Origin of the sequence: Streptomyces mutomycini, from assembly GCF_001700505.1 — a bacterium.
Classification (GTDB): Bacteria; Actinomycetota; Actinomycetes; order Streptomycetales; family Streptomycetaceae; genus Streptomyces; species Streptomyces mutomycini.
The window spans coordinates 1-57,671 of sequence record NZ_MAPV01000054.1 but is presented as its reverse complement, the minus strand read 5'-3'; the positions used below and the strand labels follow the sequence as shown (position 1 = coordinate 57,671).

The window sequence follows — 57,671 nt, the reverse complement described above, 5'->3', positions numbered from 1 at the left end:
CCCGCGTCGTCAGGGCCGCCGACTCGTAACTCTTCGAGTTCGCTCCTGACTCCGCCAGGTCCTTCGCGGCCCACAGCAGGTCGACCGCCCGGCGGAGCATGCTGTGGCCCGTCGACTGCTGCGCACACGCCAGGAGGCAGTGCGCCTCGGAGTAGAGCCAGTCCAGGGCGGAGTGGCGGTCCTCGAATGTGAGCCCCGGATACCGTGTCGGCTCCAGATGGGCGACCAGCCGGTCTCCCGGCCGCTCCAGCGCGTACACCCCCGCCGCCGTCGCCAGGTAGAAGTCCAGCAGCCGTGACAGCGCCAGCTCCCGTCCGGCCGGCGGCTGTTCGTCGCGTTCCGCGCACGCACGCGCGTAGAGGCGCACCAGGTCGTGGTAGCGGTAGCGGCCCGGGGCCGCCGATTCCAGGAGGCTGGTGTCGACCAGGGACTCCAGGAGGTCCTCCGCCGTGTGCGGGTCCAGGTTCAGGAGCGCGGCCGCCGCGGCGAGGGAGATGTCCGGGCCGTCCGCCAGCCCCAGGAGGCGGAAGGCGCGGGCCTGGGCCGGTTCCAGCTGGCCGTAGCCGAGCTCGAAGGTGGCCTTCACCGCGAGGTCGCCGGCCTGGAGCTCGTCGAGGCGGCGGCGTTCGTCGGCGAGCTTCGCGGCCAGCACCGAGACGGTCCACGTGCGGCGGGCGGCCAGCCGGGAGGCGGCGATGCGGATGGCCAGCGGCAGGAAGCCGCACGCGGCCACCACGTCCAGCGCCGCCTCGCGCTCCGAGCGGACGCGTTCGTCGCCGACGATGCGGGTGAAGAGCTGCAGGGCCTCCTCCGGGGACATCACGTCCAGGTCCACCAGGTGCGCTCCGGCCAGGTCGACCATGCGGACGCGGCTGGTGACCAGCGCCGCACAGCCTTCCGTGCCGGGGAGCAGCGGCCGGATCTGGGCCGCGTCGTGGGCGTTGTCGAGCAGGACCAGGATGCGGCGGCCGTCGAGGGCGGAGCGGTAGAGAGCGGCCCGCTCGTCCAGGGAGTCCGGGATCGCGGAGTCGGCGGTGCCCAGCGCGCGCAGGAACGCGCCGAGGACGGTCTCGGGTTCGGCGGCCCTGGCGCCGGCGCCCTGGAGGTCGACGTACAGCTGTCCGTCCGGGAAGTGCGGGCGTGCCTGGTGGGCGACGTGCACAGCGAGGGTGGTCTTGCCGACGCCGCCGATGCCGGCCAGCGCGGATACCGCCATGACGGACCCCTCGGCGCTGACGAGCCGGTCACCCAGGTCGCGTACGAACGAGGCCCGGCCCGTGAAGTCCGGGACCGTGGCGGGGAGCTGGGCCGGGCGGACCGGGACGGAGGCAGGGGCCGGATCGTCGGCCGGGCGGGCCAGTTCCTCGTCCGCCCGGAGGATCCTCTGCTGGAGCTGGGCCAGCTCGGGGCGCGGGTCGACGCCCAGCTCCTCGGCGAGCAGACGCCGGGTGTCCGCGTACACCGCGAGGGCCTCGGCCTGCCGGCCGCTGCGGTACAGCGCGATCATCAGGAGCTCGCGCAGTCGTTCGCGCAGGGGGTGCGCCGCGGTGAGCGCGGTCAGTTCGGAGACCGCCTCCGCGTGGCAGCCGACCTCCAGGTCCAGGTCGAGCCGGGTCTCGGTGAGCTGGAGGCGCCATTCCTCCAGACTGGTGCGCTGGTTCTCGGCGTAAGGGCCGGGGAGGGAGGCGAGGGGCTCGCCGTCCCAGAGGCCGAGGAGCTTGTTGATCAGCGTGCGGGCCTGGCAGCGGTCCCCGCCGCCGCGGGCCTTCTCGGCCTCGGACGCCAGGTCCTGGGCGAGCGTCAGGTCCAGGGCCTCGCGCGGGATCCGGACGGCGTATCCGCCGGCCTCGCTGACCAGGGTGTCCTGGCCCAGGGTCTTGCGGAGCCGGGACGCGTACGTCCGTACCGTGGCCAGAGCCTGGGACGGTGGGTCGTCGCCCCAGAGGGCGTCGATGAGTTCGGCGGCGGTGGCCGTGCGTCCGTCGCGCAGCAGCAGCGCGGCGAGCAGGGCGCGTTGCTGCGGAGAACCTGATGGCAGGGCCTCGCTGCCGCGCCAGGCGCGTACGGGGCCGAGCACGGTGAACCGCAGCCCGGTGCCGGCCGCCCGTTCCCGCGCCACGCGCTGCTCCGGAACGCGCACGCCGGGTCCGTTGTCGCGGTCCATGATGCCCCCTGTCCTGCTTGCCCCGCCGGTGCTGATTCCGCTCTGCTCCGTACCGCTGGTATCGCGGTCAACAGTCTGCCTTGTTGTGGGCGGGCTCGTCAGTATCGGGTGGCGCTCTGCACAGGCCCTCGACACGATTGAGGGACGAGGGGCGGTACGGAGGGTGACGTCAGGTCAGCCGGCGAGGGGCAGCTGGTGTTCGGTGACCCACTTCTCGCGGTCCTCGGTTCACACGGTGACAGGGCCGAGGAAGCGCCGCGCCCTTTCTCGAAAAGGCAGGAGCCCCGTTCCCCCGCCGAAGCGGGGGAGCGGAGCTCCTTGGGTACTGCTCACTCGGCCGCGATCGGCCGACCCGGGCAACTAGGCCGGGGTGACGTTCTCAGCCTGCGGACCCTTGGGTCCCTGAGTGACGTCGAAGTTCACGACCTGGTTCTCCTCGAGGGAGCGGAACCCGGACGCGTTGATCGCGGAGTAGTGGACGAAGACATCCGGGCCGCCGCCGTCCTGGGCGATGAAGCCGAAGCCCTTTTCAGCGTTGAACCACTTGACGGTTCCGGTAGCCATAAGCCCTCCTTGGGCCAAAGGGTTGCCCTGCTCCAGAACCTGCAAACAAGTCTGAAAACTACAAAAGCCTGCGGGTTACATGCTCCGCAGGCTCTGTACTGCAAGGGAAACCAAACTGCAACTTGCGGCGAGCCTAGCACGCAGTCCGCGGGGAGCGGTAGAGGGAAAGATCACTTCACCCGGATGTTTGGCCGGCCCGTCCGAGAGCTGACGGACAGGGCCTTCGCGGAGGGGTCCGGGCGCCCCGATGACGCCTGCCGGGAGCGGCAGGACTAGCCTCGTGATGTGGACAATTCAACCGTCTCTCCCGTAGAAGGCGACGACCGTCGCAGCAGGCCGCGCGTCGGCCACATCCAGTTCCTGAACTGCCTCCCCCTCTACTGGGGCCTGGCACGGACCGGGACCCTGCTCGACCTGGAGCTCTCGAAGGACACCCCGGAAAGACTCAGTGAGCAGCTGGTCAGGGGGGACCTCGACATCGGTCCCGTCACCCTGGTGGAGTTCCTGCGCAACGCCGACGACCTGGTCGCCCTCCCCGACATCGCCGTCGGCTGCGACGGCCCGGTCATGTCGTGCGTGATCGTGTCCCAGCTTCCCCTGGACCAGCTGGACGGGGCCCGGGTGGCCCTCGGCTCGACCTCGCGCACCTCCGTACGGCTGGCCCAGCTGCTGCTCGCCGAGCGGTACGGCGTCACGCCCGACTACTACACCTGCCCGCCGGACCTCGGCCTGATGATGCAGGAGGCCGACGCGGCCGTCCTCATCGGTGACGCCGCGCTGCGGGCGAACCTCCATGACGCCCCCCGGCTGGGACTGCGGGTCCACGACCTGGGCGAGATGTGGAAGGAGTGGACGGGGCTGCCGTTCGTCTTCGCGGTCTGGGCGGCGCGCAAGGACTACCTGGCCTCGCACCCCGACTACGTGGAGAAGGTGCACGAGGCGTTCCTGGCCTCCCGTGACCTCTCGCTGGAGGAGGTCACCAAGGTCGCCGAGCAGGCGGCGCGCTGGGAGTCCTTCGACGCCGAGGTGCTGGAGCGCTACTTCACCACCCTGGACTTCCGCTTCGGCCCGGACCAGCTGGCGGGCGTGCGCGAGTTCGCCCGGCGGACCGGCCCGACGACCGGCTTCCCGGCGGACGTGAAGGTCGAACTGCTGGGCGGCTGACGTCTCGGAGTCCACCTTCCGGCGGTACTTCCGGCGGCACCCCGGGTGGCAGTTCCGGCGCCACTTCCGGCGGTGCGGGAATGGCGCGGGAAAGAAGATGAATCCCGTACCTTCCCGGGTCTTCCGTCCCCGCCCGCCTTTCCCCCGCCGCGCGCTTCCGGCATTCCGTTCCCGGGAATGGGCGCGAATGTCCGCAGTTCCGCCGCGGAGGCACTCTGCGCGGAAGCGAGGACCAATAGCGGAAGTCCCCCGGGAGGCCTTCCGGTTTACCTCCGGTGAAGCGGATCGGCACGGAAGAGCGGCGTATTCGCGCCTTTCCGTGTGGCGAAATCCCTGCTTCGTGCCCATAGGGGCGATATCGGCGCAAGGGGTCTCCGTGACCCTGTGACCGGGGCGGCCTAGGCTGCCGTCCGAGTCCCGGGGCCCACAGGGGGAGACCGTATGCAGCCGCTGGAAGCCGGCGAACCGCACACCATCGGCGCCTACCGGCTGCTCGGCAGACTCGGCGCGGGCGGGATGGGCCGGGTCTACCTCGGCCGCAGCGCGGGCGGACGTACCGTCGCGGTCAAGGTCGTGCACCCCCACTTCGCCCTGGACGAGCAGTTCCGCGCGCGGTTCCGGCGCGAGGTGGACGCCGCGCGGAGGCTCGGCGCACAGTGGACGGCCCCGGTCCTGGACGCCGACCCCGACGCGTCCGTGCCGTGGGTGGCGACCGGTTACGTCGCCGGGCCGCCGCTCTCCGACGCGGTCACCCGCCACGGCCCGCTGCCCGAGTACGCCGTACGGGCCCTGGGGGCCGGGCTCGGTGAGGCCCTCGACGCCGTACACGCGCACGGGCTCATCCACCGGGACGTGAAGCCGTCCAACGTCCTGCTCGCCCTCGACGGGCCCCGGCTGATCGACTTCGGTATCGCGCGGGCCCTCGGCGCCACCGTCTCCCTCACCTCCACCGGCGTCTCCGTCGGCTCGCCCGGCTACATGGCGCCGGAACAGATCCGCGGCCTGGACATCTCCGGAGCCGCCGACGTCTTCTCGCTCGGCGCGGTCCTCGCCTACGCCGCGACCGGCAGCGCCCCCTTCGTGGGCGACTCCTCCGCCGTACTCCTCTACAAGGTGGTGCACGAGGAGCCCGAACTCGGCGAGCTGGAGGGAGGGCTGCGGGAGCTGGTGGCCGGGTGTCTCGCCAAGGACCCCGCCGAACGGCCCGCCCCCGCCGAGCTCGCCCGCCGGTTCGCACCCGGCGGGGCCGCGGCGCTGGTGTCGCCCGGCTGGCTGCCGGGCCCCCTGGTGCGCGAGGTCAGCAGGTCGGCGGTGGCCCTGCTGGACCTGGAACCGCAGGACGAGCCGGTGCGGTCGGGACCGGTGCCGTTCAGCAACGCGTCACTCGGGAGCGTGGCCCCCGGCGACTTCGGACCGCCGCAGCCCCCGTCTGCCCGGCCGCCGGCCGGCTCGGACACGGCGGGGGAGCACGGCCCCGGTGCCCGTATCGCCGTCGCCATGGACACCGGGCCGCAGTCCGGCACACGCCGGGGGCGGCGGGTCAGCTGCACCGTCGCGCTGGCGGTCGCGGGCGCCCTCGCCGCGGTGACCGTCGGCGCCGCGACGCTGGGGGACCTGTTCCCGGGCGGCGACAGCGACAGCGGCAACGGCCACGGGAGCGACGCCGCACACCCCCCGGCGGCCACCGGGTCACGAAACCCCACGACCGCCACACCGGACACCCCAGCGGGGTCCGCGCCCGTGAGCACACTGCCCAAGGCGTTCGCCGGCACGTGGAAGGGCCCCACGACCGAACGCAGCGGCGCGCCGCACGGCACACTCACCGCCGTGTTCGTCGAGGGGAGGAAGGGGGACGAGGTGGCCCGGCTGTCGTACAGGTTCGACGCGCTGGGAACGACCGTCGTCTGCAAGGGCGTCGGGACCCTGGCCTCCGGCACGGCCACCGAGCTGAGGATCCGGGAGCGCGCGGACCCGGACGCCCGCACCGGCGCGATGTGCACCGGGGGCGAGGCCGACCTGGTGTTCACCCTCGTCCCCGACGGCACCCTGCGCTACGAGTCCCACGAGGAGGCCGCGGGCAGGCCGAAGGGCACGCTCACCCGGTCCGACGGCTGAGCCCGGCAAGGGCTGGCGTAGGCTGGATCGGTCCGTCGATCCGCAGAGAAACCGCCGAAAGGTGACAGCCCGGTGACCGAGAAGGCCGACCTCCAGCCCGTCCTCGACCGAGCCGCCGCAGGCGGGCGGATCTCCCCGGAAGAGGCGCTCGACCTGTACAGGTCGGCACCGCTGCACGCGCTGGGGGCAGCGGCCGACGCCGTGCGCCGCCGCCGCTACGCCGGTACGGAGCACATCGCGACGTACATCATCGAGCGCAACATCAACTACACCAACGTCTGCGTCACGGCCTGCAAGTTCTGCGCGTTCTACGCGCCGCCCAAGGACACGGCCAAGGGCTGGTCCCGAGACCTCGACGACATCCTGCGCCGCTGCGCGGAGACCGTGGAGCTGGGCGGCACCCAGATCATGTTCCAGGGCGGTCACCACCCGGACTACGGCGTCGAGTACTACGAGGAGCACTTCTCCGCGATCAAGAAGGCGTTCCCGCAGCTGGTCATCCACTCGCTCGGTGCCTCCGAGATCGAGCACATGGCACGGATCTCGGGCGTCTCCGCGAAGGAGGCGATCGAGCGGATCCACGCCGCCGGTCTCGACTCCTTCGCCGGTGCCGGTGCCGAACTGCTGCCCGCCCGGCCGCGTACGGCGATCGCCCCGCTCAAGGAGTCCGGCGAGCGCTGGCTGGAGATCATGGAGATCGCCCACGGCCTCGGCGTCGAGTCCACCTCCACCATGCTGATGGGCACCGGCGAGACCAACGCCGAGCGCATCGAGCACCTGCGGATGATCCGTGACGTCCAGGACCGTACGGGCGGCTTCCGCGCCTTCATCCCGTACACCTACCAGCCGGAGAACAACAAGCTGAAGGGGCAGACGCAGGCCACGCTCTTCGAGTACCTGCGGATGATCGCCATCGCCCGGCTCTTCCTCGACAACGTCGCCCACATCCAGGGCTCCTGGCTGACCACCGGCAAGGAGGTCGGCCAGCTGTCCCTGCACTACGGCGCTGACGACCTCGGCTCGATCATGCTGGAGGAGAACGTCGTCTCCTCGGCCGGCGCCAAGCACCGCTCGAACCGGCTCGAGATCATCGACCTGATCCGCAAGGCGGGGCGCGTCCCCGCCCAGCGCGCCACGACCTACGAGCACCTGGTCGTCCACGACGACCCGGCGAACGACCCGGCCGACGAGCGCGTGGTCTCGCACATCTCCTCCACGGCGATCGCGGGCGGCACCGCGCACCCGGAGCTGAAGCTCCTCGACGCCAACTGAGGCACCCGTGCTGACCGTTCACGCCGCGCCGCTGGTCCTTCCGGTCGGCGCGGCAGGCATCGACGGGGGCGCCGTCGCCGTGGACGGCGACCGGATCGTGGCCCTCGGGCCGTACGAGCAGGTCGTGGACGCGCACCCGGCGGCCCGGGTCCGGCAGTGGCCGGGCGTCCTCACCCCGGGGCTGTGCCAGTGGGACGGCCTGCCGCTGCTGACCCGCCGCTACCACCCCGACCCGCGCGAGGCGGACGAGCTCGGCGAACAGCCCCTGTCCGGAGCCGAGTTCGAGCGTCTCGCCGAGCAGATGGACGGGCCCCGCCGGGCCGGCAGCGTACGGCGCGGGCTGCAGCGCATGCTGCGCCACGGCACCACCCACCTTGCCGGCGGCTTCACCGAACCCGCCGTGCGCACCGCCGTGCGCCGCGCGGGTCTGACGGAGGTCCCGCCCGCCGGGGCCCCGGCGGGCGAACCCGGCCTGGACCCCTTCGCGCGCGGACGTGACCTGCGGGGATCCGCGCACGGCCCGCTCGCCGTCGGAGGCCGCGCCGACCTGGCGGTCTTCGACGTGCCGGACGAGGCTGGGCTGTGCGCGGCGGGGGCGGCGACCTGCGTGGCCACGGTGCTCGGCGGGCGGCTGGTGTACCGGCGGCGGTGAGGCCGCGTCCCCGGGAAGTCCCGGCGGCGGCCTCACGGCACGGAGGGCCCGCCCAGGTAGCGGCCGTCCGTGTCGTAGGGCCAGGCGTTGGACGTGCAGCCCTTCAGCCCCTTGATCTGCTGCATCATGGCGGGGGCCGGCTTGCCGGGTCCGGGGCAGGTCTCGTGGCCGTGGCCCAGCCAGTGGCCCACCTCGTGGTTGATGATCAGCGCCCGGTACTCGGACGCGGGGCCGTCGAACGTCGGTGAACCCAGCTGCCACCGGGCCAGGTTGACCATGACGTTGTCCCCGCCGCGGCAGTTCACCTCGCCCCTGGTGTTCAGTCCGTACCGCCCGCAGAGCCGGTCGGTGGTCTTCGGCGTCCCGATCCGGATCACCAGCCCGGCCGATCCGTCGCCGACCTGACGGAAGGTGCGGCTCTTGCCCTTGCTCCAGCCCCGTGGGTCGGCGAGTATCTCCGCGACGTCCTCCGCGGCGCTGTCCGGATCCACCCCGATGCCGTCCTCCACCTCGACGCGGTAGCGGCTGCCGCCGCCTTCGGACGTGACGCCCTCGCGCGCCACCGTGAAGGTGCCGGGACCCGAGTGCGGCACGGAGTCCGGGTCGACGGACTCCTCGGTGCCCGGCGAGTCCCCGGGCGGCTCCGAGGGCTTCGGGCTCACCAGTAACTTCGGCGAGGCCGAGGCGGGGGCCGGCGGCGAGGTCCCGGCCGCGGAGGGCCGGGCGGGCTCCTGGCCGGCCGCGACCGCCGAGCCGTCGTCCTGCCACGGCGGGGCGACGTAGAGGAACGCCGCGACGGCCGCCGACACGACCACGGTCCCGGCCAGGGCCGCCCGTCTTCGTCTCAGCCGTTTCCGGCGGGCCGTGTCCCTCCGGGACTGCGCGCGCGAGGGCCGTCTCCCCGGTGCGGGTGCTCCGGCACCCCCGCGGCCCCCGGCGGCGCCTCGTATTCGGTGTGTCTCGTCACTGTGCATGTTCTGATGATCATCCGTGGTTTCGGTATGGCCGTACAGTCCGGATGGATCATCCGCCCCGCACGCTGACCTGCTGCCCGCGCACCGGTGCCCCTCCGCGTGCCGCTCGGCGTCCAGCGGTCCGCTCTCCCGTGCTGCACAAAGGAGTTGCCGCGTGGGCACCGGCATGGAAAACCCTTCCTCCCCGTCCGGTGAGACGTGGATCAGGGCGGTGCTGTTCCCGGAATCGGGGGCGATCGGCTCCGGGGGTGTCCCGCCGCCGTCCGGACGGGCCGGGAACGTCACCGCAGGAGCGCGTCCGGGCCCGAAAGGCCGGGGCCGTCCCACGCCGCCGCGAGGGACGGCGGGCGGGGCTGCTTGAATGGGAGGGTGACCCGAGCATCCCTGGACAAGCAGCCGCACGAAGTCGCCTCGATGTTCGACGACGTGGCGGCGAACTACGACCTCACCAACGACGTGCTGTCGCTCGGACAGGCGCGGCTCTGGCGCAAGGAGGTCGCCCGGGCGGTCGACGCCCGCCCGGCCCAGAAGATCCTCGACCTGGCGGCCGGTACGGCCACCTCCTCGCAGCCGTTCGCCCGGGCCGGTGCCTACGTGGTGCCCTGCGACTTCTCGATCGGGATGCTCAGGGTCGGCAAGGAGCGCCACCCGTGGATGCCGTTCACCGCGGGTGACGGCACGAAGCTCCCGTTCAAGGACGAGACCTTCGACGCGGTCACGATCTCCTTCGGGCTGCGCAACATCCAGGACACCGACGCCGCACTGAGCGAGCTGTACCGGGTCACCAAGCGCGGCGGCCGGGTGGTGATCTGCGAGTTCTCCCAGCCGACCTGGGCGCCCTTCCGGACCGTCTACACCGAGTACCTGATGCGCGCGCTGCCGCCGGTGGCGCGGGCGGTGTCCTCCAACCCGGACGCCTACGTCTACCTCGCCGAGTCGATCCGTGCCTGGCCCGACCAGGCCGGCCTCGCGTCGCTGCTGCGGAAGGCCGGCTGGTCGAAGGTGGCCTTCCGCAACCTCACCGGCGGCGTGGTGGCGCTCCACCGGGGCGTGCGCGACTGACCGGGCGGCGGCTCAGAGCTCCAGCCGGAAGCAGTACGCCTCCTGGTCCGTCAGCGGGATGGTGTACGACTCCGCCTGCCGCATGCCGAGCCGTTCGGCCAGCGCCGCCGATCGGGCGTTTCGCGTGTTGACCATCGCCACGACCTCCCGCAGCCCGAGAGCCCTGAGCCGTTCCAGCGTGACCCGTGCGGCGGCCGTCGCGTAACCGTGCCCCCACGACGCCCGGCCCAGCCGCCAGCCGATCTCGACCTCTCCCACCGGGCCGAACGACTCGTGCGGCCACGGCTGGGCGCCCGTGAAGCCGAGCACCTGGCCGGCGTCGTCCAGCACCGTCCACAGGCAGTGGCCGAGCTCCGCGTCGTGCCGTCGCTGGCGAGCGGTCAGCTCGTCGTAGACGGAGTACTCCGCCGAGCGGCCGCCGTGGAACTCCATGACCTCCGGGTCGTCGAACACCCGGTACCAGGCGACGGCGTCCTCGTCGGTGGGGACGCGCAGATGTACGGACGGCGTCGAGTCATGTGCGTGCGGCATCGGGAGCCCTTCGGGAGGTTGATCAGCAGGCACCCATAGACTGCACGTGACATGTGCCGCGCGGCACGCGAATTCGAGTCTTCGGGAGATCCGACCGTGACCGAGCCCCTCTCCGAGCACAGCGCGGACGTGATCGTCGTCGGAGCGGGCCCAGCCGGCTCCACGACCGCGTACTACCTCGCCAAGGCCGGACTCGACGTCCTTCTCCTGGAGAAGACGGCCTTCCCGCGAGAGAAGGTCTGCGGCGACGGTCTCACCCCGCGCGCGACCAAGCAGCTCGTCTCCATGGGCATCGACATCTCCGAAGAGGCCGGCTGGCTGCGCAACAAGGGCCTGCGCATCATCGGCGGCGGCAGCCGCCTCCAGCTGGACTGGCCGGACCTCGCCTCGTACCCGGACTACGGTCTGGTCCGCAAGCGTGACGACTTCGACGAACAGCTGGCCCGCCAGGCCCAGAAGGCGGGCGCGCGGCTCTACGAGCGCTGCAACGTCGGCGAGCCGGTCAAGGACGAGCGCACCGGCCGTATCACCGGAGTCCACGCCAAGCTCGGCGAGGAGAAGACCCCGGTCACCTTCCACGCCCCGCTGGTCGTCGCCGCCGACGGCAACTCCACCCGGCTGTCGCTCCACATGGGCCTGCACCGCCGCGAGGACCGCCCGATGGGTGTCGCGGTCCGCACGTACTTCACCTCGCCCCGCCACGACGACGACTACCTGGAGTCCTGGCTGGAGCTGTGGGACCGCCGCGGCGCCGAGGACCGCCTGCTGCCCGGTTACGGCTGGATCTTCGGCATGGGCGACGGCACGTCCAACGTCGGCCTCGGCATCCTCAACTCCTCGTCGGCGTTCAAGGAGCTCGACTGGCGCGAGGTGCTCAAGGCGTGGTGCGCTTCGATGCCGGAGGACTGGGGCTACACCCCCGAGAACATGACGACGCCGATCCGCGGCGCCGCACTCCCGATGGCCTTCAACCGCCAGCCGCACTACACCAAGGGCCTGCTGCTCGTCGGGGACGCGGGCGGGCTCGTCAACCCCTTCAACGGCGAGGGCATCGCGTACGCCATGGAGTCGGGCCAGATCGCCGCGGACGTCATCGTCCAGGCCCACGCCCGCGCCACCCCGGCGCAGCGGGAACTGGCCCTGCACAACTACCCGAAGATCCTCAAGGACACCTACGGCGGCTACTACACGCTGGGCCGCGCCTTCGTGAAGATGATCGGGAACCCGAAGGTCATGAAGATCGCCACCCAGCGCGGTCTGACCCACCCGGTCCTGATGAAGTTCACGCTGAAGATGCTCGCCAACCTCACCGACCCGACGGGCGGCGACGCCATGGACCGCATCATCAACGGGCTTTCGAAGGTCGCTCCGAAGGCCTGACCGCCGAGGCCCCGGCCGCCCGCCCTGCGATAGGTTCGGGCCATGGGGGCGACAGGGGCATGGACCACCCGCGGTCACCGCCGGCTCGGCACGGCCGGGTCGGCGGCGGTAGCACTGGGCGGCTGGGCCGTCGGCACGCTGCCGGCCCACGACCCGTGGGGACTGTGGGTCCCCCACGGGACCGCGGTGACCGCCGCCGGCTACGCACTGGCGTACGGCGGCCTGACGGTGCTCGTCGTCGCGTGGTGGCTGCACGGGAGAGCGGGCGCCTCCGTACGCGACACCCTCGTCACCCTCGCGTGGTGGACGGCCCCGCTGGTCCTCGCGCCCCCGCTGTACAGCGCGGACGTCTACAGCTACATCGCGCAGGGCGCCATGGTCCTCGAAGGACACGACGTCTACAGCGTGGGGCCGTCCGTCCTCGACCCCGGCGGGCCGGGCGGGGACGCGGCGGCGAGCGTCGGCGGGCACTGGACGGACACCCCGGCGCCGTACGGGCCGTTCTTCCTCCTCCTCGCGCGCGGCGTTGCCTGGGCGAGCGGCGGCACCATCGTGCCCGCCGTGCTGGGGATGCGCCTGATCGCCCTCGGATCGCTGGTGCTGATCGTCTGGGCCCTGCGCAACCTCGCCCGGGAGCACGGCCGCGGCGAGAGCACCGCGCTGTGGCTCGGGGCGATGAATCCGCTGCTGCTCATCCACGTGGTCGGTGGCGTCCACAACGACGGGCTGATGACGGGCCTCATGCTGGCCGGCGTGCTGCTCGCCCTGCGGGGGAGGTGGATCACCGGGTCGGCGGTCATCGGGCTGGCCATGATGGTCAAGTCGCCCGCGGCGGTGGCGCTGCTGTTCGTCGGCGTCCTGGTGGGCCGGGCCGCGAGCGGTCCGGCCGTACGCAGGGTGGCGAAGGGGCTTCTGGCACCCGGGCTGGTCGCCGGGGCCGTCGTCGTCGGCGTGACGTTCCTCGGCGGTACTGGCTTCGGCTGGCTCGGGACGCAGAGCGTCGCGGCACGCATCCACACCGCGCTGTCCCTCAGCAGCGACCTCGGCCTCGGACTGGGCGAACTCCTGCGGCTGACGGCCGGAACCGACCCGGATCCGGTCAAGGCCGCGGTGCAGAACCTGGGGCTGCTGGTCGCCCTGGCGCTGATCGCCCGTCTCGCCTGGCACGCGACGACCGGGCGCATGGAACCCGTTCGTGCCCTGGGCCTCGCGCTGCTGGTCCTCGTCGCGCTCTCGCCGATGGTGCAGCCCTGGTATCTGCTGTGGGCCACGGCGGTGATCGCCGCCACCGCGAGCGGCGGCCGGGCCATGGGCACGGTGACCGTGCTGTCGGCGGCGCTCGTCTACGAGACGCAGCCCTCGGGCTCGACCCCGCCGTACGGTTTCGTGCTGGCGGCGCTCGTCTGCGCGGCGGGCGTGGTGCTCCTGCGCAGGGAACGGGCCGGCCGGGAGCGGGGACGAGTGCCGGGCCAGCGTCTGCCGGCGGAAGCCGCCGTGGAGGCGGGCGCGCCCACGGCACGATGACGGGCCGTCACTCCGAGCGGTGGAGTGACGGCCCGCGGTCGTGCCCGGGTGTGCGGAGCTTGTGAATCAGAGAACGCGGACCGCGCCCGACGGCGGGTCGTAGTCCAGGGTCTGCTGCACGACACCGGTGCTGGAGTTCTGCGCACCGACGAACTCGCCGCCGCCCACGTAGATCCCGACGTGGTAGGCGCTGCCCGCGCCGCCCCAGTACAGGATGTCGCCGGGCTGGAGGTTGTCGAGCGAGACCTGGGTCCCGGCCGTCGACTGGCTCTGCGAGACGCGCGGAAGGTCGATGCCCACGGAGCCGAAGGCGGCCTGGACCAAACCCGAGCAGTCCCACGAGTTCGGGCCCGTGCCGCCGGAGACGTACGCGTCGCCGACCTGGGACTGCGCGAACGCGATGACGGACGCGGCGGACCCGGTGGCGCTGGAGGACGACGGCGTGGAGGAGGACGAGCCGGTGGACGCGCTGAGCGTGGTGCGCTCGGCGGAGCGGGACGCGCGCTCGGCGGCCTCCGCCTTGGCCTTGGCCTCTGCTTCGGCGGCTGCTTCGGCCTTCTTCTTGGCCTCGGCCTTGCGGACCGCCTCGGCCTTGGCCTTCTCGGCGGTCTTGGCAGCTGTGGTGGCGGCGGCGTCCTCGTGGGCCTGGATCTCCAGGTCGAGGGCGACCGCCTTGGTTGCCTGCGCGGACGCGGCGACGGATGCGGAGAGCCCGGACGTGATGGTGGGCATCTCGATGGTCTGGGTCACCGGCTCGGCCTGAGCCGGACCGGCTGCACCCGCGATCGCGATGGTGCTGAGCATGCCACCGGCAACTCCTGCCCGCAGGGCCGTCTTCGAGGCACTCTGGCGGGGCTTCCGGTGGCTGGGTATGTGAGCGGTGTGGGACATGGGTACTAGCGCTATCAGGGCTGTAGGGGTCCCATCAAGAAACGTGTGTTGCGACACAGTTACGTTCGGAATCTGTGAATCCGCTTATTGGGGGCCTTTATTGACGCCCTAACGGGCAAATCGGGCACCCGTGTGCACCCCTGTGATCACGGCGTTCTTTCAATACGCCCGAATTGCCCGTCGCTTACCATCTGTTCACACGGTTGGCCAAGCCCGCTTGTCTTGAAGCAGGCATGGAGTGATGCAGGTCACAGCATGGCTCTTCCGTGAGAGGCAACCGCGCGGTCGCGCGCCGCGTGCGGGGCGAGGCCGGCCGCGCTCGCCCGGCGGTCTGACCTATTGGTGAGTCATGTCCGTTTGTGGGGCCGACTGTCGGGAGCCCCGCCCGGGGAACCCTCGTGCCCCTCGAGCCCCTCGCGTCCCGGGCCGCGTGCCGCGCGCTCGTCCCGCGTCGCCGTGCGCCCGGAAGTTCGTGAATGCGCGCGCATTGTCCACATCGGTACCGGAGGCCCCCCGTCCGAGTGGCTGCCTCGTGATGCCGGTTCCTATATCACCAGCCCCGCGTCCACCGCCAATTTGCTTGTACGGTCCGTCGATTGATAGTGCCGTGGGTCTTTGACCAGCGGTAACGCCGCAAGATGTCACGTCTCGTAACCGCACGGCCGCTTCGCGTACGAAGATCACCGCTCATCCGACTTCATGATCGTTCGTCAGGTGGTGGAGATCACAAAGACGGTGGCGTACCCCGTGTCGCAGATCACAGGACGGCAGGCATAGGATGCGGGGCAGTCGGGCTTGTGAACTGCCTCACATGTGCACGATCTTGGTGAGGTGGCGAGCCGGTCGCCCGATGCGGTCCAACGGTCAAGGACGACTGGAAGGAGCGAGGAGCGTGAATGCCTACGCGCCCATCCTCGTGCTCGGCGCCCTGGGGGCAGGGTTTGCGATCTTCTCCGTGGTGATGGCCACGCTTATCGGCCCCAGGCGTTACAACCGGGCAAAGCTCGAAGCGTACGAGTGCGGTATCGAACCCACCCCCACTCCAGCCGGAGGCGGCCGTTTCCCCATCAAGTACTACCTGACGGCGATGCTGTTCATCGTCTTCGACATCGAGATCGTCTTCCTCTATCCCTGGGCGGTCACCTTCGACGCCCTGGGGATCTTCGGGCTCGTGGAGATGCTGCTCTTCGTGCTCACCGTCTTCGTCGCCTACGCGTATGTGTGGCGCCGGGGCGGCCTGGAATGGGACTGAGGGGCTGAGGGGCACACCATGGGACTCGAAGAGAAGCTGCCGAGCGGCTTCGTGCTGACCACTGTCGAGCAGGCCGCCGGCTGGGTACGGAAGTCCTCCGTCTTCCCGGCCACCTTCGGCCTCGCCTGCTGCGCCATCGAGATGATGACGACCGGCGCAGGACGGTACGACCTGGCCCGGTTCGGGATGGAGGTCTTCCGCGGTTCGCCGCGGCAGGCGGATCTGATGATCGTCGCGGGGCGGGTGAGCCAGAAGATGGCGCCCGTCCTGCGGCAGGTCTACGACCAGATGCCGAGCCCCAAGTGGGTCATCTCCATGGGGGTTTGCGCGTCATCGGGCGGAATGTTCAATAACTACGCAATTGTTCAGGGTGTTGATCATATTGTTCCGGTCGACATCTATCTGCCGGGATGCCCGCCGCGTCCCGAGATGCTGATCGACGCCATCCTCAAGCTCCACCAGAAGATCCAGGGCTCCAAGCTCGGGGTCAACGCGGAGGAGGCCGCCCGCGAGGCGGAGGAGGCGGCTCTCAAGGCACTCCCCCTGATCGAGATGAAGGGGCTGCTGCGGTGAGCGAGGAACAGAACGGCAACGGGGTGCCCGCCCCGCGCGACGACACAGGTGAGGTCATCGGCGTACGCAAGGGGATGTTCGGCGCCGACAACGGCGGCGACACCTCCGGCTACGGCGGGCTCGTCCGCACGGTGACCCTTCCGGGAGCATCCTCCCGGCCCTACGGCGGCTGGTTCGACGAAGTGGCCGACGAGCTGGAAGGGGCCCTGGAAGAACAGGACCTGCTCCCCGCCGCCGCCATCGAGAGGACGGTCGTCGACCGGGGCGAGATCACCTTCTACATCGCCCGTGAGCACCTGCTCCAGGTCGCCCGCACCCTGCGCGACGACCCGGCCCTGCGCTTCGAGCTGTGTACGGGCGTCAGCGGTGTCCACTACCTGGGGGACAAGGGGCGCGAGCTGCACGCGGTCTACCACCTGCGCTCGCTCACCCACGGGCGGCTGATCCGCCTGGAGGTGTCCGCCCCGGACAGCGACCCGCACATCCCGTCGCTCGTCGAGGTCTATCCGGCCAACGACTGGCACGAGCGCGAGACCTACGACTTCTTCGGGCTGATCTTCGACGGGCACCCCGCCCTGACGCGGATCATGATGCCGGACGACTGGCAGGGCTTCCCGCAGCGCAAGGACTACCCGCTCGGCGGCATCGCCGTCGAGTACAAGGGCGCCCAGATCCCGGCTCCGGACCAGCGGAGGTCGTACAGCTGATGTCTACTCCCCGTTCCCACCCGTCTCCCGGCCACCACCCCACATCGGGTCCCTCCGGGACGCCCCTTTCCGATGCCCGCGCCACGACCGAGGGGACTGTATATACAGTCACCGGCGGCGACTGGGACGAGGTCGTCGAGTCCGCCGCCAAGTCGGACGACGAACGCATCATCGTCAACATGGGTCCTCAGCACCCGTCCACGCACGGCGTGCTGCGGCTGATCCTGGAGATCGACGGCGAGACCGTCACCGAGGCCCGCTGCGGCATCGGCTACCTCCACACCGGCATCGAGAAGAACCTCGAATTCCGGAACTGGACGCAGGGCACGACCTTCGTCACCCGCATGGACTACCTCACCCCGTTCTTCAACGAGGCGGCGTACTGCCTCGGGGTCGAGAAGCTCCTCGGCATCGAGGACCGGATCCCCGACCGGGCCACCGTCCTGCGGGTGCTCCTGATGGAGCTCAACCGGATCTCCTCGCACCTGGTGTGCATCGCCACCGGCGGCATGGAGCTCGGCGCCACGACGATCATGATCTACGGCTTCCGCGATCGTGAACTCGTCCTCGACCTCTTCGAGCTGATCACCGGCCTCCGCATGAACCACGCGTTCATCCGGCCCGGCGGCCTCGCCCAGGACCTGCCCATGGGCGCGGTCGACCGGCTCCGCGAGTTCGTGAAGACCATGAAGAAGAACCTGCCGGAGTACGACAAGCTCGCGACCGGCAACCCCATCTTCAAGGCCCGTATGCAGGACGTCGGATACCTCGACCTGACCGGCTGCGTGGCGCTCGGCGCCACCGGCCCGGTCCTCAGGTCCGCCGGGCTCCCGCACGACCTGCGCAAGACCGATCCGTACTGCGGCTACGAGACGTACGACTTCGACGTGCCCACCGCGGACACCTGCGACGCCTACGGCCGCTTCCTCATCCGGCTGGAGGAGATGCGCCAGTCGCTGAGGATCGTCGAGCAGTGCCTGGAGCGGCTCGAGCCGGGACCGGTCATGGTCGCCGACAAGAAGATCGCCTGGCCCGCGCAGCTCGCGCTGGGACCCGACGGCCTCGGCAACTCGCTCGACCACATCAAGAAGATCATGGGCACCTCCATGGAGGCCCTGATCCACCACTTCAAGCTGGTGACCGAGGGCTTCCGGGTCCCGGCCGGGCAGGCGTACACCGCCATAGAGTCCCCCAAGGGCGAACTCGGCGTGCACGTCGTCTCGGACGGCGGCACGCGCCCCTTCCGGGTCCACTTCCGTGACCCGTCCTTCACCAATCTCCAGGCCATGGCGGCGATGTGCGAGGGCGGCCAGGTCGCCGACGTCATCGTCGCCGTCGCGTCCATCGACCCTGTGATGGGAGGCGTCGACCGGTGACCGCGTCCAACAAGGAAGTCAGCCTGGGGATGCCGCAGCTCCCCGCCCCCGCCTACCCGGCCGAGGTGCGCGCCAAGCTCGAAGCTGACGCGAAGGAGGTGATCGCCCGCTACCCCGGCAGCCGCTCCGCGCTGCTGCCGCTGCTGCACCTGGTGCAGTCCGAGGAGGGGTACGTCTCCCGTACGGGCATGGCGTTCTGCGCCGAACTGCTCGGCCTGACCACCGCCGAGGTCACCGCGGTCGCCACCTTCTACACGATGTACCGGCGCCGGGCCGGCGGTGACTACCAGGTCGGGGTCTGCACCAACACCCTGTGCGCGGTCATGGGCGGCGACGCCATCTTCGACCGGCTCAAGGACCACCTGGGCGTCGGCAACGACGAGACGACCGAGGACGGCAAGGTCACCCTCGAACACATCGAGTGCAACGCGGCCTGCGACTTCGCCCCCGTCGTGATGGTCAACTGGGAGTTCTTCGACAACCAGACTCCGGAGAGCGCGACGCGGCTCGTCGACGACCTGATCGCCGGCCGGACCGTCGAGCCCACCCGTGGCGCGCCGCTGTGCACCTACAAGGACACGGCACGCATCCTCGCCGGCTTCCCCGACCAGCGCCCCGGCGCGGTCGGGGCGAGTGGCGGAGCGGGCGCCGCCTCCCTGGTCGGGCTGAAGCTCGCCAAGGGCGGGACCGGCTCGCAGACGCGCGTGGTCGGACCCCGGGGCGAGGCCCCGGGCGACCAGCCGCAGAAGGGCGCCGAGCACCTCAGCTCGCACGACGCACCGCAGCAGACCTCGGCCTCCGACCCGGAGCACCCGGCCGGGCCCGCAGCCGAGGAGGGGGAGTGATGACCTTGGCAGCCGAGATCGACAAGAACGGGACCAGCCCGGAGAAGCTCCTGTCCCCGGTCCTCTCCGCCTTCTGGGACGAGCCGGAGTCCTGGACGCTGGAGACCTACCACCGCCACGACGGGTACGAGGGTCTGCGCAAGGCCCTGGCCATGCCGCCCGACGACCTCATCGCGTACGTCAAGGACTCCGGTCTGCGCGGACGCGGCGGCGCGGGTTTCCCCACCGGGATGAAGTGGCAGTTCATCCCGCAGGGCGACGGCAAGCCGCATTACCTCGTCGTCAACGCCGACGAGTCGGAGCCGGGGACCTGCAAGGACATCCCGCTCCTCTTCGCGAACCCGCACAGCCTCATCGAGGGCATCGTGATCGCCTGCTACGCGATCCGCTCCTCCCACGCCTTCATCTATCTGCGCGGCGAGGTCGTCCCCGTACTGCGGCGGCTGCACGAGGCCGTACGCGAGGCGTACGAGGCGGGCTACCTGGGGAAGGACGTCCTGGGCTCGGGGCTCGACCTGGAACTCACCATCCACGCGGGCGCGGGCGCCTACATCTGCGGTGAGGAGACCGCGCTGCTCGACTCGCTCGAAGGACGTCGCGGCCAGCCCCGGCTGCGTCCGCCCTTCCCCGCCGTCGCCGGTCTGTACGCCTGCCCCACCGTCGTGAACAACGTCGAGTCCATCGCCTCGGTTCCCGCGATCCTGAACAAGGGCAAGGACTGGTTCAGGTCGATGGGCAGTGAGAAGTCCCCGGGCTTCACGCTGTACTCGCTCAGCGGACACGTCACCAGCCCCGGCCAGTACGAGGCCCCGCTCGGCATCACCCTGCGCCAGCTGCTCGACATGAGCGGCGGTATCAGGGCCGGGCACCGTCTGAAGTTCTGGACACCCGGCGGCTCCTCCACCCCGATGTTCACCGACGAACACCTCGACGTGCCCTTGGACTACGAGGGCGTCGGCGCAGCCGGTTCCATGCTCGGCACCAAGGCGCTGCAGTGCTTCGACGAGACCACCTGCGTGGTGCGGGCCGTCACCCGCTGGACCGAGTTCTACGCCCATGAGTCCTGCGGCAAGTGCACTCCCTGCCGCGAAGGCACCTACTGGCTCGTCCAGCTGCTCCGCGACATCGAGGCGGGCAAGGGCGAGATGACCGACCTCGACAAGCTGAACGACATCGCCGACAACATCAACGGCAAGTCCTTCTGCGCACTCGGCGACGGTGCCGCCTCGCCCATCTTCTCCTCGCTGAAGTACTTCCGCGAGGAGTACGAGCAGCACATCACCGGCAAGGGCTGCCCCTTCGACCCCGCACGGTCGACCCTCTGGGCCGACGGCAAAGACGACAAGAACGCTCACCGGGGGGTGAACGCATGACAGTCACCACGAGTGCGCCCTCCGGGGGCGGCGAGGCGTCCGTTCCGCCCGAGGACCTCGTCACGCTCACGATCGACGGCATCGAGATCAGCGTGCCCAAGGGCACCCTGGTCATCCGCGCCGCCGAACTGCTCGGCATCGAGATCCCGCGCTTCTGCGACCACCCGCTCCTCGACCCGGCCGGCGCCTGCCGGCAGTGCATCGTCGAGGTCGAGGGCCAGCGCAAGCCGATGGCGTCCTGCACCATCACGTGCACCGACGGCATGGTCGTGAAGTCGCAGATCACCTCGCCGGTCGCGGAGAAGGCCCAGAAGGGGGTGATGGAGCTCCTGCTCATCAACCACCCGCTGGACTGCCCGGTCTGCGACAAGGGCGGCGAGTGCCCCCTGCAGAACCAGGCGATGTCGCACGGCGGCGCCGACTCCCGCTTCGACGGGAAGAAGCGCACCTTCGAGAAGCCCGTCCCCATCTCCACCCAGGTGCTGCTGGACCGCGAGCGGTGCGTGCTCTGCGCACGCTGCACCCGGTTCTCCAACCAGGTGGCGGGCGACCCGATGATCGAGCTGATCGAGCGCGGCGCGCTCCAGCAGGTCGGTACCGGCGAGGGCGACCCCTTCGAGTCGTACTTCTCCGGCAACACCATCCAGATCTGCCCGGTCGGGGCGCTCACCTCGGCGGCGTACCGCTTCCGCTCCCGGCCCTTCGACCTGGTGTCGACGCCCTCGGTGTGCGAGCACTGCGCCGGCGGCTGCGCCACCCGGACCGACCACCGGCGCGGCAAGGTCATGAGGCGGCTCGCCGCCAACGACCCCGAGGTCAACGAGGAGTGGCTCTGCGACAAGGGCCGCTTCGGCTTCCGCTACGCCCAGCAGCGCGACCGGCTCACCACGCCGCTCGTCCGCAACGCCGACGGCGTGCTGGAGCCGGCGAGCTGGCCCGAGGCGCTGGAGGCGGCGGCGGCCGGTCTCTCGGCGGCGCGCGGCAGGACCGGGGTCCTCATCGGCGGCCGGCTGACCGTCGAGGACGCCTACGCGTACAGCAAGTTCGCGCGGGTCGCCCTCGACACCAACGACATCGACTTCCGGGCCCGCGTCCACAGCGGTGAGGAGGCCGACTTCCTGGCCTCGCGGGTCGCCGGACGCGGACGGGACCTCGACGGCAGCGGGGTCACCTACACCGCTCTTGAAAAGGCACCGGCGGTCCTGCTGGCCGGCTTCGAGTCCGAGGAGGAGGCGCCCGGCGTCTTCCTGCGGCTCCGCAAGGCCCACCGCAAGCACGGGCAGCGGACGTTCGCGCTCGCCTCGCACGCCAGCCGCGGCCTGGAGAAGGCGGGCGGCACTCTGCTCCCCGCCGCGCCCGGCACCGAGACCGAATGGCTGGACGCCCTCGCGGGCGGGGTCGGTCTGGAGGGTGACGGAGCCGTCGCGGCCGAGGCGCTGCACGGTGAAGGCGCCGTGATCGTGGTGGGCGAGCGGCTCGCCGCCGTCCCCGGCGGGCTGACCGCCGCCGTGCGCACCGCCGCGGCGACCGGCGCCGCACTGGTGTGGATCCCGCGCCGGGCCGGCGAACGCGGCGCACTGGAGGCGGGCGCGCTCCCGTCGCTGCTGCCCGGCGGACGTCCCGCGACGGACCCCAGGGCCAGGGCGGAGGTGGCGTCCGTCTGGGGCGTCGCCGAACTCCCCGCGGGCTTCGGCCGCGACACCGGCCAGATCGTGGAGGCCGCGGCCACCGGCGAGCTGGGCGCGCTGCTGGTCGCCGGAGTCGACCCCGAGGACCTGCCCGACCCGGCGGGGGCGCTGAAGGCGCTGGACGAGGTCGGCTTCCTGGTCTCGCTGGAGCTGAGGCCCGGCGCGGTCACCGAGCGCGCCGACGTGGTCCTTCCCGTGGCGGCCGTCGCGGAGAAGCCCGGCACCTTCCTCAACTGGGAGGGCAGGGCGCGGATGTTCGAGGCCGCGCTGAAGCCCGAGCAGATGCCGAGGACGCTCTGCCCGACCGACGCGCGGGTGCTGCACATGCTGGCCGACGCGCTCGACGTACACCTCGGACTGCCCGATCTGCGGGCGGCCCGCCGTGAGCTCGACCGCCTCGGCGGCTGGGAGGGCGGCCACGCCGACGACCCGCGGGCGAACTCCGTCCCGGTCCCCCGGCCCGGCGACGGCGAGGCGGTCCTCGCGGGCCACCGGATGCTGCTCGACAGGGGCCGGCTCCAGGAGGGCGACCAGGCGCTGGCCGGCACCCGGCACGCGGCCGTCGCCCGGCTGTCCCCGGCCACCGCTGCCGAGTCCGGTGTGAAGGACGGCGATCTGCTGGCCGTCACCGGCCCCGCCGGCACCACCGAACTCCCCCTGGCGGTGACCGAGATGCCGGACCGCGTGGTGTGGGTGCCGCTCAACTCCGTCGGCCGGGGCGTCCCCGCCGACACCGGCGCCCAACCCGGCGGACTGGTCCGGATCGGTCCGGCCGCCCCGGGCTCCCACGTCGTGACTACGGAGGTAGGAGAGTGACCGGCCTCGCCCAACTCGCCGCGGCACCGCAGGGCGCCGTCCTCGCAGCCGAGGACCTCTCCATGTTCGGCACGGACCCCTGGTGGCTCGTCGTCGTCAAGGCGGTCTTCTGCTTCGCGTTCCTGATGCTGACCGTGCTGTTCTCCATCGTGTGGGAGCGCAAGGTCGTCGCCTGGATGCAGCTGCGCATCGGCCCCAACCGGCACGGGCCCTGGGGCATGCTCCAGTCGCTCGCCGACGGCATGAAGCTGATGCTGAAGGAAGACGTCGTCGTCAAGCGGGCCGACAAGGTCGTCTACATCCTGGCCCCGATCGTCGCCGCCGCCCCGGCGTTCATGGCGATCGCCGTGATCCCGTTCGGTCCCGCCGGCAACGAGGTGTCGATCTTCGGACACCGTACGACGATGCAGCTGACCGACCTGCCGATCGCGATGCTCTACATCCTCGCGGTCGCCTCCGTCGGCATCTACGGCATCGTGCTGGCCGGCTGGTCCTCCGGATCGACGTACCCGCTGCTCGGCGGGCTGCGCTCCTGCGCCCAGATGATCAGCTACGAGATCGCGATGGGCGCCGCCTTCGCCTCGGTGTTCCTCTACTCCGGCTCGATGTCCACGTCGGAGATCGTGGCGGCACAGGAGGACCGCTGGTTCATCCTCCTGCTGCCGGTCTCCTTCATCATCTACATCATCACGATGGTCGGCGAGACGAACCGGGCCCCGTTCGACATGCCGGAGTCCGAGGGCGACCTGGTCGGCGGCTTCAACACCGAGTACTCCTCGATCAAGTTCGCGATGTTCATGCTCGCCGAGTACGTCAACATGGTCACCGTCTCCGCGGTCTCCGTGACCCTGTTCCTGGGCGGCTGGCGGGCTCCGTACCCGATCAGCACCTTCTGGGAGGGCGCGAACCACGGCTGGTGGCCGATGCTCTGGTTCGTCCTCAAGGTGCAGCTGCTCCTCTTCTTCTTCATCTGGCTGCGCGGCACCCTGCCCCGCGTCCGCTACGACCAGCTGATGAAGCTCGGCTGGAAGGTCCTGATCCCGGTCTCCGTGGTCTGGCTGATGCTGGTCGCCACCGTCAGGGCGCTGAACAACGAGGGCTACGACTACTCGAAGATCCTGCTGTACGTCGCCGGAGCCGTCATCGCGGTCCTGCTGATCTCCTTCGTCGCCGACACCTTCCGCGACCGGAGGACCAGAGCCGCCGAGGAGGCGGCCGGACCGGAGCCCGCGTTCGACCCGATGGCCGGCGGATACCCGGTACCGCCGCTGCCCGGCCAGACGCTGCCGCCGGTGCCGCGCCGCAGGCCACGAGGCGAGCGGGAGCTCGTTGTCAGTGGCGGGCCGGACACTCGGAGTGACGATCCCGTGAGTGCCGGCAGTCCGAGTGCCGGAAGTTCGAGTGACGGAAGGGAGGCCGACGGTGTCTGAGTCATCGGAACCCTCAGGAGAGAAGTTCCAGAACCCTGTGGCCGGCTTCGGCGTGACCTTCAAGGCCATGTTCAAGAAGCGGCTGACCGAGCAGTACCCGGAGACGCCGAAGGTGACGGCGCCGCGCTTCCACGGCCGGCACCAGCTCAACCGTCACCCGGACGGTCTGGAGAAGTGCGTCGGCTGCGAGCTCTGCGCCTGGGCGTGTCCGGCGGACGCGATCTACGTGGAGGGCGCGGACAACACGGACGAGGAGCGCTACTCCCCGGGAGAGCGCTACGGCCGCGTCTACCAGATCAACTACGCGCGCTGCATCCTGTGCGGGCTCTGCATCGAGGCGTGCCCCACCCGGGCACTGACGATGACCAATGACTTCGAGCTCGCCAACACCACCCGCGAGAGCCTCATCTACACCAAGGACGAGCTGCTCGCGGGACTTGAGGAAGGCATGGTCGACAGCCCGCACGCGATCTTCCCCGGCATGGACGAACAGGACTACTACCGCGGTCTGGTGACCGAGGCCGCTCCCGGTACGGAGCGCCAGACCGCCGTCTCCAAGGGAGAGTCGGACCAGGGGGTGGACGCGTGAGCGCCACCCTGGCCGCAGCGGTCACCACCACCTCGACCGGCGAGGCCGTCCAGTTCTGGATCCTCGGCACCGTCGCCGTCATCGGCGCGCTCTCCACCGTCCTGATGAAGAAGGCGGTGCACAGCGCGCTGTCACTCGCCGGCACCATGATGGTGCTGGCGGTCTTCTACCTCGCCAACGGCGCCTACTTCCTGGGCATCGTCCAGATCGTCGTCTACACCGGCGCGATCATGATGCTGTTCCTCTTCGTGGTCATGCTCGTCGGTGTCACGGCGGCGGACTCGCTGAAGGAGACGCTCAAGGGCCAGCGCTGGCTGGCCGCCGCCTGCGGACTCGGCTTCGGCATCCTTCTGATCGCCGGAATCGGACAGGCGTCCCTGCGGACGTTCAACGGTCTGGGGACGGCGAACGCCCGGCACGGCGGAAACGTCGAGGGGCTCGCCAACCTCATCTTCACCAAGTACGTCTTCGCGTTCGAGATCACCGGCGCCCTGCTGATCACGGCGACCGTCGGCGCGATGCTGCTCACGCACCGCGAGCGCACCGAACGCGCCAAGACACAGCGGGAGCTCTCCCAGGAGCGGGTGCGCAGCAGTCACCTGCCGCCCCTGCCGGCCCCCGGCGTCTACGCCCGGCACAACGCCGTGGACATCGCGGGACTGCTCCCGGACGGCACCCCGTCCGAGCTCACCGTCATGCAGACACTGCGGCAGCGCGGCCAGATCCGCGACGTGTCCAGCGAGTCGCTCGCCGACCTCAAGGCGCTCGAACAGCGGTCCGGTGAGCGGCTCGGCCGCGACCGCGGACCGGAACGTGACCCTGCGGAAGAAGAGGAGGAGGTCGCCAAGTGAACCCGGTCAACTACCTCTACCTCGCGGCCCTTTTGTTCACGATCGGCGCCTCCGGCGTACTGATCAGGCGGAACGCGATCGTGGTGTTCATGTGCGTCGAGCTGATGCTCAACGCCTGCAACCTCACGCTCGTCGCGTTCTCCCGGATGCACGGCAACCTCGACGGACAGATCATCGCCTTCTTCACGATGGTCGTCGCCGCCGCGGAGGTCGTCATCGGGCTCGCGATCATCGTGTCGCTCTTCCGCTCCCGCCACTCGGCCTCGGTCGACGACGCCAGCCTGATGAAGCTGTAAGGGGTCGGAATCGTGGAAAACCTGATTGCGCTGCTGGTCGCGGCGCCCCTGCTCGGAGCGGCGGTCCTGCTCTGCGGCGGCCGCCGGCTCGACCGGGCCGGACACTGGATCGGCACGGTGCTCGCCGCCGCGTCGTTCGTCATCGGTGCCGTGCTGTTCACCGACATGCTCGGCAGGGGCGCCGAGGACCGCGCCCTGCACCAGCACCTGTACAGCTGGATCCCCGTCGAGGGGTTCCAGGCCGACGTGGCCTTCCAGCTGGACCAGTTGTCGATGACGTTCGTACTGCTGATCACGGGTGTGGGCACGCTGATCCACATCTACTCCATCGGCTACATGGAGCACGACGAGCGGCGGCGCCGCTTCTTCGGCTATCTGAACCTGTTCCTCGCGGCGATGCTCATCCTGGTCATCGCCGACAACTACCTGCTGCTGTACGTCGGGTGGGAGGGCGTCGGTCTGGCGTCGTACCTGCTCATCGGCTTCTGGCAGCACAAGCCCAGCGCGGCCACCGCCGCCAAGAAGGCCTTCCTGGTCAACCGGGTCGGCGACATGGGCCTGTCCATCGCGATCATGCTTATGTTCACCACCTTCGGTACGTTCGCCTTCGGGCCGGTGCTGGAAGCGACCGGGGACACGAGCGAGGGCAAGCTCACCGCGATCGGCCTGATGCTGCTCCTCGCCGCCTGCGGCAAGTCGGCCCAGGTGCCGCTGCAGTCCTGGCTCGGTGACGCGATGGAGGGCCCGACCCCGGTCTCGGCCCTCATCCACGCCGCCACCATGGTGACCGCGGGCGTCTACCTCATCGTCCGCTCCGGCGCCATCTTCAACGGGGCGCCCGACGCACAGCTGGCCGTCGTGGTCGTCGGTGCCGTCACGCTGCTCTTCGGTGCGATCGTCGGTTGCGCGAAGGACGACATCAAGAAGGCCCTTGCCGGGTCGACGATGTCGCAGATCGGCTACATGATCCTCGCCGCGGGCCTCGGCCCCATCGGCTACGTCTTCGCGATCATGCACCTGGTGACGCACGGCTTCTTCAAGGCCGGGCTCTTCCTCGGGGCCGGCTCGGTCATGCACGGCATGAACGACGAGGTCGACATGCGGAAGTACGGCGGCCTGCGGAAGTTCATGCCGGTCACCTTCCTCACCTTCGGTCTCGGCTACCTGGCGATCATCGGCTTCCCCGGTCTGTCCGGCTTCTTCTCCAAGGACATGATCATCGAGGCGGCCTTCGCCAAGGGCGGTACCGAGGGATGGATCCTCGGCTCCGTCACGCTGCTGGGCGCCGCGATCACCGCGTTCTACATGACGCGCGTGATGCTGCTGACCTTCTTCGGCGAGAAGCGCTGGCAGCCGGACGCCGAGGGCCACGAGCCGCACCCGCACGAGTCACCGAAGTCCATGACGATCCCGATGATCGTGCTGGCCTTCGGGTCGGTCTTCGCCGGAGGCTTCTTCTCCATCGGCGACCGGTTCGTGCACTGGCTGGAGCCCGTCACCGGACACGACCACGGACACGCCCCGGTCAGCGCGACCACCGTCACCGCCGCCACCATGGTGGTGCTCGTCATCGGTGTCGCCGTCGCCTGGGTCATGTACGGGCGCAAGCCCGTCCCCGTCGTCGCCCCGCGCGGCTCCCTGCTCACCAGGGCGGCCCGCCGGGACCTCCTCCAGGACGACTTCAACCACGTGGTCCTGGTGCGCGGCGGCGAACACCTCACCCGCTCCCTGGTCTACGTCGACCACACCCTGGTCGACGGCGTCGTCAACGGCACGGCCGCCTCGATGGGCGGGCTCTCCGGCCGGCTGCGCAAGCTGCAGAACGGCTACGCCCGCTCCTACGCGGTCTCGATGTTCGGCGGTGCGGCGGTACTCATCGCCGCGACCCTGCTGATGAGGGCGGTCTGATCCCATGTCCTTTCCCCTCCTGACAGCGACGGCCGCGCTCCCGGCGATCGGTGCCATCGCCACCGCAGCCGTCCCGGCCGCCCGTCGCACGGCGGCCAAGTGGCTCGCCCTGACCGTCTCGCTGGCGACGCTCGTCCTCGCGGGCATCGTGTTCGCCCGCTTCGAACCGGGCGGCGAGCGCTACCAGCTCACCGAGTCGCACGCCTGGATCAAGGACTTCGGCGTCCGCTACGAACTGGGCGTCGACGGCATCGGGGTGGCGCTCCTCGCGCTCACCGCGCTGCTGATCCCCTTCGTCATCCTGGCGGGCTGGCACGACGCCGACCCTTCCCCAAGCTCTCAACTCCGTTCGAGCAGGGGAGGCCCCAACGAGACGAACCCGTATCACTGGCGCCCGACCCAGGGCTTCTTCGCCCTGATCCTCATGGTCGAAGCGATGGTGGTCCTCTCCTTCGTGGCCACCGACGTCTTCCTCTTCTACATCCTCTTCGAAGCCATGCTCATCCCGATGTACTTCCTCATCGGCGGCTTCGGGGACCGGGCGCACGCGGGCAGCGACGAGAACGCGGCGGCGCAGCGCAGCTACGCCGCGGTGAAGTTCCTCCTCTACAACCTGGCCGGCGGGCTCATCATGCTGGCCGCCGTCATCGGGCTCTACGTCGTCGCGGGGAGCTTCTCGCTCTCCGAGATCGCCGAGGCGAGGGCCGACGGATCGCTGGACATGGCGACCTCCACCGAGCGGTGGCTGTTCCTCGGGTTCTTCTTCGCCTTCGCGGTGAAGGCCCCGCTGTGGCCGCTGCACACCTGGCTGCCCAACGCCATGGGTGAGGCGACCACTCCGGTGGCCGTCCTGATCACCGCGGTCGTCGACAAGGTCGGCACCTTCGCGATGCTCCGCTTCTGCCTCCAGCTGTTCCCGGAGGCCAGCAAGTGGGCGACGCCGGTGATCATCGTCCTGGCGCTGATCTCCATCGTCTACGGCGCCCTGCTCGCGGTCGGCCAGCGCGACATCAAGCGGCTCATCGCCTACGCGTCGATCTCGCACTTCGGCTTCATCGTGCTCGGCATCTTCGCGATGACCAGCCAGGGCCAGTCGGGCGCGACCCTCTACATGGTCAACCACGGACTCTCGACCGCGGCGCTGATGCTGGTCGCCGGCTTCCTGATCACCCGGCGGGGCTCGCGCCTCATCGCCGACTACGGCGGGGTGCAGAAGGTGGCGCCCGTCCTTGCGGGAACCTTCCTCATCGGCGGCCTGGCCACCCTCTCGCTGCCCGGCCTGGCGCCGTTCGTCAGCGAGTTCCTGGTCCTGGTCGGTGTGTTCAGCGCGTACCCGGTGGCCGGTGTCGTCGCCACAGTCGGCATCGTGCTCGCCGCGCTCTACGTCCTCGTCCTCTACCAGCGGACGATGACGGGACCGGTCAGGGAGGGGATCGGGGGCATGCCCGATCTCAAGGTCCGTGAGCTGGCGGTGGCGCTTCCGCTGATCGCCCTGCTGATCTTCCTGGGCGTCTTCCCGAAGCCGCTCACCGAGGTCGTCAACCCGGCGGTGCAGCACACCATGCAGGACGTACAGAAGAAGGACCCCCAGCCCGAGGTGGAGGCCGCCAAGTGAGCGCAACAGCTGTCCACAGTCTGTGGACCATGGCGGGGGAGGTGACATCCGCCGCCCCGGGCGACAGGTTCACCGCACCGACCATCGAGTACGCCCAGCTGGCACCCGTCCTGATCGTGATCGGTGCCGCCGTCCTCGGAATCCTGGTCGAGGCCTTCGTCCCGCGACGGGCCCGCTACACCACCCAGGTGTTCCTGACGGTCGTCGCGATCGCCGCGGCGTTCGCCGCGGTGGTGGGTCTCGCAGCCGACGGGTACGCGACGAAGAACGCGCAGATCGCCGCGATGGGCGCCGTCGCCGTCGACGGACCCGCCCTGTTCCTGCAGGGCACCATCCTGCTCGTCTCCATGGTCTCCGTCTTCACGTTCGCCGAACGGCGCCTGGACCCGGCCTCGCACGGCAACCGCGTGGACTCCTTCGCCGCACAGGCCGGTTCGGTGCCCGGCAGCGACGGGGAGAAGGCCGCGGTCAAGGCCGGATTCACCACGACCGAGGTCTTCCCGCTGGCCCTCTTCTCCGTGGCGGGCATGCTCGTCTTCCCGGCGGCCAACGACCTCCTGACGCTCTTCATCGCGCTCGAGGTCTTCTCCCTCCCGCTCTACCTCCTGTGCGCCGTCGCCCGCCGCAAGCGGCTGATGTCGCAGGAAGCCGCCGTGAAGTACTTCCTGCTCGGCGCCTTCTCCTCGGCGTTCCTGCTCTTCGGGATCGCCCTGCTCTACGGCTACGCGGGCACCGTCTCCTACGCCGGCATCGGAGACGTCGTCGACGGCTCCGTCCAGCAGATCGACCCGGCCCTCGCCGGCACCATGGGCAACGACGCGCTGCTGCTGATCGGCGCGGCGATGATCCTCATGGGCCTGCTCTTCAAGGTCGGAGCGGTCCCCTTCCACATGTGGACCCCGGACGTCTACCAGGGAGCCCCGACCCCGGTCACCGGCTTCATGGCGGCGGCCACGAAGGTCGCCGCGTTCGGCGCGCTGCTGCGCCTGCTGTACGTGGTGCTGCCCGGCCTCACCTGGGACCTGCGCCCCGTCATGTGGGGTGTCGCGATCGTCACGATGCTGGGCGGGGCGATCGTCGCGATCACCCAGACCGACATCAAGCGCCTCCTGGCCTACTCCTCGATCGCGCACGCGGGCTTCATCCTCGCCGGTGTGATCGCGGCCAGCCCCGAGGGCATCTCGTCCGTCCTCTTCTACCTGGCCGTGTACTCCTTCGTGACCGTCGGCGCCTTCGCGGTGGTCACGCTGGTGCGTGACGCGGGCGGCGAGGCGACGCACCTGTCGAAGTGGGCCGGGCTGGGCCGCCGCTCACCGCTGACCGCGGCGGTCTTCGCGGTGTTCCTGCTCTCCTTCGCCGGCATCCCGCTCACCTCGGGCTTCTCCGGGAAGTTCGCCGTGTTCAAGGCGGCGGCGGACGGCGGCGCGAGCGGCCTCGTCGTCGTCGGTGTGATCTCGTCGGCCATCGCCGCCTTCTTCTACATCCGGGTCATCGTGCTGATGTTCTTCAGCGAGCCGAAGGCGGACGGCCCCACGGTCGCCGTCCCGTCCCCGCTGACGATGACCACGATCGCGGTCGGAGTGGCCGTGACCCTGGTGCTGGGGCTGGCCCCGCAGTACTTCCTCGACCTGGCGAGCCAGGCGGGAGTGTTCGTGCGGTAACGGTGAGAACGCGCTGCGACGCCGGACGGGCCTTGGAAAGTCAAGCCCGTCCGGCGTTGTCGTAGGCGGCGCCTATGGTTGCCGGTGACGGGTGAAGACGGACGGACGGGCGCGACCATGAGTGTGACGACCGAGAGCGCTGCGCAGCAGACGCTGCACCGGGTGTTCGGGTACGAGGCGTTCCGCGGCGAGCAGGGCGCGGTGATCGAGCACGTCGTCGAGGGCGGCGACGCGGTTGTGCTCATGCCCACCGGCGGCGGCAAGTCCCTCTGCTACCAGATCCCCGCCCTGGTCAGGCAGGGGACCGGCATCGTGATCTCCCCGCTGATCGCGCTCATGCAGGACCAGGTGGACGCCCTGCGGGCGCTCGGTGTCCGCGCGGGCTTCATGAACTCCACGCAGGACTTCGACGAGCGCCGCTCGATGGAGGCCCAGTTCGTCGCAGGTGAGCTCGACGTGCTGTATCTGGCCCCCGAGCGGCTGCGCCTCGATTCGACGCTTTCCCTGCTGGCCCGCGGCGAGATCTCCGTCTTCGCCATCGACGAGGCGCACTGCGTCGCCCAGTGGGGCCACGACTTCCGCCCCGACTACCTGGCCCTGTCCGTCCTGGGCGAGCGCTGGCCCGACGTACCGCGCATCGCGCTGACGGCCACGGCGACCGACGCCACGCACCGGGAGATCACCCAGCGGCTGGGCATGCCCGACGCCAGGCACTTCGTGGCCGGCTTCGACCGGCCGAACATCCAGTACCGCATCGTGCCGAAGGCCGACCCGAAGAAGCAGCTGCTCACCTTCCTCAAGGAGGAGCACGCGGGCGACGCGGGCATCGTCTACTGCCTCTCGCGCAATTCGGTGGAGAAGACCGCCGAGTACCTCTGCCGCAACGGCATCGAGGCCGTGCCCTACCACGCGGGCCTGGACGCCGGGACCCGCGCCGCACACCAGGCGCGGTTCCTGCGCGAGGAGGGCCTGGTCGTCGTCGCGACCATCGCCTTCGGCATGGGCATCGACAAGCCCGACGTGCGCTTCGTCGCCCACCTCGACCTGCCCAAGTCCGTCGAGGGCTACTACCAGGAGACCGGCCGCGCGGGACGCGACGGGGCGCCCTCCACGGCCTGGATGGCGTACGGACTCCAGGACGTCGTCCAGCAGCGCAAGCTGATCCAGGGCGGCGAGGGCGACGAGGCATTCCGCCGCCGGGCCGCCTCGCACCTCGACTCGATGCTGGCGCTCTGCGAGACCGTCCGGTGCCGTCGCGCCCAGCTCCTGACGTACTTCGGCCAGGAGCCCGCCGAGAAGTCCTGCGGCAACTGCGACACCTGCCTCACCCCGCCCGAGACCTGGGACGGCACGGTGGCCGCCCAGAAACTGCTGTCCACCATCGTCCGGCTGAAGCGGGAGCGTAACCAGAAGTTCGGGGCCGGCCAGATCATCGACATCCTGCTGGGCCGCAAGACGGCGAAGACCATCCAGTTCGACCATGACCAGCTCTCGGTCTTCGGTATCGGCGAGGAGCTCGCCGAGGCGGAGTGGCGCGGTGTGGCGCGCCAGTTGCTGGCCCAGGGGCTGCTGGCCGTGGAGGGCGAGTACGGCACGCTGGTGCTGACCGAGGAGAGCGGCTCCGTGCTCGGCCGGGAGCGGGAGGTCCTGCTCCGCAAGGAGCCGAAGCGGCCCACGACCCGCTCCGGCGGGACGGGCGAGCACAAGGCCAAGCCGGCGGCGGCCGTGGCCGACCTCCCGGCGGAGGCGGTCCCGGTCTTCGAGGCGCTGCGCGCCTGGCGCGGCGCCCAGGCCAAGGAGCTGGGCCTCCCCGCGTACGTGATCTTCCACGACGCGACCCTGCGGGAGATCGCCACCCTGCGCCCGGGTTCCCTGGCGGAGCTGGGCGGGGTCAGCGGACTCGGCGAGAAGAAGCTGGCGACGTACGGCGAGGGGGTGCTGGAGGTGCTGGCGGGACTGGGGGACGCGGACCCGTCGGCGGCTCCCCAGGCCGAAGCGGCCCCGGCAGACGCTTCCCGGGCGGATGCGGCCCCCGCGCCGGCCCAGCCCGCCGTCCGGGCCGCGGATCCGGAGTTCGGCTGGGACGAGGAGCCGCCCGAATACGAGTGAGCCGGGCGGCAGGAACGCCGGGGCGGACCTATCGCGGGCCCGCCGCCCGGCGGCGGGACACGATCGCGTTCAGATCGAGATCGACGGGAAAGGGTGTGGAGACCTTCATCCGGTCGTGGAAGATCCCGGTGGAGGTGTAGGCGCCGGTCGCGGGCTCCAACTCGAACGCGTACACGACTGCCCGGCCGTCCTTGTTCTCCACCCGCCAGTAGTGCGGGATCCTTGCCCGCGCGTACTTGACGGGCTTGGTCTCCCGGTCACGGGTGACGGACTCGTCGGACACGACCTCGACAGCCAGCAGCACACTGCTCGCGGGGAACCGTGTCTGCCGCAGACTCTCGACCGCGTCCGCGCGCACGACGACGACGTCGGGTTCGGGCCGGTTCTGGAAGTCGATGTCGATGGTGAACTCCCGGATGGCCTCCAGCTCAGGCGGTGCCAGCGACTGCAATTGCCAGTTGAAGAAGTCGACCGCCCGTGTATGGAACAACGTCTGCGGACTCACGAAAACCAGACTCCCGTCGATCAGCTCCGTGTGCGGAGGCAGATTCGGGAGTGTGTCCAGGTCATCGGCGGTCCAGCCGCCCGCGGGCGGGACCGCCCACCTCGGCTCGGGGGCCTCGGGTTCGATGCTCATCAGTGCTCCCATACGAAGGAGTCTCGCGGGTCCGTCCAGCGTATCCGCCCACAACCTGATCAAGCCCACCCGCACGTGTGCGCGACCGACGCGCCGTTGACCACCATCCGGCCGCGCTCCCCGAGCGGTCGTTCCTCAGGGAGCGTCGGCGCGGGGTTCTTCACGACGAGGCGGTGATCCGGCCGGTGACCTCGCCGAGCCCGACCCGCGTCCCGTGCGGGCCCGGTGCCCACGCGGTCAGGGTGACGGTGTCGCCGTCCTCCAGGAACGTCCTCTTGCCCTCCGTCAGGTCCAGGGGATCGCGGCCGTTCCACGTGAGTTCCAGCAGGGAGCCGCGCTGCCCCGGTTCCGCACCGCTGACCGTGCCGGAGCCGTACAGGTCTCCCGTGCGCAGCGAGGCGCCGTTCACGGTCATCTGCGCCAGCTGCTGGGCCGCCGTCCAGTACATGGAGGCGAACGGCGGTTCGGAGACGGTCTGTCCGTTGATCTCGACCGAGATCCGGATGTCGAAGCCGCCCGGCTCCTCGTCGTCCGCGTCCTCCAGATACGGGAGGAGCTCGAAGTCCCGGGCGGGAGGCTCCGTGCGGGCCGCGTCCAGGGCCTCCAGCGGGGTGACCCACGCCGACACGGAGGTGGCGAAGGACTTGCCGAGGAACGGGCCCAGCGGCACGTACTCCCAGGCCTGGATGTCCCGCGCCGACCAGTCGTTGAGGAGGGACAGGCCGAAGACGTGCTCACGGAAGTCGCCGAGAGGGACGGGGGACCCCTGAGCCGACGGCACGCCCACCACGAAGCCGACCTCGGCCTCGATGTCCAGCTTCACCGAGGGCCCGAAGACGGGGGCGGGGTCGGCCGGCGCCTTGCGCTGCCCGGAGGGGCGCACCACGTCCGTGCCGGAGACGACGACCGTGCCCGCCCGTCCGTGGTAACCGATCGGCAGATGCTTCCAGTTGGGGGTGAGGGCCGCCCCGTCCGGACGGAAGATCCTCCCCACGTTGGTGGCGTGGTGCTCGCTGGCGTAGAAGTCGACGTAGTCCGCCACCTCGTACGCCAGGTGCAGGGTCACGGAGTCGAGCGGGTACAGCAGCGGTTCCAGGGCCGGGCGGTGGGACGGGACCGTCACCCACGCCGTCAGTGCCCGCCGCACGTCCCGCCACGCGGTCCGCCCCGCCGCCAGCAGCGGCATCAGGCTCGGCTGCGCCAGCAGTCTGGCGTACGGCGAGCCCAGCGCGTGGGCCGCCGCTCCGGCATCCAGCACGTGTTTGCCCACACGGACTCCGACCCTTCTGTCATCGGGGTGTCCGGGGATGGAGAACACACCGTACGGAAGGTTGTGCGGACCGAAGGGATCGCCTTCGGCCAGGTCGAGCGGGCTGCTCTGCTCGGGCATCTGTCGCTGCCCCTTTCCAGTCGCTTGGGGAACACGTTACGTCGGCGTCGCCGGTCGGCGGCAGTGCCTCAAGTAGGCGTAATGCCCGGAAAGTTACGTGATAACCCTGCTCAGCCCGCTGTCCGGGGGATTCGTTTCTCCCAGGTCCGGTGGAAGACGATCTCGTCGCCGTCCTTGCACACGACCTCGTCGGACGTGATGAAGTCGTCCGCGTCCGCGCTCAGCTCCGAGCGCGTCTCGACCCGTACGTCCCAGGACATCTCCGGCCGGTGCAGCCGGATCGTCCAGTCCGAACGGGCCCTGGCCGACAGCGGGTCGTCCTGCTGGATCGTGTACGACTCCAGAGCGTCCTCGGTGAACTCCAGCCCGTCCGGGTAGACCCGGGTGCCGCCGTAGCGCGGATCGACCTCCAGACGCCATTCGCCCTTGGCGACGTCGCGGACCACCAGGCGCTCCGGCCGTTGCTCGTCGAGCGTGGCCGGGTGGACGACGCCGAGCGGTGCCGCCTGCTCCGGTTCGCCGAAGGTGATCGCCGGGTCCTCGGTGTGCCGGCGCACCGGGAGTTCGACGAGGCTGCCCTCCGCCTCCAGCGTGAAGCCCGCCGAACCGGCCTGGGGCCAGATCCACGGCCAGTACGAGGAGGAGACGGCGAGCCTGATCCGGTGGCCGGGCGGGAAGGTGTGCCCGATGCTGTTCAGCTCGAAGGTCACGTACTCGGTCTCCCCGACGGGCCAGTCCTCCGTGCGGTCGCGCCCGTGACGGGTGGCGAGGTTGAGGGCGCCGCGGGTCACGAGGGTGGAGGCCCCGTCCGGGGCCACGTCGCAGAGCCGGGCGACCGCCTGGCCGCGCGGTACGTCCATCCGGACCAGGAGCGTCACCCGGGGGCGGCCGAGGATCTCGACGGGGGCGTCCTGGACGGGGAACTCGAAGCACACCGATTTGGCGTCCTCGTCCCGCTGGTCGGGCGGCAGGTCGGCGTCGTTGCCGAACGGGAAGAAGCGGCCCGCGTCCAGCCCGGTCTGCTGCGGTGAGCGGACGGTCTGCGGTCCGCCCTCCAGGCCGTACGTCACCGGAGCGACGTTCTCGGAGGGCCAGCTCGCGTCGCCGACCCAGCGGCCCGGCAGTGTTTTGTAGACCGTGGCGGGGCGGTGCGAGCCGCTGATCCAGGACCGCAGCAGGGGCTCGTTCATCACCCCGGTGTCCTCGTCCTTGAGGTGCTGGTCCCACCAGCGCAGCGTCTCCTGGAGGAAGCCGATCGCGGGTCCCGGGGGAAGCCCGCGGTCCGGGTACTGGTGCGACCAGGGGCCGATCAGCCCGCGCACCTGCCCGGGGTCCAGGTGCTCGACGAGCCTCAGGACGGTGTCGCGGTACGGGTCGTGCCAGCCGCCCACCGCCAGGACCTTCGCCCGGATCGCCCCGTAGTCCTCGCAGACGCTGCCGTGCTTCCAGTAGTCGTCGCGGGTCTGGTGGGCCAGCCACGTGTGGATGAACGGCTCGACCTTCTCCAGCCGCCGCAGCCACATGTCCCGCCAGTCGTCGCCGACGTCCGCCGGGTCCGGGGGCCGGGAGACGAAGGCCAGCATGGTGGAGGCCCAGGCGTGCATGTCCACACCGAGGACGGAGCCGCCCATGTAGTGGACGTCGTTGTCGTAGCGGTCGTCGGCCGAGCACACGGTGACGACCGCCTTCAGGGGCTCCGGCGCGAGCGCGGCGATCTGGAGCGAGTTGAAGCCGCCCCAGGAGATGCCGAACATGCCGACCCGTCCCGAGCACCACTCCTGCTGGGCCAGCCAGTGCACGACGGCGACACCGTCGGCGAGTTCCGTCGCGTCGTACTCGTCACCCGGCATGCCCTCGCTGTTGCCGTGCCCGCGCACGTCGACGCGCACGGAGGCGTAGCCGTGGCCCGCGTACCAGGGATGACGCTGCCAGTCGCGCGGCGCCGTCCAGTCGCTGAGCCGGTAGGGCAGGTACTCCAGCAGCGCCGGCACCGGTTCGTCGGTGACCGGCCGCCAGATCCTGGTGTACAGCTGGGTGCCGTCCTCGAGGGGGATGTAGAGGTCCTCGTGGGTGGTCTCGTACGGGAAATCGGTGCGGATGTGCATGGCTGTACCTCAGTGGACGGGGTGCATGGTGCGCCTGAGCCAGGGAGCGGCGGCGACGACGGCCACACCGGCCGCCACCGCGATGGCGCCATTGACACCGAAGTAGGCGGGGGTGGAGACCTCGCCGTAGAGCTTCACGATCTGTGCCTGGATGCCGTTGGCGAGGGCCAGCGACAGGAACCACAGGGCCATCGTCTGGCTGGCGAAGGCCTTGGGGGCGAGCTTCGTCGTGGCGGACATGCCGGAGGTCTCCAGCAGGATGTCGCCGAGGCCGAGCAGCAGATAGGAACCGACGATCCACCAGGCGGCCATCTCGTACGTGTCGTCGGTGTGACCCGAGGTCGGGACGGCCATCAGGAGGAAGGACAGACCGCCGAGGATCACCCCGATCGCGATCTTGTTGGAGGCGTGCGGCTGGCGCGGCCCCATCCGGGCCCAGACGGCGGCCACGACGGGCGCCAGCGCCACCTCGAAGGCGCCGAGCGCGGAGGCGTACCAGCTCGCGGGGAAGTGGAAGCCGAAGATCTCCGTGCGGGCGTTCGTCGAGGCGAGCAGCATCATCGTGGAGTACGCCTGGAAGAGGATGAAGTTGAAGACGACGGAGGCCAGGAACAGCACGACGTACGGCCGGAGCCTGCCGCGCTCCTCCGGGGTGACCCGGGGGCTCCTGAACATCACGGCGAAGTACACGACGGGCGCGATCACCGAGACGAGGGTGAGCACGTCGACGAACCGGTCCATCGTGAGCCAGCCGGCCAGCACCAGGGCCGTCGCCACCAGGGCGGCCACCACGACACCGGCCACGATCGTCAGCACGGCCCGGCGCATCGGGCCGGGCGCGAGGGCGTACTCCGCCGTGTGCTTTCGCCCGGCCAGGTGACGCCGGCCCGCGACGTACTGGATCAGGCCGAGCGTCATGCCGACCGCGGCGGCCGAGAACCCCCAGTGCCAGCCCGCGTGCTCGCCGAGCCATCCGGTGACCAGCGGTCCGGCGAAGGCGCCGATGTTGATGCCCATGTAGTACAGCGCGAAGCCGGCGTCGCGGCGCTGGTCCTCCGTGCGGTAGAGCTTGCCGACCATCGAGGCGACGTTGGGTTTGAGCAGGCCCGTGCCCGCGCTGATCAGGCCGAGACCCACCCAGGTCATGGTGGCCGTCGGCACGGCCATCGCGTAGTGGCCGCAGGCGATGAGGATGCCGCCGTACAGGACGGCACGGTAGGAGCCGAGGATGCGGTCGGCCAGCCAGCCGCCGGCGACGGACACGAGATAGACGAGGGTGCCGTAGGCGGCGGACACCGATGCGGCGGTGCCCGGGTCCATGCCCATGCCGCCGTCGGAGACCGTGTCGGCGAAGAAGAGGACCAGGATGGCCTGCATCCCGAGGAACGAGAAACGCTCCCAGACCTCCAGCCCGGACAGGGTCATCAGGCCCCGTGGCTGGCCGAAGAAGGCGTGATCGTCTTCGGGCGCGGGCGGGGCCGGTCCGGTACCGGTCGCGGCGTGGGACAAAACGACAACTCCTGATCGTATGAGCTGATGCCGAACATACCGGCGGTGGCGGGAAGGCGCCCACGGTGATCCAAAGGGGACCGGATACGCTGAGTTGATTGAGGACAGCGACACATCGACATTCCGTGTGATCGTCAGCAGACAGGAGATCCCCTCGTGACCGTCGTCGGGCCGTTCGGACTGAGCGTGCGGGACCAGGCTCTTGAGGCCGATGTCCAGGCCGGTTTGGCCGCCGTCGAGGCGGGGCTGCTGGCTGCCACCAAGAGCGAGGTCCCGTTCATCACGGAGGCCGCGCAGCACCTCGTCAGCGCGGGTGGCAAGCGCTTCCGGCCGCTCCTGGTGATGCTCGCTTCCCAGTTCGGAGACCCTGACGCGCCGGGCGTGGTCCCCGCAGCCGTGGTCGTCGAACTGACGCACCTGGCGACGCTGTACCACGACGACGTGATGGACGAGGCGGACGTGCGCCGGGGGGTGGACAGCGCCAACACCCGCTGGGGCAACTCCGTCGCCGTCCTGACGGGCGACTTCCTCTTCGCCCGCGCGTCGCACATCCTGGCCGACCTCGGGCCGGAGGCCGTCCGTATCCAGGCGGAGGCCTTCGAACGCCTGGTCACCGGTCAGATCCTGGAGACCGCGGGCCCGCGCGACGGCCGCGACCCCGTCGACCACTACATGGACGTCCTCGGCGGCAAGACCGGCTCGCTGGTCGCCGTGTCCGGCCGGTTCGGCGCCCTGATGGCGGGGGCCGACGAGTCGGTCGTCGACATCCTGACCCAGTACGGCGAGCGTCTCGGCATCGCCTTCCAGCTCGCCGACGACGTCCTGGACATCGCCTCCGACTCCCACGAGTCGGGCAAGACGCCCGGTACCGACCTGCGTGAGGGCATCCCCACCCTGCCGGTCCTCCACCTGCGCGCGCGGGCGGCGGCCGAGGGGCGTCCGGAGGACACGGCGCTCGTGGAGCTGCTGGACGGCGACCTCGGTGACGACGCCAGGCTCGCGGAGGCGCTGCGCGGGCTGCGCGCCCACCCGGCGCTCGAACAGGCACGGCGCGACACCGTGCGCTACGCCGAGGAGGCACGCGCCGTGCTGGCGCCACTGCCCGAGTGCTACGCGAAGGCCGCGCTCGAAGAACTGTGCGACGCCGTGGTCCACCGCGCCGGCTGACCCTGCCGCGCAGGCCGCGCCCGCCCGCCGTGGCCCCCGGTCGGCCCACAGGTGCCCGGCCAACCCCTAAGGGCTCGGCAGGGTCGTTCGGCACCGGGGTCATCCCGTAGAGGTACGCACACTTGCTCCCGGGGGCTGACGCTTGACCTCGCCCGATTTGGTCAGATGGAGAACAACCACTCCTGACCACATCGGGTGAGAATGGCGGCGGGGAGTGGACGAGTGCAACGGGATGGCAGCCGCCGACCACGGAGGTAGAGCACACATGGCACCGAACGACAGCGCAGAGACCAACGGCGAGGCCACGGGCACTGTCGTGGGCCGTCGGAAGGCGGCGCGCTACATCGTCCCGTTCGCGGTGGCGGGAGTGGCGGCGGCGACGATCGGGCTCGTCCCGGCGCTCGCGGACTCCGGCGACCCGGAGCTGCCGGACATCACGGCGCAGGAACTCATCGAGAAGATCGCCGCGTCGGACGAGGAGCAGCTCTCCGGCACGGTGAAGGTCAGCACCGACCTCGGCATCCCGTCGCTCGGCGGGCTGGCGGGCTCGTTCGCACCGGGCGGCGGGCAGGGGGAGTCGACCGCGTCCCCCGATGCCAAGCTGATGGAGCTCGCCTCCGGGACGCACACCCTCCGGATCGCGGCCGACGGTCCCGACAAGCAGCGCCTGTCGATCCTCGGAGAGGGCTCGGAGTACAGCCTCGTCCACAACGGGGACGACATCTGGGGCTACGACAGCGAGAGCAACGAGGTCTACCACGCCGAGTCCGACGGGAACGAGCGTGGCGGCAAGGCCGGTGAGCGCAAGGCGCCGAAGGGGGTGCCCGCGACTCCCAAGGACCTCGCCGAGGAGGTGCTCGCCGCCGCCGGTGACACCACGTCCGTCACCGTCGACGGCACGTCGCAGGTGGCGGGGCGCGACGCCTACAAGCTCCTGATCAAGCCGAAGCAGTCCGGTTCGACGATCGGCTCCGTCACGGTGGCGGTCGACGCCTCGACCGGCGTACCGCTGAAGTTCACGCTGGCCCCGAGCAGTGGCGGCAAGGCCGCGGTCGACGCCGGCTTCACGTCGGTCGACTTCGCGAAGCCCGACGCCTCATCCTTCGCCTTCACCCCGCCCGAGGGCGCGAAGGTCACCGAGGCCGACGAGCTGAAGGCCGAGGCGGAGAAGGCGGGCACGGCGGACAAGGCGCACAAGGCGCACAAGGACCTGGGCTCGCTGGAGGACTTCAAGGGCCTCAACGTCATCGGTGAGGGCTGGAACGCCGTCGCCGCGGTCGAGGTCCCGGGCGGGGCGGGGATGCCCACCCAGGGCTCCGGCGACGTTCCCGCGCAGGCGCGGCAGTTCCTGGACGCGCTCGGCGACAAGGTCAGCGGTGACTTCGGCTCGGGCACGGTCTTCAAGACGCGCCTGGTCAACGCGCTGCTGACGGACGACGGCAAGGTCTACGTCGGCGCGGTCACCGAGGACACGCTGGTGAAGGCGGCCGACGCCGCCGAGTAGGACGCACCCCTGTAGGCCCCGCCCCGTCGTACGCTCCGTACGGCGGGGCGGCTCGGTCCGTGAGGCGGGGCGCCAGGCACGGGGCGCCGGACGCGGGCGCCGGACACGGCGGGACAGGACCGGGAGTGCGCATGACCGACACAGCGGCCGAGGCGGGGGAGACCGAGGCGGAGACGGGGCCGGTGCCCGGCAGTGTGATCGAGACCCGTGGGCTCACCAAACGCTACCGGGGCGGGCAGTTGGCCGTCGACGGACTCGACCTCGCCGTCCCCGCCGGAAGCGTCTTCGGCTTCCTCGGGCCCAACGGCTCGGGCAAGACCACCACGATCCGGATGCTCATGGGGCTCATCGCCCCGACCTCCGGCACCGCGCACGTCCTGGGTTGCCGTATGCCGGCCGCCTCCCGCACGGTGCTTCCGCAGGTCGGCGCGCTCATCGAAGGGCCCGCGCTGTACCCGTTCCTGACGGGCCGCGGCAATCTCGTACGGTTCGACTCCGCCGACCCGGCGGCCGATCCGCGCACCCGGCGCGCACGCGTGGAGAACGCCCTGGACCGGGTCGGGCTCGCCGCCGCGGCCGGAAAGAAGGCCAGGACGTACTCACTCGGGATGAAGCAGCGCCTCGGGCTGGCCGCGGCCCTCCTCCAGCCGCGCGGACTGCTCGTGCTGGACGAACCGACCAACGGCCTCGATCCGCAGGGCATGCGTGAGATCCGCTCACTGGTCCGTGACCTGGCGGCGGAGGGCACCACCGTCTTCCTCTCCTCCCACCTGCTCGACGAGATCGAACAGGTATGCACACACGCGGCGGTGATGGCCCGCGGCAGGCTCCTCGTCCAGGGGCCGGTCGCAGAACTCGCCGCGGGGGCCCGCGGCCGGCTCGCCGTCACCACCCCCGACCCGGGCGACGCCGCCCGCATCCTGGCTGAGCACGGGGCGACGGGCCTCGTGACCGAAGGGGACCGGGTGAGCGCCGACGCGCCGCCGGGCGGGACGGAGCCGGCGGACCTCAACGCCGCCCTCGTGCGCGGCGGTGTCCGCGTACGCGCCTTCGGCATCGAACGGGCCTCGCTCGAGGACGCCTTCGTCGCACTCACCGGAGAGGGATTCGATGTCGCAGGCTGAACTCACGGCGGTCCCCGCGCCACGCACCGCGCCGCGCGCTCTGTGGGCGTTCGGAATCCTCCGCTCCGAACTGGCCACCACCCTGCGCCGGTGGCGCACCCTCGCCCTGCTCGGTGTGCTGGCGGCCGTGCCCGTCCTCATCGGGATCGCCGTCCGGATCGAGACCGGCGACGGCTCGCGGGGCGGGCCCGACGGCGGGGGAGGCCCGGCCTTCCTCTCCCAGGTCACCAACAACGGGCTGTTCCTGGTCTTCGCGGCGCTCTCCGCGACGCTCCCCGTCTTCCTCCCGATGGCCGTCGGCGTCGTCGCGGGGGACTCCGTCGCGGGCGAGGCGAGCGGCGGCACCCTGCGCTACCTGCTGGTCGCGCCGGCGGGCCGCACCCGGCTGCTGCTCGTGAAGTACGCGTCAGTGCTGGTGTTCTGCCTGGTCGCCACCCTCGTCGTGGCGGCGTCGGCACTCGCGGCCGGGGCGCTGCTCTTCCCGGTCGGGGAGGTCACGACGATCTCCGGGACCCGGATCGGCTTCGGTGAAGGACTGCTGCGGGCCGGGCTGATCGCGGTCGCCGTGGCGGTGTCCCTCACCGGTTTCGCGGCGCTGGGCCTCTTCATCTCGACACTCACCGACAGCGGGGTCGCGGCCATGGCGGCCACGGTCGGGGTGCTGATCACCGCGCAGATCCTGGATACGATGCCCCAGCTCGAAGGGATCCACCCGTATCTCTTCCCGCACTACTGGATGTCCTTCACGGACCTGCTGCGCGACCCGGTCCACTGGGACGAGCTGACCAGGAATCTGGGTCTGCAGGCGCTGTACGCGGCGGTGTTCGGCTCCGCGGCCTGGGCGCGCTTCACGACGAAGGACGTCAGCGTCTGAGTGAGGGACGGCACAGGCCGTTCGTACCGTCGGCCGGTCGAGCCGTCCCCCGATCGGCTCGTCGCGGCACGAACGGCACGAACGGTGTGCTCCACGGAACGTCACGACACGGTACGTTCCGTTTCCAGCCTGGTTATTGTTCGACTTTTGGCGACGACCTGTCAATAAGCGGTGGGCGGAATCCCCCTATGCTCACCGAATGATCACATCGCCGAGTTCCGTGCGTCGCAGCGAGAGGTCACGACGGGCGACGCTGGACGCCGCCCTGGAGCTGTGCACGGAGAAGGGGTACGGCCGGGTCACCGTCGAGGCCATCGCTGCGCGCGCCGGGGTGAGCAAGAAGACGATCTACCGGTGGTGGCCCTCGAAGGGCGCGGTGATGCTGGAGGCGTTCGCCGAGGCGTTCGTCGGCGCCACACCGTTCGTCGACACCGGTGACATCGCGGCCGATCTGCGGACGCACATCAACGCCGCGGTGAGGGTGGTCTCCACTCCGCCCTACGGCCCGGCGTACGCCGGGATCCTGTCGGAGATGCACCACGACGACGACCTCGCGCGGGCGGTCCTGGAGCAGCTGGTCGGCCCCCGTGTCGAGGCCGCCGTGGGGCGCCTGCGCCGCGCCCAGGAACAGGGGCAGGTCCCGGCGGGAGCAGACCTGCCGCTCGCGGTGGAGATGCTCTACGGCCCGGTCTACTACCGCCATGTGCTGCGCAGGCCGGCCCAGGACGAGGCGACGGTCGCCGCGCTCGTGTCCCATGTCCTGCGGTCCCTCGTCACGGGCGACGACGCCGCTCCGGCAGGAACCCGGGACGACGCTCCCGCCCAGGGCTGAGGTGCGTGCCTGCCGGAGGCTTCTCCGGCCGCCAGGTCCGTGCGTTCTCAGGTGAAGAGCCGGTCGAGGACCACCGCGACGCCGTCGTCCTCGTTCGAGAGGGTGATCTCGTCGGCCGCCGCCCGCAGCTCGGCGTGCGCGCCGGCCATCGCCACCCGGTGGCCCGCGAGGCGGAACATCGGCAGGTCGTTGGGCATGTCTCCGAACGCCACGGCCCCGGAGAGGTCCCGCTCCAGCAGGGCGGCGGCCAGGGAGACCCCGGTGCCCTTGTCCACGCCGTACGGCGCCAGCTCCACCGTTCCCGGGCCCGCCATCGTGACGGACGCCAGATCGCCCACCGCCCCGCGGGCGGCCGCGGCCAGTTCGTCGTCCGTCAGCTCGGGGTGGCGTATGAGGACCTTGATGACCGGCTCCGCCCACAGGTCCGAGCGGCGCCCGGCCCGCTGTGCGGGGAGTGAGGGGTGCGGCATGCGGTAACCCGGCTCGATCAGCGTCCTGCCGTCGGTGCCGTCCTGGTCGACGGCCGCGAACACCTGCCCCACCTCGGCCTCGATCTTGCCGAGCGCGGTGTCGGCCAGGTCCCGGTCCAGCGTCACCGAGTTCAGCATCCGGGCCGACCCGGCGTCGTACACCTGCGCCCCCTGCCCGCAGACCGCGAGGCCGTCGTAACCGAGGTCCGCGAGCAGGGCGCGTATGCCGGGCACCGGGCGGCCCGTGACGATCAGGTGCTGCGCGCCGGCCGACGCGGCGCGGGCGAGAGCGGCGCGGGAGCGGGGGCTCACGGTGTCGTCGGAACGCAGCAGCGTGCCGTCCAGATCCGTGGCGACGAGGGTGTATGCGGCGGGTGGCGTGAACATGAGGTCAGCCTAGAGAGATCGCCGTCCGGCCGTACGTCGCTGAGCTGCGAGGACGGGCGGCTCCGGTCACTGCACGCAGAATTCGTTGCCCTCCGGGTCCAGGAGCACGTGCCACGACCCGCCGGGTTCCTCGACACTCCGCAGCACACCCGCGCCCAGCCCCACCAGCCGTTCCACCTCGGCCTCGCGCTGTCCGGGGGCCGAGTGGACGTCCACGTGGAGGCGGTTCTTCACCGTCTTGGGCTCCGGCACGCGCTGGAAGAGCAGCCGGCGCCCGAGCCCGGTCCCGCTCTTCTCCTCGTACGGGTCGTCCGGATGCCGCACCGCGGCGAGATCACGCCAGGCGCGGCGGCCGTGCGGCTCGACCGTGGCGTCCTCGGTCACCACTCCCACCTCGAGCAGCTCCTCGATCAGGGGGCTGTTGTCCTCGACGAGGTAGCCGAGGGCCTCGGCCCAGAAGTCGGCCTGGGCATGCGGATCGCCGGCATCGATGACGAGCTTCCAGTGCAGTGTCATGGACACCGTTCTTAGTGGTTCCCCGACGGGTGCGGCAATGGGCGCGCCGGAACCGGGGCGCTTATTCTCCGCACGCAGCGCAGAGGTGTCCGGACCTCAGCGCGGCGGGCAGGCCGGGCAGGCATGGCCGCCGAACGCTCCGAGCAGCTCTCCGGCCGCCGCGCGCACCGCCGGGTCGCCGTCCCCGGCCAGCCGCTCGGCCGTCGCCAGGCCGGCCAGGACGGCCAGATGCGCGTCCCTGGTCCACTCCGGGTGGTGGGCGTGACCGTGGGCGAGGATCGTCCCGAGCAGTGCGAGCACCCCCACGCGGTCCTTCACGGTCTCCATGGAGGCCAGTTCCCACAGGAAGGGCACCGTGGCGGCCGTCGCGTCGAACACGGCCATGGCGGCGATCCACTGCCCCAGGTCGCTCAGTGCGTCGTCGGCCGACTCGCTGTCGCCCCAGGCGATCCGCGACAGCATCCCGGGGACCTGGGAAGCGGAGCCCTGGGCATGGCGCAGCTCATGCCACCGCACGTGCCTCATGTCCTTCAGGATCGTCCCCATCCGGGCACTCAATCAGCCTTTGCGGGTGCCGTCCACCATGTCTGCCCCCCTACTCGGCGGTCCGGCTCGCGCTCTGTCCCGCGCGCGTCCGGGCGCCGCCGCGCGGCGGCGGCTGACCCGGGGACGGCCGGGTCACTTCCTCACCACGGGGGCGTCCACGTCCGGTGCGCAAGCGGAGGCTGTCGCGTTGGGGGCCGCGGCCTCCGCGGCCCGTACGGCCAGACGCAGGGCCTCGGCCCTGGTGCGTCGTGCCGTCCGCAGGGCGTCCCAGGTCAGCAGCATCAGCGCCACCCAGACCAGGGCGAAGCCGGCCCATCGCTCGGGGGGCATCGCCTCATGGAAGTACAGGATGCCGAGGGCGAACTGGAAGACCGGTGCCAGATACTGCAGCAGGCCCAGGACGGACAGCGGGACCCGGATCGCCGCGGCGCCGAAACAGACGAGCGGGACCGCGGTGACGAGCCCTGTCGCGGCGAGAAGCGCCCCGTGCCCCGCACCCTCGGCGAAGAACGTCGCGTCGCCGCTCACCCCGAGCCACAGCAGGAAGCCGAGCGCGGGCAGGAACAGCACGGCGGTCTCGGCGGCCAGGGACTCCAGTCCGCCCATGTTGACCTTCTTCTTCAGCAGGCCGTACGCCGCGAACGAGAACGCCAGCGCCAGCGAGACCCACGGCGGCTGCCCGTATCCGATGGCCAGCACGAGCACGGCGGCGAAGCCGGTCGCCACGGCCGTCCACTGCACCGGCCTCAGCCGCTCACCGAGCAGCAGGACGCCCATGGCGATCGTGACCAGGGGATTGATGAAGTAGCCGAGTGACGCCTCGACGACGTGGCCGTTGTTGACGGACCAGATGTAGAGACCCCAGTTGACCGAGATCACGGTCGCGGCCGTCGCGATCAGTCCCAGGCGCCGTGGCCGGCGCAGCAGCTCGCCGATCCACGCCCAGCGGCGCAGGAACAGCAGGGCGATGCCGACGACACCCAGGGACCACACCATCCGGTGAGCGAGGATCTCCACCGCTCCCGACGGTTCCAGCAGCGGCCAGAAGAGGGGTACGAGGCCCCACATCCCGTACGCGCCGATGCCGTACAGCAGACCTGCCCGCTGCTCGTTCTTCCCCTTCACGGGCCCTCCCGGCGCTCCTGGGTCGGCGACGGGCCGACTGCACGACGGTAGCGCCGGGAGGGCCTCCGTGTCATTGCCGTCTCACGGAAACGGTAGTGACAGTGCGGGGCGTCCCTCAGGCGGCGGCCACCGCGGCGGAGACCGTCACGGAAGCCGGGGTCGTCGGCCGCCCGATCAGACGGGCCAGGTCACCGCTCGTCCCGGCGAGCAGGCCGCGCCCGATCGCCTCGTCCACGTCGACGAGGATCTCGGCGAACGGTGCCGGCACCCCGGCGCCGACGAGGATCTCCTGGTGCACGGCGGCGGGTACCTCCGTGTAGGTGATCTCCCTGCCGGTCGCGGCGGCCACCATGGCGGCGTACTCCGCCAGCGACCAGGCGACGTCGCCGCTCAGCTCGTAAGCCGCGCCGAGGTGCCCCTCGCCCGTCAGCACGGTGGCGGCCGCGTCGGCGTAGTCGGCCCGGGTGGCGGAGGCGACCCGCCCGTCGCCCGCGTTCGCGACGACGGCGCCGTGCTCCAGGACGGGGCCGAGGTTCGCCGTGTAGTTCTCGGTGTACCAGCCGTTGCGCAGGAAGGTGTACGGGACTCCGGAGTCGAGGATCAGCTGCTCGGTCGCCTTGTGCTCGGCTGCCAGCAGGAAGTCGGCGTCGGGGCCGCCGAGCACGCCGGTGTACGCGAGCTGCGCGACGCCCGCGGCCTTCGCCGCATCGATCACCGCGGTGTGCTGCGCGACGCGCTTCCCGACCTCGCTGCCGGAGATCAACAGCACCCGGTCGCCGGACCGGAAGGCTCCGGCGAGGGTCTCGGGGCGGTCGTAGTCGGCGATACGGATCTCGACACCCCGGGCGGCGAGGGCGGCGGCCTTCTCCTTGTCGCGGACGACGGCGGCGACGGACCGGGCCGGGACCGTGGCGAGCAGGCGCTCGACGACGAGGCGGCCGAGTTCGCCGGTTGCTCCGGTGACGACGATGCTCATGTGTTTCCTCCTGTGTGCCGGGCCGGGGCGCCAGGCGGGTGCGCCGATCCTCGGTTGCGGACTCTTGGCACTCACCTTAGGACGGGCGCTTTCTAAAAGAAAGTACCCACTTTGAAGTAAGGTACTGGTATGAACGTAAGCCCGGTAGGAGTCCCGAGCGTCAACCAGCCGATGTGCCCGTCCCGGCTGGTCCTGGAACACGTCACCAGCCGCTGGGGTGTGCTGGTGCTCGCCGCGCTGCTGGAGCGTTCGTACCGCTTCAGCGAACTGCGCCGCACCGTGGGCGGGGTCAGCGAGAAGATGCTGACGCAGACCCTCCGGACGCTGGAGCGGGACGGCTTCGTGCGCCGGGACGCCGAGCCCGTGATCCCGCCGAGGGTGGACTACGCGCTCACACCGCTCGGGAGGGAGGCCGCCGAGCAGGTCTGGGGCCTGGCCCGGTGGACGGAGCGGCGGCTGGAGGACGTGGAGCGTGCCCGCGAGACGTACGACGGGGCCCGGAGCCGGTCGGCTCCGGGCCCCGGTGGACAGGGGTGACGGCGGATCAGCCGACCACGGTCCACGTGTCGTTGCCGCTCAGCAGGGTGCTGAGATCGCCCTTGCCGTGCTGCTCGATCGCGGTGTCGAGCTGGTCGGACATGAGCGCGTCGTAGACGGGGCGCTCCACGCTGCGCAGGACGCCGATGGGCGTGTGGTGCAGGGTGTCGGCGTCTGCCAGCCTGGACAGCGCGAACGCGGTCGTGGGGCTGGGATTGTGTGCGTCGTGGACGAGGATCCGCGACTTGTTCTCCTCGGTGACCGCGACGACGCTCAGGTCACCCGTGAGGGCGTCGCGGACGACACCCTTGGAACCCTCGGCCCCGAAGAGGATCTGCTTGCCGTGTTCGAGACGGATGACCGCCTCCTCGGCCCGCTCCCTGTCCTTGAGGACCTCGAAGGCGCCGTCGTTGAAGATGTTGCAGTTCTGGTAGATCTCCACCAGTGCGGTGCCCGGGTGGTCGGCGGCCGCGCGCAGCACGCTCGTGAGGTGCTTCCGGTCGGAGTCGACCGTCCGCGCCACGAACGTCGCCTCCGCGCCCAGGGCGAGGGAGACCGGGTTGAAGGGGGCGTCGAGCGACCCCATCGGCGTCGACTTGGTGATCTTGCCGACCTCGGAGGTGGGGCTGTACTGCCCCTTGGTGAGCCCGTAGATCCGGTTGTTGAACAGCAGGATCTTGAGGTTCACGTTGCGGCGCAGGGCGTGGATGAGGTGGTTCCCGCCGATGGACAGCGCGTCACCGTCGCCGGTGACGACCCAGACGGACAGGTCGCGGCGGGAGGTGGCCAGGCCCGTCGCGATGGAGGGGGCGCGGCCGTGGATGGAGTGCATCCCGTAGGTGTTCATGTAGTACGGGAAGCGGGACGAGCAGCCGATGCCGGAGACGAACGTGATGTTCTCCCTGGCCAGCCCCAGTTCGGGCATGAAGCCCTGCACGGCCGCGAGGACCGCGTAGTCGCCGCAGCCCGGGCACCAGCGCACCTCCTGGTCGGACTTGAAGTCCTTCATGGACTGCTTGCCCTCGGCCTTGGGGACCAGCTGGAGGAGTTCGTTGGCGTCAGGCATCAATGGCCTCCTTGAGGGCTGTGGCGAGCTGCTCGGCCTTGAAGGGCATCCCGTTGACCTGGGTGTAACTCTGCGCGTCCACGAGGTACTTGGCCCTCAGCAGCAGGGAGAGCTGCCCGAGGTTCATCTCCGGGACGACGACCTTGTCGTAACCCCGCAGCACCTCACCGAGATTCCGCGGGAACGGGTTGAGGTGGCGCAGATGGGCCTGCGCGATGGTCTCGCCCGCCGCGCGGAGCCGGCGCACCGCCGCCGTGATCGGCCCGTACGTCGAACCCCAGCCCAGCACCAGGGTCGTCGCGCCTGCCGGGTCGTCGACCTCCAGGCCGGGGACCTCGATGCCGTCGATCTTGGCCTGACGGGTGCGGACCATGAAGTCGTGGTTGGCCGGATCGTAGGAGATGTTCCCCGAGCCGTCCTGCTTCTCGATCCCGCCGATCCGGTGCTCCAGGCCCGGGGTGCCCGGCACGGCCCAGGGGCGGGCCAGGGTCTCCGGGTCCCGCTTGTAGGGCCAGAACACCTCGGTTCCGTCGGCGAGTTCGTGGTTCGGCCCGGTCGCGAACTGCGTCCGCAGGTCGGGGAGACCGTCGACCTCGGGGATCCGCCACGGCTCGGAGCCGTTCGCCAGATAACCGTCCGAGAGCAGGAACACCGGAGTCCGGTAGGTCAGCGCGATCCGGGCGGCCTCCAGCGCCGCGTCGAAACAGTCCGCCGGGGTCCTCGGTGCCACGATCGGTACCGGTGCCTCGCCGTTGCGCCCGTACATGGCCTGAAGTAGATCGGCCTGCTCCGTCTTGGTCGGCAGACCGGTGGAGGGGCCGCCGCGCTGGATGTCGATGATCAGCAGCGGCAGCTCCAGCGAAACCGCCAGACCGATCGTCTCCGACTTCAGCGCCACACCCGGGCCCGACGTGGTCGTCACACCCAGGGACCCGCCGAACGACGCGCCGAGCGCCGCCCCGATCCCGGCGATCTCGTCCTCCGCCTGGAACGTCCGTACGCCGAAGTTCTTGTGCTTGCTGAGTTCGTGCAGGATGTCGGATGCCGGAGTGATCGGATAAGAGCCCAGATAGACCGGCAGATCCGCCTGCCGGCCCGCCGCGATCAGCCCGTAGGACAATGCCAGGTTCCCCGAGATATTGCGGTACGTGCCCGTGGGGAAGGCCTGCGACGCCGGTGCGACCTCGTACGAGACCGCGAAGTCCTCGGTCGTCTCACCGAAATTCCAGCCCGCGCGGAACGCCGCCACATTCGCCTCGGCGATGGTCGGCTTCTTCGCGAACTTCGACCGGAGGAATTCCTCCGTCCCCTCGGTCGGCCGGTTGTACATCCATGACAACAGCCCGAGCGCGAACATGTTCTTCGATCGCTCGGCCTCCTTACGGGAAAGCCCGAACTCCTTCAAGGCCTCGATCGTCAAGGTGGTCAACGGCACCGGATGCACGTTGAACGCCTCGAGCGAACCGTCCTCGAGAGGGGATTCGGCGTAACCGACTTTCGCCATCGGGCGCTTCGTGAACTCATCCGTGTTCACGATGATGTCGGCCCCGCGCGGCACGTCTGCGATATTCGCCTTCAGCGCGGCGGGATTCATCGCGACCAGCACATTCGGCGCGTCGCCGGGTGTCAGGATGTCGTGGTCCGCGAAATGCAGCTGGAACGACGACACACCCGGCAGCGTCCCGGCGGGCGCCCGGATCTCGGCCGGGAAGTTCGGCAGCGTCGACAGGTCGTTCCCGAAGGACGCCGTCTCGGACGTGAACCGGTCACCCGTCAACTGCATGCCGTCACCCGAGTCACCCGCGAAACGGATGATCACCCGGTCCAGACGGCGGATTTCCTTATCGGTGGCACCCGTACGATCAATGCGCGGGGCTCGCTGCTCCCCGACGACAGTCTCATCGGACTTTCCGGCTGGGCTACTGACCTGGCTGGTCACTGAACTGGACCTCCCTCGGGGCGGCGGCTCGGGACCGGCCGACCCGCCGGCGGTCCAGGCCCCACCCTACTTCTGTAAGGGTCGCCTTCCTTGGACCGGTCATATGGTGGACGCGTTTTTGGACACGAGTGCGCCATCCATTGCCATGTGTTCCGGCCCTCGCGGTCACTGGATGAACGGCCCCCGTCCGATTCCGTCCTTTCGCCGCATACCGGGGGTTTCGGCTCACCGTTGGTTGATCATCCAGTTGGTCGCGAGTAGATCATCTCTTCGTCACGAGTTCAGATATGTGAGAACGGCGAGAACGCGCCGGTGATCCCCGTCACTGGGTGACAGGCCGAGTTTCAGGAAGATGTTGCTGATGTGCTTCTCCACGGCTCCGTCGCTGACGACCAACTGCCGGGCGACGGCCGAATTCGTACGCCCCTCCGCCATCAGGCCGAGGACCTCGCGCTCACGCGGCGTGAGCCCCGCCAGCACGTCCTGCTTGCGGCTGCGGCCCAGCAGCTGTGCCACGACCTCGGGGTCCAGGGCGGTCCCGCCCCGCGCCACGCGCACCACGGCGTCCACGAACTCCCTGACCTCGGCCACGCGGTCCTTCAGGAGATAGCCCACCCCGCGGCTGCTGCCGGCCAGCAGCTCGGTGGCGTACTGCTCCTCGACGTACTGCGAGAGCACCAGCACACCGATGTCCGGATAGTCCTTGCGCAGCCGCACCGCCGCCCGCACGCCCTCGTCGGTGTGCGTCGGTGGCATCCGCACGTCGGCCACCACCACGTCCGGCAGTGCGTCCTGCCCGTCGAGGTCGGCCACCGTCTTGATCAGCGCCTCGGCGTCCCCGACCCCCGCGACGACGTCGTGGCCGAGATCGGTCAGCAGCCGGGTGAGTCCCTCCCGGAGCAGCACCGAATCCTCGGCGATGACGACCCGCACTCTTTCCTTCACGACCTTGCGTCCCCCACTGTCGTTCCCCTGCGTACGCCGTTGTGAGCGCCGCCTGTGTGCCCAGCATTCCAGCATCGGCGCCCGGACGGGCCGTAACGCCGGCGGTTCCGGGACCGCCGGACGCGCCGCTGTGCCCCGGCCGCCGTGAGGGCGGCCGGGGCACAGGTTTTGGTCCGTGCGCGGAGGCGGAGCCTCAGCCCCGCCAGGGCAGTTCGGCCGTGACCGTGGTCGGGCCGCCGGCGGGGGAGTCGACGACGAGGACACCGTCCACCGCGTCCAGCCGCTCCGTCAGCCCGGCCAGACCGCTGCCCGTCGCCACCCCGGCTCCGCCGCGCCCGTCGTCCGTGACCTGGAGCATCAGCCGGTCCGCCGCCCGCCACACGTCGACCGAGGCACGGGTGGCCCGGGCGTGCTTGCTGACGTTCTGGAGGAGTTCGGAGACGGTGAAGTAGGCGATGCCCTCGATGGCCTGCGCCGGGCGGTCCACCAGGTCCACGGTCACGGTCACGGGGACGGTGCAGCGGGAGGCGATGGCGGAGAGTGCGGCGTCGAGGCCGCGGTCGGTGAGGACGGCGGGGTGGATGCCGCGGGCGAGGTCGCGTAGTTCCTGGAGGGCGACCTTGACCTCGCCGTGGGCCTCGTCGACCATGCGGGCCGCTGCTTCGGGGTCGTCGGTGAGCTTCTCCTTCGCCAGCCCCAGATCCATGGCGAGGGCGACGAGGCGGGCCTGTGCGCCGTCGTGGAGGTCGCGTTCGATGCGGCGCAGGTCCGCTGCGGCGGTGTCCACGACCACACCCCGGTCCGACTCCAGCTCCGAGACCCTGGTCGCCAGCCGGGAGGGGCCGAGCAGACCCAGGACCATCACCCGGTCCACGGACACCAGGCCCCGGATGATCCACGGTGTGACCAGGACGAGGGCCAGGCCGAACGCGCTGGTGACCGCCATCTCGAAGGGGGAGTCGAGGTAGACCTGGTGCGTCCTGTCGCCGTACAGCTGGATGCCGTCGACACCCGCGTACGCAGGGAAGACCCAGCGCCACAGCGGATAGGTGAACGCGGCCCAGCCGTACGCCCAGAACGTCACCGCGACGGTGAACGCGAACGTCGCCCACGGCATGTGCAGCACCGCGTAGAGAAGGTGCCGCCAGGACACCCCGCTCTTCAGCACCGCTCCGACCCAGGACATCAGGCCGCCCTGCCCGCGCACCGGCGCGGGGTCCGCCACGTCCAGCCGGAGCAGCCCGCGCGCCCGGCCCCGCTCGACGGCACCGAAACCGCGGCACATCACCAGGCCGGCGGCGAGTATCGGAACGCCGAGGAAGGTGATCAGCATGCCCAGGCCCAGCGACACCATGGTCACCGCGAAGCAGAACAGCACCACGCTGATCGGCAGGCTCAGGAGCACATAGGCCAGCTCGCGCCAAGCACGCGCCTCGAAGGGCGCGCGCAGCGCCGCGGGCAGGAGGTGCTTCGCCGGGGGGTAGCCCTCCGCCCCGGTGGCGGGGCCGTGGTGGTCCCGCGTGTCCGGTCCGTATGCCGTGGCCATCAGTGGCTTCCGTCCGTTTCTTCCGAGCGGGGGCTTCCCGCGGGCCGGTACAAGGGCCGATGTCTCAAGACTGCTGTGCCGGGGGCGCCGCCGCCATGGGGACCGTTTCCGTATCCGGCAGGGGGTTCTCCCCACCATGCGAGGGCGCCGCCCGGTGAACGGTTCACGCCGCACCGACCGGCTTGGCCGCGGTGCCCGCCCGGTCGCGCCACGGCAGCTCCGCGGTGACCGTGGTGGGGCCGCCCTCGGGGGAGTCCAGGACGAACAGCCCGTCGACCGCCCCCAGCCGCTCCGCCAGCCCGGACATGCCTGTACCGCCGTCGAGCCGGGCACCGCCCCTGCCGTCGTCCGTGACCTGGAGCATCAGCCGGTCGCCGGACCGCCACACACCGACCGACGCCGCGCCGGCACGGCTGTGCTTGCTGACGTTCTGGAGGAGTTCGGAGACGGTGAAGTAGGCGATGCCCTCGATGGCCTGCGCCGGGCGGTCCACCAGGTCCACGGTCACGGTCACGGGGACGGTGCAGCGGGAGGCGATGGCGGAGAGTGCGGCGTCGAGGCCGCGGTCGGTGAGGACGGCGGGGTGGATGCCGCGGGCGAGGTCGCGTAGTTCCTGGAGGGCGACCTTGACCTCGCCGTGGGCCTCGTCGACCATGCGGGCCGCTGCTTCGGGGTCGTCGGTGAGCTTCTCCTTCGCCAGCCCCAGGCCCATGGCGAGGGCGACGAGGCGGGCCTGTGCGCCGTCGTGGAGGTCGCGTTCGATGCGGCGCAGGTCCGCTGCGGCGGTGTCCACGACCACACCCCGGTCCGACTCCAGCTCCGAGATCCTGCGCTCCAGCTCGTCGGACGGCGACAGCAGCGCACGCGCCATCGCCCGGTCCGCGTTCGTCAGCCCGCGCGCGAGGTACGGGAGTACGGGCCACAGGACGAACAGGCTCACCAGCGTCACGGCGAACGTCGCCACGCCCCACGGCAGCCGGATGAACGAGTACAGCAACGCCCGCCAGCCCACCGGGTCCTTCAGCCCCGCCCACAGCCAGGAGAAGAACCCCTCTTCGCCGCGGCTCCGCGCCATCGGGCTCGGCTCCTCGATCCGCACCCCGAGCATGCCCCGGGCCCGGCCGCGCTCGGCCCGGCCGAGACCGCGCGCGCCCTGCAGTCCCAGCACGAGCAGCGGCAGCCCGATCACGGTGACGGAAAGCCCGGCACCCACGCCGATCAGGAACACGGTGTACACGAACCCGGCGATCGCCATCGGCAGATTGGCCAGGAGATACGCGATCTCCTTCCACGTCCACCGGTCGAAGGCGAATCGCGCGGGCGGCGGCCGGTCGTTGTCCGGCAGGGAGGGGCTCATGGTCATACGACCAGCGTGCCGGGCCGGGGCCTCCCACGCCATGGGGTTCGTGGGTGGGGCCGAGTAGGGATAACCCCACCTCGCCGCGCACCTCCCGCTCCACCCGTTGTGCGACGGGGCTGCTTACCGTCCTTTAACAGGGCCTAGACTCCCGTGCGTACAGACCGTCGAACAGGTTGAGGGAGCGAGGGACGGACGTGGCGGACGTGCCGGGACCGACCGTGCTCGCGTCGGACTACTTCCAGAGCTACTCAGTGGTCGGACTGCTCGCCCTGGTGGGTGTGCTGTTCGTCGCCGTCGCCTTCGGGGCCGGCCGGCTGCTGAGGCCCGTGGTCCCGACGCCGGAGAAACTCCTGACGTACGAGTGCGGCGTGGACCCCGTGGGGGAGGGCTGGGCCCACACCCAGGTCCGCTACTACGTGTACGCCTTCCTGTACGTGATCTTCGCCGTCGACTCCATCTTCCTGTTCCCGTGGGCGACCGTGTTCGCGGCCCCGGGATACGGGGCGACGACGCTGGTGGAGATGTTCATCTTCCTCGGTTTCCTGGCCGTGGGACTGCTCTACGCATGGAAGAAGGGCGTCCTCGAATGGGCGTGACGAGCCGGCCGAACCCCGAACCCTCCGTTTCGCTGCCCGATCCGACGCTGCTGCCGGAGCCCAAGAGGCTCGGCGTGCTGTCCCGGCTCGCGCCCGAGCCGATGAAGGTGGTCCTCAACTGGGGCCGCCGCTACAGCCTCTGGGTCTTCAACTTCGGACTCGCCTGCTGCGCCATCGAATTCATCGCCGCGTCCATGGCACGGCACGACTTCATCCGGCTCGGCGTCATCCCGTTCGCGCCCGGCCCCCGGCAGGCCGACCTGATGGTCGTGTCCGGCACGGTGACGGACAAGATGGCCCCGGCCGTGAAGCGGCTCTACGAGCAGATGCCGGAACCGAAGTACGTCATCTCCTTCGGCGCCTGCTCCAACTGCGGCGGGCCGTACTGGGATTCGTACTCCGTCACCAAGGGCGTCGACCAGATCATCCCCGTCGACGTCTATGTGCCCGGCTGCCCGCCCCGGCCCGAGGCGCTGCTCCAGGGCATCCTCAAGCTCCAGGAGAAGATCGCCCGCGAATCGCTCGCAGAGCGGTACGCCACCGAGGACGCGCCGCGCCCCTCGGCCGCCGCCCTGCGCAGCGGTCTCGTCGCAGCACCGGAGTCGCCGGGGGAGGAGCGGACGTGACCGCCTCGGAGATCTACGACGGGCTGCCCGACACCGTCACCGACGTCTTCGGCCCCGACGCCACCGCCGCGTACGCCTACGACCTGCTGACGGTCGACGTCCCCGCCGCATCCTGGACCGCGGCCCTGGAGACGGCCCGCGACGAGCTGGGCTGCACCTACTTCGACTGGCTGAGCGCCGTCGACGAACCGGGCACCGGCTTCCGCGTGTGCGCCCATGTCGTGGCCCTCGGCGCCGGCACGGTACGGCGGCTGCTGGTCCGTACGACGGTCCCGCACGACGCGGCCGCCCTGCCCACCGCCGTCGGCGTCTACGCGGGCGCGGCGTGGCACGAGCGCGAGACGTACGAGATGTTCGGCATCGCCTTCGAGGACCATCCGCACCTGGTCCCGCTGCTGCTTCCGGAGAGCTTCGAGGGGCATCCGCTGCGCAAGGACTTCGTCCTGGCGGCCCGCGTGGCCAAGGCCTGGCCGGGGGCGAAGGAGCCCGGCGAGTCCGAGCACGGCGGGCCC

50 protein-coding genes (1 of these 50 running past the window's edge) are annotated in these 57,671 nt (G+C 70.6%); 31 read left to right on the top strand and 19 right to left on the bottom strand.

Annotated elements, in window-relative coordinates; genetic code table 11:
- Both afsR and BFF76_RS08660 read right to left on the bottom strand, forming a co-directional pair.
- Positions 1-2,164, bottom strand: partial view of an SARP-family global regulator AfsR gene (gene afsR / locus BFF76_RS08665; protein WP_053930564.1) — the 5' portion only. Its footprint begins 791 nt before the window's first position; only the first 2,164 of its 2,955 coding nucleotides appear in the window; the start codon lies at positions 2,162-2,164; its stop codon lies beyond the left edge, outside the window.
- 360 nt (positions 2,165-2,524) lie between these two features.
- Positions 2,525-2,728, bottom strand: coding sequence for a cold-shock protein (locus tag BFF76_RS08660; RefSeq protein ID WP_003967102.1), 204 nt, complete (start codon positions 2,726-2,728; stop codon positions 2,525-2,527).
- A 285-nt stretch (positions 2,729-3,013) separates the two neighbouring features.
- Between BFF76_RS08660 and BFF76_RS08655 the strand changes: the two genes are divergently transcribed.
- The 4 genes from BFF76_RS08655 to BFF76_RS08640 all read left to right on the top strand — a co-directional run bounded on the left by BFF76_RS08655 (position 3,014) and on the right by BFF76_RS08640 (position 7,931).
- Positions 3,014-3,892, top strand: a complete 879-nt coding sequence (locus BFF76_RS08655) for a menaquinone biosynthetic enzyme MqnA/MqnD family protein (protein ID WP_031093083.1) — start codon at positions 3,014-3,016, stop codon at positions 3,890-3,892.
- A 441-nt stretch (positions 3,893-4,333) separates the two neighbouring features.
- Positions 4,334-6,007 carry a serine/threonine-protein kinase gene (locus BFF76_RS08650; RefSeq protein WP_065847861.1) on the top strand — a complete coding sequence of 558 codons (1,674 nt, stop codon included), beginning with the start codon at positions 4,334-4,336 and terminating at the stop codon, positions 6,005-6,007.
- A 72-nt stretch (positions 6,008-6,079) separates the two neighbouring features.
- Positions 6,080-7,279, top strand: coding sequence for a cyclic dehypoxanthinyl futalosine synthase (gene mqnC / locus BFF76_RS08645; RefSeq protein WP_053930562.1), 1,200 nt, complete (start codon positions 6,080-6,082; stop codon positions 7,277-7,279).
- A 7-nt stretch (positions 7,280-7,286) separates the two neighbouring features.
- The gene (locus BFF76_RS08640; RefSeq protein WP_031093078.1) at positions 7,287-7,931 is read left to right on the top strand and encodes an imidazolonepropionase-like domain-containing protein; all 645 of its coding nucleotides are present in this window, start codon (positions 7,287-7,289) and stop codon (positions 7,929-7,931) included.
- A 32-nt stretch (positions 7,932-7,963) separates the two neighbouring features.
- Here BFF76_RS08640 and BFF76_RS08635 read toward each other — a convergent pair whose 3' ends face one another.
- A complete protein-coding gene (locus tag BFF76_RS08635; RefSeq protein ID WP_078958946.1) occupies positions 7,964-8,905 on the bottom strand; it encodes a DUF3152 domain-containing protein in 942 nt (313 codons plus the stop codon).
- A gap of 369 nt (positions 8,906-9,274) precedes the next feature.
- Between BFF76_RS08635 and BFF76_RS08630 the strand changes: the two genes are divergently transcribed.
- Complete coding sequence (locus tag BFF76_RS08630) at positions 9,275-9,967, top strand: demethylmenaquinone methyltransferase (RefSeq protein ID WP_031093074.1); 693 nt, start codon at positions 9,275-9,277, stop codon at positions 9,965-9,967.
- Between the two features lie 12 nt (positions 9,968-9,979).
- Here the strand turns inward: BFF76_RS08630 and BFF76_RS08625 are convergent, their stop codons facing one another.
- Positions 9,980-10,498, bottom strand: coding sequence for a GNAT family N-acetyltransferase (locus BFF76_RS08625; protein ID WP_031093073.1), 519 nt, complete (start codon positions 10,496-10,498; stop codon positions 9,980-9,982).
- 96 nt (positions 10,499-10,594) lie between these two features.
- Between BFF76_RS08625 and BFF76_RS08620 the strand changes: the two genes are divergently transcribed.
- Positions 10,595-11,878 carry a geranylgeranyl reductase family protein gene (locus BFF76_RS08620; protein WP_031093072.1) on the top strand — a complete coding sequence of 428 codons (1,284 nt, stop codon included), beginning with the start codon at positions 10,595-10,597 and terminating at the stop codon, positions 11,876-11,878.
- 42 nt (positions 11,879-11,920) lie between these two features.
- Complete coding sequence (gene mptB / locus BFF76_RS08615) at positions 11,921-13,402, top strand: polyprenol phosphomannose-dependent alpha 1,6 mannosyltransferase MptB (protein WP_065847859.1); 1,482 nt, start codon at positions 11,921-11,923, stop codon at positions 13,400-13,402.
- Positions 13,403-13,468: 66 nt separating this feature from the next.
- On the opposite strand, the gene BFF76_RS08610 is transcribed toward mptB, so the two are convergent.
- A complete protein-coding gene (locus BFF76_RS08610) occupies positions 13,469-14,293 on the bottom strand; it encodes a C40 family peptidase (protein WP_053930559.1) in 825 nt (274 codons plus the stop codon).
- Positions 14,294-15,185: 892 nt separating this feature from the next.
- Between BFF76_RS08610 and BFF76_RS08605 the strand changes: the two genes are divergently transcribed.
- The 15 genes from BFF76_RS08605 (at position 15,186) to recQ (ending at position 33,382) form a co-directional block, all read left to right on the top strand.
- Positions 15,186-15,545, top strand: a complete 360-nt coding sequence (locus tag BFF76_RS08605; protein WP_031093067.1) for an NADH-quinone oxidoreductase subunit A — start codon at positions 15,186-15,188, stop codon at positions 15,543-15,545.
- 18 nt (positions 15,546-15,563) lie between these two features.
- Positions 15,564-16,118, top strand: a complete 555-nt coding sequence (locus BFF76_RS08600; RefSeq protein ID WP_014154689.1) for a NuoB/complex I 20 kDa subunit family protein — start codon at positions 15,564-15,566, stop codon at positions 16,116-16,118.
- Positions 16,115-16,825, top strand: coding sequence for an NADH-quinone oxidoreductase subunit C (locus BFF76_RS08595; RefSeq protein WP_031093065.1), 711 nt, complete (start codon positions 16,115-16,117; stop codon positions 16,823-16,825). Before BFF76_RS08600 ends, BFF76_RS08595 begins: the two co-directional genes overlap by 4 nt.
- A complete protein-coding gene (locus tag BFF76_RS08590) occupies positions 16,825-18,201 on the top strand; it encodes an NADH-quinone oxidoreductase subunit D (protein WP_053930558.1) in 1,377 nt (458 codons plus the stop codon). The genes BFF76_RS08595 and BFF76_RS08590 overlap by 1 nt, the downstream gene beginning before the upstream one ends.
- A gap of 29 nt (positions 18,202-18,230) precedes the next feature.
- On the top strand, positions 18,231-19,046 hold the full coding sequence (nuoE, locus tag BFF76_RS08585) for an NADH-quinone oxidoreductase subunit NuoE (protein ID WP_031093063.1): 816 nt from the start codon (positions 18,231-18,233) through the stop codon (positions 19,044-19,046).
- Positions 19,046-20,419: an NADH-quinone oxidoreductase subunit NuoF gene (gene nuoF / locus BFF76_RS08580; RefSeq protein ID WP_031093061.1), complete on the top strand. Its 1,374-nt coding sequence runs from the start codon at positions 19,046-19,048 to the stop codon at positions 20,417-20,419. The genes nuoE and nuoF overlap by 1 nt, the downstream gene beginning before the upstream one ends.
- Positions 20,416-22,923, top strand: a complete 2,508-nt coding sequence (locus BFF76_RS08575) for an NADH-quinone oxidoreductase subunit G (RefSeq protein ID WP_065847857.1) — start codon at positions 20,416-20,418, stop codon at positions 22,921-22,923. Before nuoF ends, BFF76_RS08575 begins: the two co-directional genes overlap by 4 nt.
- On the top strand, positions 22,920-24,353 hold the full coding sequence (gene nuoH, locus BFF76_RS08570; protein WP_053930556.1) for an NADH-quinone oxidoreductase subunit NuoH: 1,434 nt from the start codon (positions 22,920-22,922) through the stop codon (positions 24,351-24,353). Before BFF76_RS08575 ends, nuoH begins: the two co-directional genes overlap by 4 nt.
- A complete protein-coding gene (gene nuoI, locus BFF76_RS08565) occupies positions 24,346-24,942 on the top strand; it encodes an NADH-quinone oxidoreductase subunit NuoI (protein ID WP_078850584.1) in 597 nt (198 codons plus the stop codon). The genes nuoH and nuoI overlap by 8 nt, the downstream gene beginning before the upstream one ends.
- Positions 24,939-25,793, top strand: a complete 855-nt coding sequence (locus BFF76_RS08560; RefSeq protein WP_031093056.1) for an NADH-quinone oxidoreductase subunit J — start codon at positions 24,939-24,941, stop codon at positions 25,791-25,793. Before nuoI ends, BFF76_RS08560 begins: the two co-directional genes overlap by 4 nt.
- Positions 25,790-26,089, top strand: coding sequence for an NADH-quinone oxidoreductase subunit NuoK (gene nuoK / locus BFF76_RS08555; RefSeq protein WP_014154680.1), 300 nt, complete (start codon positions 25,790-25,792; stop codon positions 26,087-26,089). The genes BFF76_RS08560 and nuoK overlap by 4 nt, the downstream gene beginning before the upstream one ends.
- Positions 26,090-26,101: 12 nt before the next feature.
- Positions 26,102-27,997: an NADH-quinone oxidoreductase subunit L gene (nuoL, locus tag BFF76_RS08550; protein WP_031093055.1), complete on the top strand. Its 1,896-nt coding sequence runs from the start codon at positions 26,102-26,104 to the stop codon at positions 27,995-27,997.
- A gap of 4 nt (positions 27,998-28,001) precedes the next feature.
- Positions 28,002-29,612, top strand: coding sequence for an NADH-quinone oxidoreductase subunit M (locus BFF76_RS08545; protein ID WP_031093050.1), 1,611 nt, complete (start codon positions 28,002-28,004; stop codon positions 29,610-29,612).
- Positions 29,609-31,273 (top strand): NADH-quinone oxidoreductase subunit NuoN, encoded by a 1,665-nt coding sequence (gene nuoN / locus BFF76_RS08540; protein WP_199831590.1) that lies wholly within the window; start codon positions 29,609-29,611, stop codon positions 31,271-31,273. Before BFF76_RS08545 ends, nuoN begins: the two co-directional genes overlap by 4 nt.
- Before the next feature lie 117 nt (positions 31,274-31,390).
- Positions 31,391-33,382: a DNA helicase RecQ gene (gene recQ / locus BFF76_RS08535; protein ID WP_065847855.1), complete on the top strand. Its 1,992-nt coding sequence runs from the start codon at positions 31,391-31,393 to the stop codon at positions 33,380-33,382.
- A 28-nt stretch (positions 33,383-33,410) separates the two neighbouring features.
- Here the strand turns inward: recQ and BFF76_RS08530 are convergent, their stop codons facing one another.
- The 4 genes from BFF76_RS08530 to BFF76_RS08515 all read right to left on the bottom strand — a co-directional run bounded on the left by BFF76_RS08530 (position 33,411) and on the right by BFF76_RS08515 (position 39,023).
- Positions 33,411-34,019, bottom strand: coding sequence for a Uma2 family endonuclease (locus BFF76_RS08530; RefSeq protein WP_031093044.1), 609 nt, complete (start codon positions 34,017-34,019; stop codon positions 33,411-33,413).
- Positions 34,020-34,179: 160 nt separating this feature from the next.
- Positions 34,180-35,409, bottom strand: coding sequence for a fumarylacetoacetase (fahA, locus tag BFF76_RS08525; RefSeq protein ID WP_065847853.1), 1,230 nt, complete (start codon positions 35,407-35,409; stop codon positions 34,180-34,182).
- A gap of 110 nt (positions 35,410-35,519) precedes the next feature.
- Positions 35,520-37,514 (bottom strand): CocE/NonD family hydrolase, encoded by a 1,995-nt coding sequence (locus BFF76_RS08520; RefSeq protein ID WP_031093040.1) that lies wholly within the window; start codon positions 37,512-37,514, stop codon positions 35,520-35,522.
- Between the two features lie 9 nt (positions 37,515-37,523).
- On the bottom strand, positions 37,524-39,023 hold the full coding sequence (locus tag BFF76_RS08515; RefSeq protein WP_053930552.1) for a peptide MFS transporter: 1,500 nt from the start codon (positions 39,021-39,023) through the stop codon (positions 37,524-37,526).
- Positions 39,024-39,179: 156 nt separating this feature from the next.
- Between BFF76_RS08515 and BFF76_RS08510 the strand changes: the two genes are divergently transcribed.
- The 5 genes from BFF76_RS08510 (at position 39,180) to BFF76_RS08490 (ending at position 44,524) form a co-directional block, all read left to right on the top strand.
- Positions 39,180-40,190, top strand: a complete 1,011-nt coding sequence (locus BFF76_RS08510) for a polyprenyl synthetase family protein (protein ID WP_031093033.1) — start codon at positions 39,180-39,182, stop codon at positions 40,188-40,190.
- 265 nt (positions 40,191-40,455) lie between these two features.
- Positions 40,456-41,694 (top strand): LolA family protein, encoded by a 1,239-nt coding sequence (locus BFF76_RS08505; RefSeq protein WP_031093031.1) that lies wholly within the window; start codon positions 40,456-40,458, stop codon positions 41,692-41,694.
- Positions 41,695-41,825: 131 nt separating this feature from the next.
- On the top strand, positions 41,826-42,818 hold the full coding sequence (locus BFF76_RS08500; RefSeq protein ID WP_031093029.1) for an ABC transporter ATP-binding protein: 993 nt from the start codon (positions 41,826-41,828) through the stop codon (positions 42,816-42,818).
- On the top strand, positions 42,805-43,692 hold the full coding sequence (locus BFF76_RS08495; RefSeq protein WP_031093027.1) for an ABC transporter permease: 888 nt from the start codon (positions 42,805-42,807) through the stop codon (positions 43,690-43,692). Before BFF76_RS08500 ends, BFF76_RS08495 begins: the two co-directional genes overlap by 14 nt.
- A gap of 199 nt (positions 43,693-43,891) precedes the next feature.
- On the top strand, positions 43,892-44,524 hold the full coding sequence (locus tag BFF76_RS08490; RefSeq protein WP_053930550.1) for a TetR/AcrR family transcriptional regulator: 633 nt from the start codon (positions 43,892-43,894) through the stop codon (positions 44,522-44,524).
- Positions 44,525-44,571: 47 nt separating this feature from the next.
- Here BFF76_RS08490 and BFF76_RS08485 read toward each other — a convergent pair whose 3' ends face one another.
- The 5 genes from BFF76_RS08485 to BFF76_RS08465 form a co-directional block, all read right to left on the bottom strand.
- Positions 44,572-45,381, bottom strand: coding sequence for an HAD-IIB family hydrolase (locus tag BFF76_RS08485; protein WP_031093022.1), 810 nt, complete (start codon positions 45,379-45,381; stop codon positions 44,572-44,574).
- A 66-nt stretch (positions 45,382-45,447) separates the two neighbouring features.
- The gene (locus BFF76_RS08480; RefSeq protein ID WP_031093021.1) at positions 45,448-45,897 is read right to left on the bottom strand and encodes a VOC family protein; all 450 of its coding nucleotides are present in this window, start codon (positions 45,895-45,897) and stop codon (positions 45,448-45,450) included.
- Positions 45,898-45,993: 96 nt separating this feature from the next.
- Positions 45,994-46,443 carry a hypothetical protein gene (locus BFF76_RS08475; protein WP_053930549.1) on the bottom strand — a complete coding sequence of 150 codons (450 nt, stop codon included), beginning with the start codon at positions 46,441-46,443 and terminating at the stop codon, positions 45,994-45,996.
- A 132-nt stretch (positions 46,444-46,575) separates the two neighbouring features.
- Positions 46,576-47,568, bottom strand: a complete 993-nt coding sequence (gene rarD, locus BFF76_RS08470; protein ID WP_053930548.1) for an EamA family transporter RarD — start codon at positions 47,566-47,568, stop codon at positions 46,576-46,578.
- Positions 47,569-47,683: 115 nt separating this feature from the next.
- On the bottom strand, positions 47,684-48,544 hold the full coding sequence (locus BFF76_RS08465; protein ID WP_053930547.1) for an SDR family oxidoreductase: 861 nt from the start codon (positions 48,542-48,544) through the stop codon (positions 47,684-47,686).
- 129 nt (positions 48,545-48,673) lie between these two features.
- On the opposite strand from BFF76_RS08465, the gene BFF76_RS08460 reads away from it, so the two are divergent.
- Positions 48,674-49,081 carry a winged helix-turn-helix transcriptional regulator gene (locus BFF76_RS08460; RefSeq protein WP_031093016.1) on the top strand — a complete coding sequence of 136 codons (408 nt, stop codon included), beginning with the start codon at positions 48,674-48,676 and terminating at the stop codon, positions 49,079-49,081.
- A 7-nt stretch (positions 49,082-49,088) separates the two neighbouring features.
- Here BFF76_RS08460 and BFF76_RS08455 read toward each other — a convergent pair whose 3' ends face one another.
- From BFF76_RS08455 to BFF76_RS08435, 5 genes are all read right to left on the bottom strand, one after another.
- The gene (locus BFF76_RS08455; protein ID WP_031093014.1) at positions 49,089-50,147 is read right to left on the bottom strand and encodes a 2-oxoacid:ferredoxin oxidoreductase subunit beta; all 1,059 of its coding nucleotides are present in this window, start codon (positions 50,145-50,147) and stop codon (positions 49,089-49,091) included.
- Positions 50,140-52,086: a 2-oxoacid:acceptor oxidoreductase subunit alpha gene (locus BFF76_RS08450; RefSeq protein WP_031093011.1), complete on the bottom strand. Its 1,947-nt coding sequence runs from the start codon at positions 52,084-52,086 to the stop codon at positions 50,140-50,142. The genes BFF76_RS08455 and BFF76_RS08450 overlap by 8 nt, the downstream gene beginning before the upstream one ends.
- A gap of 273 nt (positions 52,087-52,359) precedes the next feature.
- On the bottom strand, positions 52,360-53,019 hold the full coding sequence (locus BFF76_RS08445) for a response regulator transcription factor (protein WP_031093009.1): 660 nt from the start codon (positions 53,017-53,019) through the stop codon (positions 52,360-52,362).
- A gap of 205 nt (positions 53,020-53,224) precedes the next feature.
- Positions 53,225-54,577, bottom strand: coding sequence for a sensor histidine kinase (locus BFF76_RS08440; protein ID WP_065847851.1), 1,353 nt, complete (start codon positions 54,575-54,577; stop codon positions 53,225-53,227).
- A gap of 163 nt (positions 54,578-54,740) precedes the next feature.
- Complete coding sequence (locus BFF76_RS08435) at positions 54,741-55,940, bottom strand: sensor histidine kinase (RefSeq protein ID WP_065847849.1); 1,200 nt, start codon at positions 55,938-55,940, stop codon at positions 54,741-54,743.
- A 191-nt stretch (positions 55,941-56,131) separates the two neighbouring features.
- Between BFF76_RS08435 and BFF76_RS08430 the strand changes: the two genes are divergently transcribed.
- The 3 genes from BFF76_RS08430 to BFF76_RS08420 form a co-directional block, all read left to right on the top strand.
- Positions 56,132-56,533, top strand: a complete 402-nt coding sequence (locus BFF76_RS08430; RefSeq protein ID WP_053930253.1) for an NADH-quinone oxidoreductase subunit A — start codon at positions 56,132-56,134, stop codon at positions 56,531-56,533.
- Complete coding sequence (locus tag BFF76_RS08425; protein WP_065847847.1) at positions 56,524-57,159, top strand: NADH-quinone oxidoreductase subunit B; 636 nt, start codon at positions 56,524-56,526, stop codon at positions 57,157-57,159. The genes BFF76_RS08430 and BFF76_RS08425 overlap by 10 nt, the downstream gene beginning before the upstream one ends.
- A partial coding sequence (locus BFF76_RS08420) for an NADH-quinone oxidoreductase subunit C (protein WP_141695578.1) occupies positions 57,156-57,671 on the top strand: 516 nt, incomplete at its 3' end. The genes BFF76_RS08425 and BFF76_RS08420, both read left to right, overlap by 4 nt.

Coding starts and splice junctions, on each gene's coding strand:
- BFF76_RS08425 (WP_065847847.1), top strand. CDS start 56,524: ATGGGCGTGACGAGCCGGCCGAACCCCGAACCCTCCGTTTCGCTGCCC.
- BFF76_RS08435 (WP_065847849.1), bottom strand. CDS start 55,940: ATGACCATGAGCCCCTCCCTGCCGGACAACGACCGGCCGCCGCCCGCG.
- BFF76_RS08600 (WP_014154689.1), top strand. CDS start 15,564: ATGGGACTCGAAGAGAAGCTGCCGAGCGGCTTCGTGCTGACCACTGTC.
- BFF76_RS08545 (WP_031093050.1), top strand. CDS start 28,002: ATGTCCTTTCCCCTCCTGACAGCGACGGCCGCGCTCCCGGCGATCGGT.
- BFF76_RS08495 (WP_031093027.1), top strand. CDS start 42,805: ATGTCGCAGGCTGAACTCACGGCGGTCCCCGCGCCACGCACCGCGCCG.
- BFF76_RS08660 (WP_003967102.1), bottom strand. CDS start 2,728: ATGGCTACCGGAACCGTCAAGTGGTTCAACGCTGAAAAGGGCTTCGGC.
- BFF76_RS08500 (WP_031093029.1), top strand. CDS start 41,826: ATGACCGACACAGCGGCCGAGGCGGGGGAGACCGAGGCGGAGACGGGG.
- BFF76_RS08490 (WP_053930550.1), top strand. CDS start 43,892: ATGATCACATCGCCGAGTTCCGTGCGTCGCAGCGAGAGGTCACGACGG.
- BFF76_RS08480 (WP_031093021.1), bottom strand. CDS start 45,897: ATGACACTGCACTGGAAGCTCGTCATCGATGCCGGCGATCCGCATGCC.
- BFF76_RS08520 (WP_031093040.1), bottom strand. CDS start 37,514: ATGCACATCCGCACCGATTTCCCGTACGAGACCACCCACGAGGACCTC.
- nuoE (WP_031093063.1), top strand. CDS start 18,231: ATGCCGCAGCTCCCCGCCCCCGCCTACCCGGCCGAGGTGCGCGCCAAG.
- fahA (WP_065847853.1), bottom strand. CDS start 35,409: ATGCCCGAGCAGAGCAGCCCGCTCGACCTGGCCGAAGGCGATCCCTTC.
- BFF76_RS08590 (WP_053930558.1), top strand. CDS start 16,825: ATGTCTACTCCCCGTTCCCACCCGTCTCCCGGCCACCACCCCACATCG.
- recQ (WP_065847855.1), top strand. CDS start 31,391: ATGAGTGTGACGACCGAGAGCGCTGCGCAGCAGACGCTGCACCGGGTG.
- BFF76_RS08440 (WP_065847851.1), bottom strand. CDS start 54,577: ATGGCCACGGCATACGGACCGGACACGCGGGACCACCACGGCCCCGCC.
- BFF76_RS08455 (WP_031093014.1), bottom strand. CDS start 50,147: ATGCCTGACGCCAACGAACTCCTCCAGCTGGTCCCCAAGGCCGAGGGC.
- BFF76_RS08475 (WP_053930549.1), bottom strand. CDS start 46,443: ATGGGGACGATCCTGAAGGACATGAGGCACGTGCGGTGGCATGAGCTG.
- BFF76_RS08635 (WP_078958946.1), bottom strand. CDS start 8,905: ATGCACAGTGACGAGACACACCGAATACGAGGCGCCGCCGGGGGCCGC.
- BFF76_RS08465 (WP_053930547.1), bottom strand. CDS start 48,544: ATGAGCATCGTCGTCACCGGAGCAACCGGCGAACTCGGCCGCCTCGTC.
- BFF76_RS08460 (WP_031093016.1), top strand. CDS start 48,674: ATGAACGTAAGCCCGGTAGGAGTCCCGAGCGTCAACCAGCCGATGTGC.
- BFF76_RS08610 (WP_053930559.1), bottom strand. CDS start 14,293: ATGTCCCACACCGCTCACATACCCAGCCACCGGAAGCCCCGCCAGAGT.
- BFF76_RS08575 (WP_065847857.1), top strand. CDS start 20,416: ATGACAGTCACCACGAGTGCGCCCTCCGGGGGCGGCGAGGCGTCCGTT.
- nuoF (WP_031093061.1), top strand. CDS start 19,046: ATGACCTTGGCAGCCGAGATCGACAAGAACGGGACCAGCCCGGAGAAG.
- BFF76_RS08530 (WP_031093044.1), bottom strand. CDS start 34,019: ATGAGCATCGAACCCGAGGCCCCCGAGCCGAGGTGGGCGGTCCCGCCC.
- mptB (WP_065847859.1), top strand. CDS start 11,921: ATGGGGGCGACAGGGGCATGGACCACCCGCGGTCACCGCCGGCTCGGC.
- BFF76_RS08650 (WP_065847861.1), top strand. CDS start 4,334: ATGCAGCCGCTGGAAGCCGGCGAACCGCACACCATCGGCGCCTACCGG.
- BFF76_RS08485 (WP_031093022.1), bottom strand. CDS start 45,381: ATGTTCACGCCACCCGCCGCATACACCCTCGTCGCCACGGATCTGGAC.
- BFF76_RS08505 (WP_031093031.1), top strand. CDS start 40,456: ATGGCACCGAACGACAGCGCAGAGACCAACGGCGAGGCCACGGGCACT.
- BFF76_RS08625 (WP_031093073.1), bottom strand. CDS start 10,498: ATGCCGCACGCACATGACTCGACGCCGTCCGTACATCTGCGCGTCCCC.